This is a genomic window from Paraburkholderia sp. BR14320 (genome assembly GCF_040948665.1).
Taxonomy (GTDB): domain Bacteria; phylum Pseudomonadota; class Gammaproteobacteria; order Burkholderiales; family Burkholderiaceae; genus Paraburkholderia; species Paraburkholderia youngii.
The window spans coordinates 115,060-157,806 of the sequence record NZ_JBFPKG010000014.1; the positions used below are offsets into that span (position 1 = coordinate 115,060).

A 42,747-nucleotide genomic window follows, 5' to 3' on the forward strand; every position below is an offset into this window, starting at 1 on the left:
GGCGGTGCCCGAGCGGCTGTTCGAGCGCGCGCGAGCCGTGGCCGTCGATCCATCGCTCGCACAGCTCGTGCACACGATTGCCGCGCATGCGGCGGGCGGCGCGGGTGAAGCGCAAGATAATGCCGTCGGTCACCGTCGCTTCCATTGGGATGCCGCGGCACGTCTGGGCGCCGCGCTCGTCGTCGATTCCGGGGCACTCGCCGGTGCGCAGAGCGAAGGCGTTAGGCTCGATTTCGCGCGCATCGACCGCTGGCTGCGCGCGCATCTGTCCGAGCCGCTGAAGATCGCGGACCTCGCCGCGCACTGCGGCTTCGGCATGCGGCGTTTTCATCAACTGTTTATCGATGCGTTCGGCGAGACGCCGCATCGCTATTTGCAGCGGCTGCGGCTCGACACGTCGATCACGCTGCTCGCGGACCCGCGTCTTTCGTTGACCGATATCGCGCTTGACATCGGCTTTGCCGATCAGAGCGCTTACACGCACGCATTTACGCGGCGTTTTGGGCTCGCGCCCGGACAGTGGCGCGCGTTGCGGCACTGAGGGCGGCGAAGGTACTGTCAGCGTTCTAATCCACGCCGCAGATCCGCACGGATATCGCCCGCGTTTTCAAGCCCCACCGCAAGCCGGATCAGACCTTCGCTGATGCCCGCCGCCGCGCGCGCTTCGGGCGTGATGCGGCCGTGCGTGGTCGTCGCCGGATGCGTGATCGTCGTACGCGTGTCGCCCAGGTTGCCGGTGATCGAACAGACCTTCGTGCCGTCGATCACGCGCCATGCGTTCGCGCGCATCTGCTCGGGCGTGTCGCCCTTCAATTCGAACGACACGATCGCGCCGCCCGACTTCTGCTGACGCATCGCGAGCGCATGCTGTGGATGCGATTCGAGCCCCGGATAGAACACGCGATTGATTGCCGGATGCGACTCGAGCCAGCGCGCGATTTCGAGCGCGTTCGCTGACTGCTTTTCGACGCGCAACGACAGCGTTTCCATGCCTTTCAACAGCACCCACGCGTTGAACGCGGACAGCGTCGGCCCGGCGCTGCGCACGAACGGAAACACCTTTTCCATGATGAATTGCTTCGAACCGACCAGCGCGCCGCCGAGCACGCGGCCCTGGCCGTCGAGGAACTTGGTCGCCGAATGCATGACGACATCCGCGCCCAGTTTCAGCGGCTGCTGCAACGCCGGGCTGCAGAAGCAGTTATCGACGACGAACAACGCATTCGCGGCTTTCGCGATCCTGCCGATCGCTTCGATATCCGAAACCTCGGTCAGCGGGTTGGAAGGCGTCTCGAGGAAAAACATCTTCGTTTCGGGACGCACCGCTTCGTTCCACGCGTTCAAATCGGTCGGATCGACGAACGTAGTCGTGATGCCGAACTTGCTGAAGATCTGCGAGAACATGCCTAGTGTCGAGCCGAACAGCGCCCGCGAGCTGACGAGGTGATCACCCGCTTGCAACATCGACATCACGACCGACATGATCGCGGCCATGCCCGACGCGGTCGCGATACAGGCCTCGCCGCCCTCGAGCGCGGCCAGCCGGTCCTGGAACATCGAGACGGTCGGATTCGAGAAGCGCGAGTACGTGAAATAGTCTTCGGAGTTCTTGAAGCGCTCGGCGGCTTCCGCGGCGCTCGCGAATACGAAGCTCGAGGTCAGGAAGATCGCTTCCGAGTGCTCGTTGAAGTTGCTTCGCGCGGTGCCCGAGCGGACGGCCAGCGTGTCGAAGTCGAGGTTCAGGGAGTCGTCCATGTTGGGTCTGGTCTCCAGGAGTCCGTCGCGGCTTTGGTGGCTAAATGAGGCAGCAACAAAAAAGCCCGCTTTTGCGTCGGCATAAGCGGGCTTCGTGTGGGGAGGGGCGCGGTGTGTACGCTCAACCCACCGACAGTTGCAGATGCAGCTGCGAACGCGCCGGGCCACCACCGTCGATCGCTTCGCTCGCGGCATCGCGATCCGATTGCGACGACGGCGCGAGACGCGCGCTTTCGATGCGGTCGAGGTACTCGGTCGTGATATCGCCGGTCACGTAGTTGCCGTCGAAGCACGAAGCCTCGAACGCCCTCAGCGCCGGATTGATATCGCGCACCGCCTGCTTCAGCGCGTCGACGTCCTGATACACGAGGTGATCCGCGCCGATCATGCGCGCGACTTCCTCGTCCGAGCGGCCGTGCGCGACCAGTTCGCCGCGCGTCGGCATATCGATGCCGTAGACGTTCGGGAATTTCACCGGCGGCGCCGCCGACGCGAAAATCACCTTGTTCGCGCCCGCATCGCGCGCCATCTGCACGATTTCATGCGACGTCGTGCCGCGCACGATCGAGTCGTCGACGATCAGCACGTTCTTGCCCTTGAATTCGATGTTCATCGCGTTCAGCTTCTGGCGCACCGACTTCTTGCGCACCGCCTGGCCCGGCATGATGAAGGTACGGCCTACATAGCGGTTCTTGAAGAAGCCCTCGCGATACTCGACGCCGAGCTTCTTCGCGACTTGCATCGCGGCCGGGCGCGACGAGTCGGGAATCGGCATCACGACGTCGATCGCAACGTCGGGCAGTTCGCGCTTGATCTTCTCGGCGAGGTAGTCACCCATGCGCAGGCGCACGTTGTAGACCGGCACGCCGTCGAGCACCGAATCCGGACGCGCCAGATACACGAGTTCGAAGATGCAGGGGTTCAGGCTCGGAGCCGTCGCGCACTGTTGCGAATGCAGCTGGCCTTCTGCATCGATGAAAACCGCTTCGCCCGGCTGCACGTCGCGCACGAATTCGAAACCAATGCCTTCGATCGCCACCGATTCCGACGCCAGCATCCACTCGACGCCTTCAGGCGTTTCCAGCTTGCCGAGGCACAGCGGACGAATACCGAACGGATCGCGGACGCCGAGCAGACCATAACCGGCGATCAGCGCGACGATCGCATACGAACCGCGCACCCGCCGATGCACGCCCGCTACCGCCTTGAACAGCGCGGCCGGATCGAGTTGCAGACCCGAACTCGACAGTTGCAGCTCGTGCGCGAACACGTTGAGCAGCACTTCGGTATCGGAATTGGTGTTCACGTGGCGGCGATCGATGCGGAACATCTCATCTTTCAGCTGCTGCCAGTTGGTCAGGTTGCCGTTGTGCGCGAGGATGATGCCGAACGGCGCGTTCACGTAGAACGGCTGCGCCTCTTCTTCGCTCGACGCCGAACCGGCGGTCGGGTAACGGACCTGGCCGATGCCGGTCGTGCCCGGCAGGCTACGCATGTTGCGCGTGCGGAACACGTCGCGCACCATGCCGTTGGCCTTGTGCATGTGGAAATTGCTGCCGTTCGCCGTCGCGATGCCGGCGGCGTCCTGACCGCGATGCTGCAGCAGCAGCAGGCTGTCATAGATCAGCTGGTTGACCGGGGAGTGGGAAACTACGCCTACGATGCCGCACATGGCATGTCCTTCAAAGGTACAAAATTCGTGATGGCGACCGGTGCCTATGCTCGCGCCCGCGCTTCGATGCGACGGGACGCGCTACGCCGTCAAGGCAGCCGGTATGCGCCGGAGTCCTGTTGCGCGTTGCTCGGGGCGCCCAGATCGTCCACATGGACGTAAGCGGCGAGCGCCTCGGGGAGCAGCGGTTTCATTGCGCGGACGCCCGCAACAGCATACGGACGAAGCAGCGCATTGCGCCAGAATTCCTCTTTGGGCAGTTCGGTCAAGCCTGCGAGGGCGACCAGAATCAGCACCAGAACGACCCCGCGGACGAGGCCGAACATCAAACCGAGCGAGCGGTCCGCACCGCCCAGTCCCGTGACCTGCACGAGGCGGCTGAGCAGCGCGCTCACCACGCTCGTGACCAGCACTACGCCGATCACCACGAGCGAAAAAGCCAGCAGCCACTGCGTCAACGCGCCGCCCGGCCAGGTGGACGGGATATACGGGACCACATAGCCGACGAACTCGCAGGCGACGAAAAACGCCGCGACCCAGCCGATCAAACCAAACACTTCCGACAGCAAACCGCGCCAGGCGCCTCGCAGCGCCGACAAACCGATCACCGCCATTACAGCGTAGTCGAAGGCAGTGAACATCGCTCGCTTACTGTGCGCCGCCGCCGTTCGAGCCCGACACGAGGCCCGCCTCGCGGACCTTCGCGACAGCGGCGGTGGCCGCGGCACGGTCGGCGAACGGGCCCGCACGCAGCAAGGTCAGCGTCGAACCGTCGGCTTGCTTCCTATGCTCGGTATATGTGGGCACGCCCGCCGCTTTCAACTTCGCGGCCCAATTGCGCGCATTCGCTTCGTTCGAGAACGCGCCGAGCTGCACCGCGAAACGGTTGCCCGGCGGCGAGGCCGGCGTGCCGGAATTCGCGTCGGCGCTGGCGGTGGCTGGGTTCGCGTCGTCGTCGGTCGATGCCGACGGTGCGGCGGCGGGTGCTTTCGTCTGTTTGGCGGGCTTCGGTGTCGCGGCGGTAACGCTGCCGGTTGCGACGGACGAGGTCGTGCCCTGTTTCGCTGCGGTCGATTGAGTCGATTGAGTCGATTGAGTCGATTGAGTCGATTGCGCTGGTTTCGCGGCGGAGGCCGGGGCCGCCGCCGTAGTCGCGGCGGATGCCGCGGTCGCTGCCGGCGCAAGGCCGGACGCGGCGATGCCGCTGTCGGCGGCCGGCGGATTGTCCGGCGCGACGCCGGCTTGCACGTCTTCGTTGGCGGTGGACCTGGAGAGCCTCGGCGAGGGCCGGCTAGGAATGTCGATTGAGATGTCGTCGGTGACGGGCTTCGGGTGCGAATCCAGCACCATCGGCAGAATGATTACCGCCGCGACGACCAGTGCGATTGCGCCGACGAGCCGGCGGCGCGCGCGCTGCTTTTCCGGCAGCGTGGGGTCGAGCAGCATTGCGTCTGCATCGACGGTGCGCTCGGTGCGGCGGGTACGCCGCTCGACGCGCTCACCCCGGGCGGCCCGATTGGAACTGGTGTTTGCGCCGCGCCGGCTGGGCGCGTCGTCTTTCTTGCCGAACGAGAAAATTCCCATGAATCGCTTGGTTCGAGCCTGGCGCCCGCTCAGTGTTGCTGCGATTTCCGGTAGGCCATCACACCCGCTACCGTATAGAAACTGCCGAAAACCACGATTCTATCATTCTCTGAAGCACGTTTTAGCGCGTCCTGGAAAGCCTCTGCCGGCGTCGCGTAACGCGTGACGCTGCTGTCGGCGCTGTCTTCCACGCCCAGCTCGCGCAATGCGGTTTCCAGTTCTAGCGCGGAGGCGGCCCGCGGGGTTGGCAGATCGGTCACGCACCAGTGATCGATCTCCCCTTTCAGATGACTGAGCACGCCGGCGATGTCCTTGTCGCGCATCGCACCGAACACCGCGTACGTGTACGGGAAAAAGCCCATGTTGCCGAGATTCTGCCCGAGCACCGCGGCGGCATGCGGGTTGTGGCCGACGTCGAGCACAATGGACGGCTTGCCCGGCAGCACCTGGAAGCGGCCCGGCAGATCGACGTTGGCGATGCCGAGCCGAATGTCCTGCGCCGACACTGGCAGACGGTCGCGCAACGCTTCGAGCCCGGCCAGCGCCGCCGACGTGTTGATAAGCTGATTCGCACCGCGCAGCGACGGATAGGCGAGCGCCGAGCGGCGCAGCGTCGGGCCGACGTAGCTCCACTGCTGGCGCTCACTGCCGGCCTGGCCTTCGTAACGGAAGTCGCGGCCGAACAGCCACAATTGCGCGCCGATCTTTTCCGCGTGATCGATCAGCGATTGCGGCGGCACCGGGTCCGCGCAGATCGCCGGCTTGCCGGGACGGAAGATACCGGCCTTTTCGAAGGCGATTTTCTCGCGTGTATCACCGAGATAGTCGGTGTGATCGATGTCGATGCTCGTGATGATCGCGCAGTCGGTATCGAGGATATTGACCGCGTCGAGACGGCCGCCGAGGCCGACCTCGAAAATCACCGCGTCGAGGCCGCGCGACGCGAACAGGCTCATGATCGCCAGCGTCGTGAATTCGAAGTAGGTCAGCGAGACCGGTTTCGCCAGGCTCTGGCGCGCGGCTTCGACCGCTTCGAAGTGCGGCAGCAGATCTGCGTCGCTCGCCATTGCGCCGTTGATGCGCGCGCGCTCGTTGAACGAAAGCAGATGCGGCGACGTGTGGCAACCGACCGTATAGCCCGCGCGCAGCAGAATTGCTTCGAGAATCGCGCAGGTCGACCCTTTGCCGTTCGTGCCGCCGACCGTAATGATCGGGCACGCGAACGACAGCTGCATCGCATCGCGTACCTGGGAGATGCGGCTCAAACCCATGTCGATGCCGACCGGATGCGCGGATTCAAGGTGCGTGAGCCACGCGTCGAGGGTAGGGAATGTCGTCATCGGGTGAATCTTGAGTGAGTCGCGGTAGTTCGGTTCTGCAGTGCTGCGAAGGTGCGGTCAGGCGGTTGCCGTCCGGATCGCGGGTCGCCGGTCATCGGTGGAGATCGGGTTTGTGCGCATAAACCGCGCCACGGGATCGCAGGCGACCGTAATTATCCCGGAAATGACAGCGCGCCGCTTGATTGCTCGCACGGCGCGCTATTTTTGCTTCGGTACCCGGTTCTTACGCGACCGCGTCCGCCGGCTGATGGCTCAACAGCGCCAGCAGTTGCGCGATCTCTTCGCGCAGCTTGCGACGATCGACGATCATGTCGATCGCGCCCTTTTGCAGCAGGAACTCGGCGCGTTGGAACCCTTCCGGCAGTTTCTCGCGCACCGTCTGCTCAATCACGCGCGGGCCGGCAAAGCCGATCAGCGCCTTGGGCTCGGCGATCACGACGTCCCCGAGGAACGCAAAACTCGCGGACACGCCGCCCATCGTCGGGTCGGTCAGCACCGAGATGAACGGCAGCTTGGCTTCGGCCAGCTTCGTGAGCATCGCGGTGGTCTTCGCCATTTGCATCAGCGACAGCAGGCTTTCCTGCATCCGCGCACCGCCCGAAGCGGTGACGCAGATGAACGGCACTTTCTGTTCGAGCGCGTTCTGCGCGCCGCGCGCGAAACGCTCGCCGACCACCGAGCCCATCGAGCCGCCCATGAACGAGAACTCGAAGTTCGCCACGACGACCGGCAGCGTGTGAATCGCGCCGCCCATCACGACCATTGCATCGGTCTCGTCCGTTTCGTCCATCGCCTCTTTGATGCGCTCGGGGTACTTGCGGCTGTCCTTGAACTTCAGCGCGTCGACCGGAACGATTTCCTGGCCGATTTCGTAGCGGCCTTCCGGATCGAGCAGGCTGTCGAGCCGCTCACGCGCGCCGATGCGCATGTGATGGTCGCACTTCGGGCAAACATGCAGATTGGCCTCGACGTCGTTGCGATACAGCACGGCTTCGCACGACGGGCACTTGATCCACAGGCCTTCCGGAATTCCCTTGCGGTTCTTCGGGTCGGTTTGTTTGATTTTTGGCGGCAGCAGCTTATCGAGCCAGCTCATAGGGAATCCTTCTGGGTCAGCAGTCGCGCAAACGGCGGGACGAGCCCGCCGCTCACGTTACCGCGACAAAAATAACTGTTATCGGGCAGTCGCGACGCTATCGAGCGCCTCGCGCACTTCTGCAACGAAACGCTTGAGCGTCTCGGCAGCTGCGTCAGGGGCTGCCTGTTCGAGCAATTGAACGATACGGCTGCCGATTACGACGGCATCGGCCACCTCGCCCACCGCACGCGCCGTTTGCGCGTCGCGAATGCCGAAACCGACGCCCACTGGCAGGGGGACGCGCGACTTGATGGCCGGGATTTTACTCGCGATGCTGGAAACGTCCAGATTTGCGGCGCCGGTGACCCCTTTCAGCGACACATAGTAGACGTAGCCGCTGGCGATTCGGCCGACTTCGGCGATACGTTCGTCGGTTGAGGTCGGCGCGAGCAAAAAGATCGGATCGATACCGGCGGATTGCATCTGTTCGGCGAAGTTAGCGCATTCTTCGGGCGGATAATCGACCACCAGCACGCCATCGACACCGGCTTCTTTCGCGGCTTTCGCGAAGGCCTCGGCGCCCAGCCGCTCGATCGGGTTCGCGTAGCCCATCAGCACAACAGGGGTTTTGTCGTCACTTTCGCGGAAGCGTTTGACGTCGGCCAGCACGTGGCGCAGGGACACACCCTTCGCGAGCGCGCGTTCGGACGACTGCTGGATCACCGGGCCGTCGGCCATCGGGTCGGAAAACGGCACGCCGAGTTCGATCACATCGGCACCGCCGGCGGCGAGCGCGTGCATGAATTCGACCGTGCGAGCCGGGTCCGGATCGCCAGCGGTCATGAACGGGATCAAGCCTTTCTTCCCTTGGGCGGACAGCGCGGCAAACGTGTTCTTGATACGGGACATGGAAGTATTCTCGAATTAGGGCTACCGCGCGCTCATCGCCGCGCGCCTTTAGGCGAAACTAGCGGCGTATCGCGCGCTTTCACTGCAGTTCGGTCGACGACTGCACTTTCGGCTTCGCTCGAGTCCGACGCGGCGCTGCAGGCGTGGCAGCGGCGCTGACGCGCTCGCGCGCTATCGCGCAATAGCTCTCGTTGATCTCATAGCCGACGAATTCGCGCTGATGACGGACGCAAGCGACTGCGGTGGTGCCGCTGCCCATGAACGGGTCGAGCACTCGGCCGCCCTTCGGACAACTGGACAACACCATTCGCTCGACGATTTCCAGAGGTTTCTGGGTCGGATGCGCGACGCGCTCCGCATGCTGCCGATGCAGACGCGAGACCGACCAGACATCCTTCGGATTATAGCCAAGCTCCAACCACTTGCTTCCTTCGAACAACTTTCGCGAACGCGCCTTCTTCGTGACTGCATCGTATGGGATGCGGACGGGATCGAGATCGAAGAAATAGTCCTTCGACACCGCGAAAAAACCGATGTTGTCGTGCACCGACGTAAAGCGGCGCGTGGTGCCGCCCATACTCGGCACACGCCGGTCCCAGATGATTTCGTTGACCATCACGAGTTTCGTCTTCAGGAAACTGAAGATTTCCGGTGCGTATTGCCAGGTGCAGAAAATGTAGAGCGAACCTGACGACTTGAGCTTCGGGACAGCCAGCTCGAGCCAGCCACGCGTCCAGACGAGAAATTCCTCGCCAGTGCGCATGTCCGAGTCGTTGCCATAGTCCTTCCCAAGCCCATAAGGCGGATCGCAGACGATCAGGTCGATCGACCCGTCGGGAATGTTCGCTACATCGGTCAGAAAATCGCGGTTCAACAGCTGAATGCCAGCCGGCACTTGCGCAAGCAGCGGTGCAGATGCCGCGGCCGCCGGTACTTCGGCGGCCGGATTCGTGGTTTCAATCGCCGGCTGCGGCTCGTCGAACTCGTCACGCATCGTCGCGGCTCAGAACTGGATACCCGATCGCTCGGCGACCGTGTGCATGTCCTTGTCGCCGCGGCCCGACAGGTTGACCAGCAGAATCTTGTCTTTCGACAAGGTCGGCGCGAGCTTCGTGGCATACGCGAGCGCGTGGCTCGACTCCAGCGCGGGAATAATACCCTCGATGCGGCAGCAGTCGTGGAACGCCTTCAGTGCTTCTTCGTCGGTGATGCCAACATATTGCGCGCGGTTGCTCTCTTTTAGCCACGCGTGCTCGGGACCGACGCCCGGATAGTCGAGGCCTGCCGATACCGAATGCGTCTCGATGATCTGGCCGTCTTCATCCTGCAGCAGATAGGTACGGTTGCCGTGCAACACCCCGGGGCTGCCGCCGATCAGCGAAGCCGCGTGGCGACCCGTTTCGATGCCGTCGCCGGCCGCTTCGACTCCGATCAACTGCACTGATTTGTCGTCGATATATGGGTAAAAGATACCCATTGCATTCGAACCGCCGCCGACACACGCAATGACCGCATCCGGCTGGCGACCGGCGAGTTCGGGCATTTGCACGCGGCATTCGTCGCCGATCACACGCTGGAAATCGCGCACCATCATCGGATACGGATGCGGACCCGCGACCGTGCCGATGATGTAGAACGTGTTTTCGACGTTGGTGACCCAGTCGCGCATCGCTTCGTTCAGCGCGTCCTTCAGCGTGCGCGAACCCGATTCGACCGGCACGACGGTCGCGCCGAGCAACTTCATGCGGTACACGTTGGCGGCCTGACGGCGTACGTCCTCGGCGCCCATGTAGACCACGCACTCCATACCGAAGCGCGCGCAGATCGTCGCCGTGGCCACGCCGTGCTGACCGGCACCGGTTTCCGCGATGACGCGCGGTTTGCCCATGCGCTTGGCGAGCAGCGCCTGGCCGATTACGTTGTTGATTTTGTGTGCGCCGGTGTGATTCAGGTCTTCACGCTTCAGATAAACCTGCGCGCCGCCGAGCAATTCGCTCCAGCGCTGTGCGTGATAAATCGGCGACGGGCGACCCACGAAGTACTTCAGTTCGCGCTCGTATTCGGCGACGAATTCCGGGTCTTTCTGATATTTCTCGTACGCTTCGCGCAGCTCGTCGAGTGCGGAAAACAGCGTTTCGGCTACGAACACGCCGCCAAACTGGCCGAAGTGGCCTCTTTCGTCAGGCAAGTTGTACATGGTGATCACTCTTCTCAGAACGGCTCGCGGCTTTCATCGGAAAGCGCCCGCGAGCCTGAATCATTCAGCGTCCGCGGCGCGCACCGCGCGCACGAACGCCGCCATCCGGGCGTGATCTTTCACGCCCCGGGCGCCCGGCACTTCGATGCCGCTCGAGACATCGACCGCGTACGGGCGCACGCGATGGATCGCATCACTGACGTTTTGCGTGTTCAACCCACCACTCAAAACGGCCCGATGCGCGAGCTCTGCTGGAATAAGTGACCAATCGAAAACCTTCCCGCCGCCGCCGTAGCCTTCGACATGAGTGTCGAACAGAAGACCACTGGCTGCTGAATAGTTGAACGCCGATTTTACCAAATCGGCCGATCGAGTATCCGCCGCGACCCGCAGCGCACGCAACCAAGGCAAACCCGCAACGCCGGCGAGCGTCTCGCACTGGTCCGGCGTCTCGTCACCGTGGAACTGCAACATTGTCAGGTTCACATTGCTCGCGACCTCTTGGACCCAGTCCGGCGTTGCGTTGACGAACAGGCCGACGACCGACACGAACGGCGGCACATCGTGCACGAGTTCGACCGCTTGGGCGACGCTCACCGAGCGCGCGCTCGGCGGATAGAACACGAGGCCGATCGCGTCGGCACCGAGGTCGATCGCGTGTGCGATGTCGGCGGGCTTGGACAGTCCGCACAGCTTGATGCGCGTGCGATGCGGCACGCTTTGCAAGGCGGTGGCGTCGGCCTTGTTGGCGTGGGTCTCGGCTGCTTTCATGTTTCGGGTTGCTCGGTCCATACGCTGCTCCACGGCACGCTGCCCGTCGCCGGGTCGGGCACGCCGAATTGCTCAGGATAGCCCACTTGCGCGAGATACAGGCCGTCGGGCATGAAGGTCGGCGCCGCGCAGTCGCGGCTACGGCTCGCAAGCACGTCGGCCATCCACGCGGCCGGGCGGCGGCCGCTGCCGATTTCGATCAGACAGCCCATGACGTTGCGCACCATGTGATGCAGGAACGCGTTCGCGCGAAAGCGGAAATGCACGAAGTTACCCTGTCGTTTGACGTCGATCTGGTACAGATGCTTGAACGGCGTCTTCGACTGACATTGCGACGAACGAAACGCCGAAAAGTCGTGCTCGCCGATCAGGTGCTCGGCGGCCGAGCGCATCGCGTCGACGTCGAGTGGCGTGTGCACCCAGCCGGCGCGCGTCGTGAGCATTGGCGAGCGAACCGGACTGACGTACAGCACGTAGTAATAGGTCCGCTCGAATGCCGAAAATCGCGCGTGAAAATCGTCGGGCATCGGCTTGGCCCATTGCACGCCGATCGTCTTCGGCAGAAATGCGTTCGGGCCGCGCACCCAGGAGATGTCGACGCGATCGAGTTCGGTGTCGAAATGTACGACCTGGCCCAAGCCATGCACGCCGCGGTCGGTGCGGCCGGCGACCACCGTGTGCACGGGCGTGCGCGTGAATTCGCGCAGCGCCCGTTCGAGCTCGTCCTGAACCGTGTTGCCATGCGGCTGCGATTGCCATCCAGCGAACGCCGCGCCGTCGTACTGCACGCCTAATGCGATGCGCTTCACGACAGCGGTGCGAGTGTCGAAAGCAACGCGCGAGCTTCGGTGCGCGTGGCCGGATCGTTCGCTTCGATCACTTCGTTGATCAGCGCGCGGGCGCCCCCCAGATCGCCGAGCTCGATGTACTCGGAGGCCAACTCCAGCTTGTTGCGCGCGATGCGGGCGAGATCGGCCGGCGTGAAGGCCGGCAGCGGCTGGGCCGGACTCGGCGGCAGTTCGAGGTCGAAGTCGAGCTTCAGCGCGCCGAAGCCAGCCGCGCCGAGACCCGCAACGGCGCCGTGACCCGCCGTGCCGGCGGCGATCTGGTCGGCGACGTGCGGCGTGTCGTCGTCAGCGCCGTGGACGCCGAAGGCCTGCTGCGCGGTCGTGTCGGGCGATGCAACCGGTTGCGTCGACAGCGACGTGGAAGGCGCTGCTTCGCCGACGGTGGGCACTTCGATGCGGGGCGGCAGCGGCATGTTCAGGCTGCCGAATGCGTCGACGGCGTCGCGCGGGAAGTCGGTCGGCGCGGACGCCGCGGGTTGCACCGGCACGGGGATGTCGCTGAACGGCTGACCGAGCGACGTGGCGCGCGGTTCAGTCTGGTGTTGCGTGAAATCGATCACTGGGGGTGGAACGTTCAAAGGGGACTGCGGTTTGGCCGTCGCGGTGTGCGGTGCGGTCGGGCTTTCTGTGGATTCCTCGTCCCATTGCACGTGATGCGCGTTCTCGTCCTGCGTCGCGCCGATGGTCGGTTCGAGCGGTCCTAGCGGCAACGCGTCGGCGCCGAGTTCTGCCGCGGCGGCCAGATTGGCGGCTGTGCCCGCGGAGCGCAGCGTCTCGTCGGGGGCGGGTGCGTCCGATGGTGGTTCGGTTGACGGCTCGCTTCCGCTGGATAGCGTGCCTGCTTGCAGTGCCGCCTGTTCCTCTGCGGCGCGCTCGGATGCGATGCGTTCTGCCGCTGTGCGTTCCGCTTCTGCATGTTCGGCGGCGACGCGTGCTGCTGCTTGTTCGGCTGCTGCTTGTTCCGCTGCTGCGCGTTCCGCTGCTGCGCGTTCCGCCTCGGCATGTTCCTCGGCTGCTGCTCGCTCCCGTTCGACCTGTTCGGCTGCGGCTCTTTCGGCGGCGGCTTGCTCGGCTGCTGCACGTTCTGCCGCTGCACTTTCTTCCGCTTCCCGTTCGGCTGCCTCACGCTCCGCTGCTGCATGCTCCGCCGCTGCCGCCGCAGCAGCTTGCCGTGCAAGCTCCTGATCTTGCGCGTCCGATGCTTCCGCGACCGCTGTCTGCCCTGCCACCGCGCTGCCATCGCGCGAATCGCCGTCACGCGCCGATCCCGCCACCGTGGCATCAGTCGCCTCGGGAGCCCGCGCCGCAGCCTCCTTTTCGCGCTTGCGGCGCCCCATGCGCAGAGCAGCGAGCAGAACGACCAATGCCGCGCCCACCGCCGCCGCGATGCTCAAATTGCGCTGAGACAGGCCGCCCTCATTCGACGGCGACGTCGCCGCATTCGCGTGCTGCGGCGCCACGGGTACTGTCGCCGCCGAACCTGCCGCTGCCGGCTGCGCAGCGCTCGTCGGCTTCGGGCTCGAAGCGACGGGCGCCCCGCCGATACCGTGCTTCTGCAATTCCATTAGCACACGGTTTTTCAGCGCCAGCAGTTGCTGCAGACTCGACACTTTCTGACGGGGCTGCGAAGCCGCCTGCGCGGCTGCGGCCGCAGGTGCCGCCGCGGTTGCCGCCGACGGCGCTTGTCCAGCAGGCGCGCTCGCCGCCGGTTGAATCGATCCGGTCCATTCCTGCGTGCCACTCGCCGCCGCAGGCGCCGAACCGGCCACTGGCGCGGACGAAGCCAAGCCGCCCGCCGCCGCGCCAGTCGATACCGCCGCGCTGGCCGCGCCAGAGACCTCGGATGCGGCTGGCGTCGTCGCTTGAACTGCGGCGCGGGCCGCACTCGCCATGCTGGCCGCAGCCTCGGCCGGCGCCGCCGTCGACGCGGAAGCGGGCGCAGCCGCCGTCGACTCCGACGCCCCCCCCGCAGCCCCCGTCGACGAAGCCGCCAATGCCCCCGACGCATCGAGCGCCGGCACGATCAACACCGCGCCCACACGCATGCGGCTCGGATCGTGATTCATGAACGCAGCCGGATTCGTGTCGAACAATGCGCGCGTCGCGCGCGCGAGAACCGCGCGGTCATGCGACTGCGTAATAGCGATCGCGACATCGTTGAGCGACTGCCCCGCATGTACCGTGTACTGCGCGCCCGCGGCGACGGCAACGACAGCGGTAGTGGAACTGCCAGCGGAAGCGGTATCCGGCGCGCTCGTGGCACGAGCCGGCGCGGCAAGCGCATTGCCCCCGGCACCGCCGAGCAACGCAATGGCGAAAGCGGCAGCAGCGGCGATCGCCGCCGGACGGCCGCTGAATCGCACCTTCTCGTGACGAATAAACATGGCCCGAAGAGCGGAGCGTCGAAAGTTCATCGGGACTCCTGGCGCGTCAGCGCGCAGCCTTTTTTGCGAGTGGAAAGAAACAAGATGATCGGAGCACAGAATGAAAAAAGCGCCGCGCAAGCGCGACGCTTCTTGAGTTGTCTACGCGTCGTGAGCGCGTAGTTTACTTTACTTGTCGAGCACAATGCGAAGCATACGACGCAACGGTTCAGCCGCGCCCCACAGCAGCTGATCGCCGACGGTGAAGGCCGACAGATATTCGCCACCCATCGCGAGCTTGCGCACGCGGCCGACCGGCACCGTCAGCGTACCGGTGACGACCGCCGGGGACAGATCGCGCATCGACGCTTCGCGCTCGTTCGGCACGACCTTGACCCAGTCGTTGGCCGACGCGAGGATGCCGTTCACTTCGTCGAGCGGCACGTCCTTGTTCAGCTTGATCGTCAGCGCTTGCGAGTGGCAACGCATTGCGCCGATCCGCACGCACAGACCGTCGACCGGAATCGAGCCCGGCGTGCCCATGGCCGGCTTGCCGAGAATCTTGTTGGTTTCCGCGCCGCCCTTCCACTCTTCCTTCGACATGCCGTTACCGAGATCCTTGTCGATCCACGGAATCAGCGAGCCCGCAAGCGGCACGCCGAAATGGTCGGTCGGCATGCTGTCGCTGTTCATCGCTTCGAGCACGCGGCGGTCGATGTCGAGAATCGCCGAAGCCGGGTCAGCCAGTTCGTTCTTCACCGCGCCGTTCAGCGTGCCCATCTGCGACAGCAGTTCGCGCATGTTCTGCGCGCCCGCGCCCGATGCGGCCTGGTAAGTCATGGCCGTCATCCAGTCGACGAGGTTTTCGCGGAACAAGCCGCCCAGCGCCATCAGCATCAGGCTGACCGTGCAGTTGCCGCCGATGAAGTTCTTCTGACCCTTGACGAGCGCGTTCTTGATCACGTCGAGATTGACCGGATCGAGAATGATGACCGCATCGTCCTTCATGCGCAGCGACGAAGCCGCGTCGATCCAGTAGCCGTTCCAGCCCGCCGCGCGCAGCTTCGGGAACACTTCGTTCGTGTAATCACCACCCTGGCAGGAGATGATCGCGTCGCACTTCTTCAGGTCTTCGATGCTTGTCGCATCTTTGAGCTTGGTCTCGTTTTTGGCGAACGACGGCGCGTTGCCGCCCGCGTTGCTGGTGCTGAAAAACACCGGTTCGATCAAGTCGAAATCGCCTTCCTGCTGCATGCGTTGCATCAGGACGCTGCCGACCATGCCGCGCCAACCTACGAGACCTACGTTCATGACTTCATACCCTTCGAATGGAAACTTCCCCGCATCTTTGCCCGCAGTGACCGCGCGGGGAAGATGGGCGGGCACGACGGACGATCAGCGCTTCGTGATCGTTTTCGGGGTAATGGTTTTGATGGTAATGGCGAACTCGATCGCACGGGCCGTTGCGCCGTGCAATTTTGAAATCGAGGAGATTTGGGAGATCTGAGCCATCGCAACAATATACACGAAAACAGAAAACTGGCGGCGTTCTTCGCCGAATGACGCGCGAATCGGCCTGTTTTAAGGCCGATTCGCGCTTTAATGGTCAGATTGGTGACCTGACTATTGCACGCGTTTTACAGCGCCGCCACGACGGCATCGCCCATCGCGGCGGTGCCGACCTGCTTGCAACCCGGCGTGAGAATGTCGCCAGTGCGATAGCCTTGTTCGAGCACTTTCTTCACCGCGGTTTCGATGCGATCGGCCTGCTCTGCCTTGTTCAGCGAATAGCGCAACATCATCGCGGCGGACAGGATCGTAGCGAGCGGATTCGCAATGCCCTTGCCGGCGATATCCGGTGCGGAACCGTGCGACGGCTCGTACAAGCCCTTGTTGTTCTTGTCGAGGGACGCCGACGGCAGCATGCCGATCGAGCCGGTCAGCATCGCCGCCTCGTCGGACAGGATGTCGCCGAACATGTTGCCGGTCACGATCACGTCGAACGACTTCGGCGCCTTCACGAGCTGCATCGCGGCATTGTCGACGTACATGTGCGACAGCTCGACGTCCGCGTATTCCTTCGACACGTCGATCATCACGTCCTTCCAGAACTGCGACGTTTCGAGCACGTTGGCTTTGTCGACCGAGGTCAGCTTCTTGCCGCGCTTTTGCGCCGCCTGGAACGCGACGTGCGCGATGCGGCGCACTTCCGGTTCCGAATAGCGCATCGTGTCGAAGCCTTCCTTCGCGCCGGCGAACAGGCCGTCCGGCGACGTACGCACGCCGCGCGGCGCGCCGAAGTAGATGTCGCCGTTCAGTTCGCGCACGATCAGGATGTCGAGACCGGAAACGATCTCTTCCTTCAGCGACGAAGCACCCGTCAGTTGCGGGTAGCAGATCGCCGGACGGAAGTTCGCGAACAGTTCCAGGTGCTTGCGCAGACCGAGGATCGCCTGCTCGGGGCGCAGCGCGCGTTCGAGCTTGTCGTATTTCCAGTCGCCGACCGCGCCGAACAGGACCGCGTCGGCTTCCTTCGCCAGTGCGAGCGTCGAATCGGGCAGCGGATGGCCCTTCGCTTCGTAGCCCGCGCCGCCGACCGGCGCTTCTTCGAGTTCGAACGTCTCGCCGAGCACGTTCAGGACCTTGACGGCCTCCTTGACGATTTCGGGACCGATGCCGTCGCCCGGCAATACTGCGATCTTCATGCGAATTCCTTGATGATTTTTTCGGGTGTTTCTCGCGCAAACCGACGCGGGCGCGGACTAGCCGCGCCTACGCTCTCACGGGTTCGCTTAACGGACGAGGCGATTGTTCAGCCACGGTTGCTTCGCGAGACGCTCCGCTTCGAACTTGCGGATCTTGTCCGCGTGACGCAGCGTGAGGCCGATGTCGTCGAAACCGTTCAGCAGGCAGTACTTGCGGAACGCCGCGACTTCGAACGGATATTCGGCGCCGCCGTCGGCCGTACGCACGACTTGCGCTTCGAGGTCGATCGTCAGCTCGAAGCCGTTGAACGCATACGTCTCGTTGAACAGATGATCAACCTGCTGTTCGGTCAGCACGATCGGCAGCACGCCGTTCTTGAAACAATTGTTGTAGAAGATGTCAGCGAAGCTCGGCGCGATCAGCGCGCGAAAGCCGTACTGCTGCAACGCCCAGGGCGCGTGTTCGCGCGAGCTTCCGCAGCCGAAATTCTTGCGCGTGAGCAGCACCGAGGCGCCTTGGTAACGCGGCTGGTTCAGCACGAAGTCCGGGTTCAGCGGACGCTTCGAGTTGTCCTGACCCGGTTCGCCGTGGTCGAGGTAGCGCCATTCGTCGAACGCGTTCGGACCGAAGCCCGTGCGCTTGATCGACTTCAGGAACTGCTTCGGAATGATCGCGTCCGTGTCGACGTTCTCGCGATCGAGCGGCGCCACGACGCCGGTGTGTACGATGAATTTATCCATGACGCTTGCGCCTGTTCAGGACCGGGCGATGCGACCAACGGTTGGAACCCGCCGCGCCGCATCGCCGGCAAAAATCAAAAACCGCTTATTTCTCAGCGTGATTGCTGATCGAATTGCCGAGGTGCGACATGTCCTGGCCGAATCCGTGCACCGTGTTGCATCCGGCCAGGCCGAGCAGAAGCCCGGCGAGCGTGCCGAGTGCGAAGCGGCGCAATAGAGTGATGCGATTCATGTTCTTCATCATGCGATTCATCCAAGCTTGCGAATGTCGACGAAATGCCCTTCGATGGCTGCAGCCGCGGCCATTGCGGGGCTCACCAGGTGCGTGCGGCCACCAGCGCCCTGACGACCTTCGAAGTTCCGGTTCGACGTGGACGCGCAACGCTCGCCCGGCTCGAGCCGGTCGGCGTTCATTGCCAGACACATCGAGCAGCCCGGCTCACGCCATTCGAACCCGGCGTCGGTAAAGACCTTGTCGAGGCCTTCACGCTCCGCCTGCGCCTTCACCAGACCCGAACCCGGCACGACCATCGCCAGACGGATGTTCGGCGCGACGCGGCGGCCGAGCTTCTTCACGACGTAAGCCGCGGCGCGAATGTCTTCGATGCGCGCGTTGGTGCACGACCCGATGAAGATTTTATCCGGCTTGATCGACTCGATCGGCGCGTTCGGCTCGAGCGCCATGTACTTGAGCGCGCGCTCCATCGCGTCGCGCTTGACCGGGTCTTTCTCGCGCTCAGGATCCGGCACGCGGCCGTCGACCGGCGTGACCATTTCCGGCGACGTGCCCCAGGTGACCTGCGGCACGATCTCCGCGGCGTTCAACTCGACCACGTGATCGAAATGCGCGCCCTCGTCCGACTTGAACTGCTTCCAGTACTCGACCGCGTGATCCCACTCGGCGCCCTGCGGCGAGAACGGACGGCCTTTCAGGTATTCGACCGTGGTGTCGTCGACGGCGACCATGCCGGCGCGCGCGCCCGCTTCGATCGCCATATTGCAGACCGTCATGCGGCCTTCCATGGTCAGCGAACGGATCGTCGAGCCGCCGAATTCCATCGCGTAGCCGGTGCCACCCGCGGTGCCGATCTTGCCGATGATCGCGAGCACGATGTCCTTCGCGGTACAGCCGCGCGGCAGTTGGCCCTCGACCTTCACGAGCATGTTCTTGCTCTTCTTCTGCAGCAGCGTTTGGGTGGCCAGCACGTGCTCGACTTCCGAGGTGCCGATGCCGTGCGCGAGCGCGCCGAACGCGCCGTGCGTGGACGTGTGCGAGTCGCCGCAGACGATCGTCATACCCGGCAGCGTAGCGCCCTGTTCCGGCCCGATGATGTGGACGATGCCCTGACGCTGATCGTTCATCTTGAACTGCGTGATGCCGAAGGCGTCGCAGTTCGTGTCGAGCGTGTCGACCTGCAGCTTCGAGACCGGATCGGCGATGCCGTGGCTGCGGTCCGTAGTCGGCACGTTGTGGTCGGACACGGCCAGGTTCGCGCTGATGCGCCACACCGGACGATGAGCCATTTTCAGGCCTTCGAACGCCTGCGGGCTGGTCACTTCATGCAGCAGGTGACGGTCGATGTAGAGAATCGCGGTGCCGTCGTCTTCCGTGTGGACCACGTGCGTGTTCCACAATTTGTCGTAGAGAGTCTGTGCCATGGTATGCGGGGTAGTAATGACTGCGGGCTGACTGTGTCGGTCGATTATGCCACGCGACGCCCCGCGATGGGCTGCTTAAACAGCGAAAAAACCGATAAAAAACATGGAGTTGGCTGGTAGTGCCAATACCTGTATCGGTGTTACCCGGCAAGCATCGGCGAGCGGCGGCGCCAATGCGCCGCATGCACGGCCCGCGGCGCCGCAGAAACAGAAACGCCCCAACGGCAGACCCGTTGAGGCGTTTTATTTACTCCCATTTCGCGCCTGTGCGCGACACGAATGCCGTGGCCAGGCGCGCGTATCGCGGTTGATCAGCGCTTAGCGCTGTGCGATCGGCTTCGCTTGACGCAGCGTCTCGCCGACGAACAGCTGACGCGGACGACCAATCTTCTGCTCAGGATCGGCGATCATTTCGTTCCACTGCGCGATCCAGCCGACCGTGCGTGCCATCGCGAAGATACACGTGAACATCGACGTCGGAATGCCCAGCGCGCGCTGCACGATACCCGAGTAGAAGTCGACGTTCGGGTACAGCTTGCGCGACACGAAGTATTCGTCTTCGAGCGCGATCTTTTCGAGTTCCATCGCGAGCTTGAACAGCGGGTCGTCGTGCAGGCCCAGCTCTTCGAGCACTTCGTGGCAGGTTTCGCGCATCAGCTTCGCGCGCGGGTCGTAGTTCTTGTACACACGGTGGCCGAAGCCCATCAGCTTCACGCCCGAGTTCTTGTCCTTCACCTGCTTGATGAACTCGGGAATGTTGTCGACCGAGCCGATTTCTTCCAGCATGTTCAGCGCGGCTTCGTTCGCGCCGCCGTGCGCCGGGCCCCACAGACATGCGATACCGGCCGCGATACACGCGAACGGATTCGCACCCGAAGAACCGGCGAGACGCACGGTCGACGTCGACGCGTTCTGCTCGTGGTCCGCGTGCAGGATCAGGATACGGTCGAGCGCGCGCACCAGCACGTCGTTGACCACGTACTCTTCGCACGGGTTCGAGAACATCATGCGCATGAAGTTCGCGCTGTACGACAGGTCGTTCTTCGGATACACGAACGGCTGGCCGATGCTGTACTTGTACGCCATCGCGACCAGCGTGGGCAGCTTCGCGATCATGCGGATTGCCGACACTTCGCGGTGACGCGGGTTATTGATGTCGAGCGAGTCGTGATAGAACGCGGACAGCGCGCCGACCGCGGCAACCAGAATCGCCATCGGGTGCGCGTCGCGACGGAAGCCGCGGAAGAAGAACTGCATCTGCTCGTGCACCATCGTGTGCTTGGTGACGGTGCCGACGAATTCGGCCTTCTGCTTTTCGTTCGGCAGCTCGCCGTTCAGCAGCAGGTAGCAGGTTTCCAGGAAGTCGGCGTTCTGCGCGAGGTTGTCGATCGCGTAGCCGCGGTAGAGCAGTTCGCCCTTGTCGCCGTCGATGTAGGTGATCGCCGAATTGCACGCCGCCGTCGACATGAAGCCCGGGTCGTACGTGAATTTGCCGGTCTGGCCGTACAGTTTGCGAATGTCGATTACATCGGGGCCAATCGTGCCCTTGTAAATCGGCATTTCAACGCTCGGCGAATTGTCGCTGAACGATAGCGTGGCTTTAACATCTGACGGGGTCATAGCACATCCTCAATCGAAGTATGGATACAGGGTTTCGATAATTGCACGCCTGGAACAACGGACTGGCGGCGCTCAAGCATTGCGCAGCAACTCCAGAACCCGGACCACGTCCGGGTCGGCTAGATCGCCTTCTGGTTCCTTGCGTGCGAGCAGCAAGTCCATCAGGTCGTTATCGCTCAGCTCGAGCAGGCGCGTGAGTGCGCCAACGTCGGCATCGCTGAGGTCATGCTCATATCGGCTGAAAAAACGCTCGAAAATCAGGTCGTTTTCCAGCAGGCCCCGCCGTGCGCGCCAGCGAAGACGCGCGCGGCGGAGAGGGTCGGACTGATGCGATGTATCGGTCATGTCGGTACGCCCCGCGCCGCGCCCAAGCGCACTGACTGCCCTCTCGGGCACAGCACGCGCCAGGGAGCGCGGGGCTCATTGATACTAGACAGCGCGGCGAACCATCAATTCCTTGATCTTGCCGATTGCCTTCGTCGGGTTCAGGCCCTTCGGGCAAACGTCGACGCAGTTCATGATCGTGTGGCAACGGAACAGACGATACGGGTCTTCCAGGTTGTCGAGGCGCTCGCCGGTTGCCTGGTCGCGGCTATCCGCGATGAAGCGGTAGGCTTGCAGCAGACCGGCCGGGCCGACGAACTTGTCCGGATTCCACCAGAAGCTCGGGCACGACGTCGAACAGCTCGCGCACAGGATACATTCGTACAGGCCGTCGAGCTCGTCGCGTTCTTCCGGCGACTGCAGACGTTCCTTTTCCGGCGGCGGCGTATCGTTGATCAGGTACGGCTTGATCGAGTGATACTGGTTGAAGAACTGCGTGAAGTCGCAGATCAGGTCACGCACGACGGGCAGGCCCGGCAGCGGACGCAGCACGATCTTCTGCGGCAGGTCGTTCAGGTTCGTCAGGCACGCGAGGCCGTTCTTGCCGTTGATGTTCATTGCGTCCGAACCGCACACGCCTTCGCGGCACGAGCGACGGAACGACAGGGTTTCGTCGAGCGCCTTCAGCTTGACGAGCGCGTCGAGCAGCATGCGTTCGTGCGAGTCGATTTCGATCTCGTACGTTTGCATGCGCGGAGCGGCGTCCTTGTCCGGATCGTAGCGGTAAATTTCAAATGTACGCTTGGCCATTTCTCTGAATTCCTTTGACTTGTGCCTTAGAAGGTACGCGCTTTCGGCGGAACCGATTCGACGGTCAGCGGTTGCATGTGAACCGGCTTGTAGTCGAGGCGATCGCCTTCGCTGAACCACAACGTATGGCGCAGCCAGTTTTCGTCGTCGCGATGTTCGAAGTCGTTTTGCGCGTGCGCGCCACGGCTTTCCTTGCGCGCTTCGGCGGAGACCATCGTGGCGCGTGCCACTTCGATCAGGTTCGCCACTTCCAGCGCTTCGACGCGGGCCGTGTTGAAGACCTTCGACTTGTCCTTCAGATGGATGTTGTCGACGCGTGCCGCCACTTCGCGGATGGCTTCGACACCTTCGGCCAGCAGCGCCGAGGTACGGAACACGCCAGCGTGCTTCTGCATCGTGCCGCGGATGTCGTTCGCGACCGACTGGGCGTACTCGCCCGACGACGAGCTATCGAGCTTCGCCAGACGCGACAGCGCGAAGTCGGCTGCGTCTGCCGGCAGCGGCTTGTGTTCCTTCAGTTCCTTCACGTGCTTGACGATGTGGTTGCCGGCAGCACGGCCGAACACCACGAGGTCGAGCAGCGAGTTCGTGCCGAGACGGTTCGCACCGTGCACCGACACGCACGAGCATTCGCCCACTGCGTAGAAGCCGTTGACGACTTCTTCGTGGCCCTTCGGCGTACCGACGACCTGACCGTTGATGTTCGTCGGGATACCGCCCATCTGGTAGTGGATGGTCGGCACGACCGGGATCGGCTCCTTGATGCAGTCGACGTTCGCGAACTTCAGCGCGATTTCGCGGATCGACGGCAGACGCTTCATGATGGTCTCGGCGCCGATGTGCGACAGGTCGAGCAGCACGTGATCCTTGTTCGGACCCACGCCGCGGCCTTCCTTGATTTCCTGGTCCATCGAACGCGAAACGAAGTCGCGCGGCGCCAGATCCTTCAGCGTCGGTGCGTAGCGTTCCATGAAACGCTCGCCGTTCGAGTTACGCAGAATACCGCCTTCGCCGCGCACACCTTCGGTAATCAGCACGCCCGCGCCGGCCACGCCGGTCGGGTGGAATTGCCAGAATTCCATGTCCTGCAGCGCGATGCCCGAACGGGCCGCCATGCCGAGGCCGTCACCGGTGTTGATGAACGCGTTGGTCGATGCCGCGAAGATCCGGCCTGCGCCGCCCGTGGCGAACAGCGTGGTCTTGCCTTCGAGGATGTAGACGTCGCCGGTTTCCATTTCCAGCGCGGTCACGCCGAGCACGTCGCCGTCGGCGTCGCGGATCAGGTCCAGCGCCATCCACTCGACGAAGAATTGCGTCTTGGCAGCAACGTTCTGCTGATACAGCGTGTGCAGCAGCGCGTGACCGGTACGGTCAGCCGCCGCGCAGGCGCGTTGCACCGGCTTTTCGCCGTAGTTCGCGGTGTGGCCGCCGAACGGGCGCTGATAGATCGTGCCGTCGGCGTTACGGTCGAACGGCATGCCGAAGTGTTCGAGTTCGTAGACGGCGTTCGGTGCTTCACGGCACATGAACTCGATCGCGTCCTGGTCGCCGAGCCAGTCGGAGCCCTTGATCGTGTCGTAGAAGTGGTAGTGCCAGTTGTCTTCGCTCATGTTGCCGAGCGAAGCGCCGATGCCGCCCTGGGCAGCGACCGTGTGCGAACGCGTCGGAAACACTTTGGACAGCACGCAGACCGATAGACCGGCGCGTGCCAGTTGCAGCGACGCGCGCATCCCCGAGCCGCCCGCGCCGACGATAACCACGTCAAACTTGCGACGCGGCAGAGAATTCTTGATTGCAACCATGCTTTTATACTCTCCAGAGAATCTGCGCAGCGTAGCCCGCACATGCGAGCAGCCAGAGGATCGTCAGCGCCTGCAGGACGAGACGCGTGCCAACGGGCTTCACGTAATCCATCCAGATGTCGCGCACACCCACCCACGCGTGGTAGAACAGCGAGAGAAGCGTGACGAACGTGGCGAGCTTCATCCACTGCGTCGCGAAGATCGACGCCCAGCCGTCGTACGAAAAGTCGCGCGCGAGGAAGAACCACGCGAGCAGAATCACCGTGTACACCGCCATCACGACGGCGGTGACACGTTGCGCGAGCCAGTCGCGCAGGCCGTAATGCGCGCCGACGACGAGACGCTTCGAACCGATTCGGTTATTGGCTGCCATTTTTTAGAATGCTCCGAACAGTTTTGCCGCGAATGCGATGGTGAGCAGCGACGACACGACAAACACGACGATAGAAGTCGACTTGCCCTTTTCCTTCGACACGGCATCGTGATTCGTATCCATCAGGAGGTGACGGATGCCGGCGCAGAAATGGAACAGGAAAGCCCACGCGAGAACCAGCGTGATCAGCTTGACGAGGATGTTGGAGAGGAAGCCCTTGAAGACTTCGAAGCTCAGTTCGGAAGTCAGGCTCTGATCGAAGAGGAACAGCAGGAACGGAAGGAAAAGAAACAACAAGGCACCGCTCACGCGATGCAGAATCGACACGCGCCCCGCCAGCGGGAGACGGTATGCCGTCAATATTTGCCCAATACCGATGTTCCGGAATTCCGGCCTCGGTTTCTTTACCGCTTCTGCCATGCTAGACCCCTACTATGTAGTCACACTAATCCGCAATTTTAGCGCCTTTTTATAACGCGCTGCAGCGAAAACCACCCTAGGTCCTTTGCTGCGCGCGCAATGAAAGCGCCTTCCGATCGGCACGCGTGTGGGACGCCGCGCCTCGTTTCAGCCCGATTCAGCTCAGATCGTTCTGATAGTAATACCCGGTTGTGACATACCAACCTCGCCGGACTTCAACCGGCCGATCCCCATAGGTATAGGACACGCGCTCGACCGAGAGCAACGGAAAACCCGCCGGCACATGCAGCAGGTCCGCCACGGAAGGCTCCGCCGCGACCGCGCGGATTTTTTCCGTGGCGCGAATCATGCGTGTGCCGAATTCGGTCTCGAACATCGCGTAGAGGGGACCTTTGTATTCCGAAAGCCGCTCGAGCGTGAGCCCGCGGAACACGGCGCCTGGTAGCCAGATCTCGTCGAGCACGGTGACTTCGCCGTCGAACTGCAGCAAACGCTTGATCAACACGACCGGATCGGCCGGCTTCAGATCGAGCTGTCGGGCGATTTCCGCCGATGCGCGCAGCCGCCGGCATTCGAGCAGACGACTGACGTGCGGATGCTCGGCGCCGTCGTCGGCGAGCAATCTCAGGAAACGGAACTGCGCGCGTTCTTCGTTGTGCGTCGCAACGAAGGTGCCCTTGCCCTGACGGCGCACCAGCAGGTTGTCGGCGGCGAGTTCGTCGATCGCCTTGCGCACCGTACCCTGGCTCACCTTGAAACGCGCGGCCAGTTCGACTTCACTAGGAATGATCTCGCCCGGCTTCCATTCGCCGCTTTCGAGGCTCTGCGTAATCAAACCCTTGATCTGCTGATACAAAGGGCTGAATGTAGGCGACGCAGCAGCGGAAACAGCGGATACACCTTCGCCCGCGCCCCCCTGGCCATTCGGGTTCACAGGATTCGCCGGGTTCGAATTCATGCGCGCATTTCATCATAAAGCGCTGGGGCACGTCTAGGGTTTTCCCTTCGATAGATGTGTCTTATATAAGACATAAGATACTGTTGACTTTGTCGGTTTCGACTCCTACACTCCTTGTCGAGCAAGGGTTTGCGGGATTTTGCGGCAGCTGTTTGATGCAGTGCCGCGACGCTCCGGCCGCCACTCTGCACCATGCCGTCCCCTACGCAGTCCAGGTTTCGATTCGCCGCCATCCGTTGCATTCGCGTGCTGTATCCGTGTTGCAGCCGCTGGCCCGACACTCGCCGAAACGCGCTGTTTGCAGGAGCCCGCACCGTGCAATCGCGGCCCGGCCCGGCGTCAGCCCTGGACCATCCCGTCCCGCTCGGTAGTACGGATTTCCGGCACGGCGGTCTTGCCGCAACGCGCCGCCCGGTCTCGGCACATTCCGAGCCCGCACGCGAACAGTGAATTCCGCCGTGTTTCATAACGCTTCGCTGAACGCGCATATAGAATGGCGTTTTCCCTAGCGTCTAACGCATCGTCCTGGAGATTTCTCAATGGCTAAGCCCGCAAAGCGCGTTGCCGTCACCGGCGCCGCAGGTCAAATCGCTTACTCCCTGCTGTTCCGCATCGCCAATGGCGACCTGCTCGGCAAGGACCAGCCGGTGATCCTGCAACTGCTCGATCTGCCGCAAGCGCAAGCCGCCGTCAAAGGCGTCGTGATGGAACTGGATGATTGCGCATTCCCGCTGCTGTCGGGCGTCGTGATCACGGACGACCCGAAGGTCGCGTTCAAGGACGCCGACATTGCACTGCTCGTCGGCGCGCGTCCGCGTTCGAAGGGCATGGAGCGTAAGGATCTGCTGTCGGCCAACGCCGAAATCTTCACGGTTCAGGGCAAGGCGCTGAACGAAGTTGCCAGCCGCGACGTGAAGGTTCTGGTGGTCGGCAACCCGGCCAACACGAACGCGTACATCGCAATGAAGTCGGCGCCGGATCTGCCGAAGAAGAACTTCACCGCGATGCTGCGTCTGGACCACAACCGCGCGCTGTCGCAACTGGCGGCCAAGTCGGGCAAGCCGGTCGCGTCGATCGAAAAGCTCGCAGTGTGGGGCAACCACTCGCCGACCATGTACCCGGACTTCCGCGTCGCAACGGCTGAAGGTCAAGACCTGACCAAGCTGATTAACGACGAAGAATGGAACCGCAACACGTTCATCCCGACTGTCGGCAAGCGCGGCGCGGCGATCATCGAAGCGCGCGGCCTGTCGTCGGCGGCATCGGCGGCCAACGCTGCGATCGACCACGTGCGTGACTGGGTGCTCGGCACCAACGGCAAGTGGGTCACGATGGGCATCCCGTCGGACGGCTCGTACGGCATCCCCGAAGACATCATCTACGGCGTGCCCGTGACCTGCGAAAACGGCGAGTACAAGCGCGTCGAAGGTCTGGCAATCGACGCGTTCTCGCGCGAAAAGATGGACGCCACGCTGCAGGAACTGCTGGAAGAGCGCGACGGCGTTCAGCACCTGCTCGGCTAAGCATCTGATCTGATGCCGATGAACCGGAACTCCGAAGCGTCAGCGCGGCGGGTTCCGGTTTTTTTCGTGCGAATGGCGCTGCGATCGTCGCCATTCGTCTCTGATTCGAACGTGCTTTGCCGTCGCCCGACTATGCTCGCGCAGAGCGCGCCCGAATCCGACATTCCCAATCCTCACCACGCCCCACACGCCGAAGATGCGCGTTCTCACACCCGCCGAAGTGCTGTTTGAGGGCGAAGCGCCGCCCGCTGTGCTGCCTGCCTGCGACCACTACGCGGGAAGCGAAAAGCTGATGCTGAAGTCGCTCGCGTTACAGCAGCAACTCGGCCCGGTGTTCGATATCACGCTCGATTGCGAAGACGGCGCACAGGTCGGCCGCGAGGCCGAGCACGCGGAACTGGTCGCATCGCTGCTGGGCAGCGAGCACGACCGCTTCGGCCGCGTCGGCGTGCGCATCCACGACTTCGCTCACGCGCACTGGCGCGACGACGTGCGCCTGATTCTGCGCGCCGCAAAGCGTGCACCCGCTTACATCACGCTACCGAAAATCCGCAACGTCCACGATGCCGCCGAAATGCTCGCGTTCATCGAGGCGACGCGGCGCGAGCTCGGCATCGCGCAGCCGGTGCCGGTGCAGTTGCTGGTCGAAACCCACGGCGCGCTCACGCGCGTGTTCGAACTGGCCGCGCTGCCGGGCGTCGAGGCGCTGAGCTTCGGCCTGATGGACTTCGTCTCCGCGCACGACGGCGCGATCCCCGATACCGCGATGCGCTCGCCGGGCCAATTCGATCATCCGCTCGTGCGGCGCGCGAAGCTCGAGATTTCGGCGGCCTGCCATGCGTATGGCAAGGTGCCGTCGCACAACGTCAGCACCGAAGTGCGCGACATGAGCGTGGTCGCGAACGACGCGCAGCGCGCCCGCAATGAATTCGGCTACACGCGCATGTGGAGCATTCATCCGGCGCAGATCGAGTCGATCGTCGCCGCGTTCGCGCCGCGCGACGAAGAAATCACGACCGCCACCGAAATCCTGCTGGCTGCGCAGTCCGCGCATTGGGGCCCGACACGTCACGGTGATACGCTGCACGACCGCGCGAGCTACCGCTATTACTGGTCGGTGCTGCGCCGCGCGCAGAGCACCGGCCGCGCTGTTCCGCAAGAAGCGGCGCCGCTCTTTGCGCGAGTGGGCGCTAACGGACAGTCAGTGGTATAAGCGACGCGTTTTTCAAACGGCAGCAGCGATGAGCCGGCACACAGGAGAAGGCGGAACATGAGCGAGACGACGCAAGCCGCTGACGCAACAGGCGGCAACGAAACGCAAAGCGGCTTCAAACCGAAAAAATCCGTCGCGCTGTCGGGCGTGACCGCGGGCAACACCGCGCTATGCACGGTCGGCAAGACCGGCAACGATCTGCACTATCGCGGCTACGACATTCTCGACATCGCCGAGGCGTGCGAATTCGAAGAGATCGCTTACCTGCTGGTCCACGGCAAGCTGCCGACCCAGTCCGAACTGACCGCCTACAAGACCAGGCTGAAGTCGATGCGCGGCCTGCCCGCCAACGTGAAGGCCGCGCTCGAATGGATTCCGGCCGCCGCGCATCCGATGGACGTGATGCGCACCGGCGTGTCGGTGCTCGGCACGGTGCTGCCCGAGAAGGACGACCACAACCTGCCCGGCGCGCGCGATATCGCCGACAAGCTGATGGCCTCGCTCGGCTCGATGCTGCTGTACTGGTATTACTACTCGCACAACGGCAAGCGCATCGAGGTCGAAACCGACGACGATTCGATCGGCGGCCATTTCCTGCATCTGCTGCATGGCGTCGAGCCGTCGAAGGCGTGGGTCGATGCGATGCACGTGTCGCTGAACCTGTACGCGGAGCACGAGTTCAATGCGTCGACCTTCACGGGCCGCGTGATCGCGGGCACGGGCTCGGACATGTATTCGGCGATCACCGGCGCGATCGGCGCGCTGCGCGGACCGAAGCATGGCGGCGCCAACGAAGCCGCGTTCGAAATCCAGTCGCGCTACCAGACGCCTGACGAAGCGGAAGCCGACATCCGCCGTCGCGTCGAAAACAAGGAAGTCGTGATCGGCTTCGGCCATCCGGTGTACACGATCTCGGACCCGCGTAACAACATCATCAAGGACGTCGCGAAGAAGCTGTCGAAGGAAGCGGGCAACATGAAGCTGTTCTCGATTGCCGATCGGCTCGAATCGGTGATGTGGGACGCCAAGAAGATGTTCGCGAACCTCGACTGGTTCAGCGCGGTGTCTTATCACATGATGGGCGTGCCGACCGCGATGTTCACGCCGCTATTCGTGATCTCGCGCACGGCCGGCTGGAGCGCGCACATCATCGAGCAGCGCATCGACAACAAGATCATCCGGCCGAGCGCAAATTACACCGGACCCGAGAATTTAAAGTACGTGCCGCTAAATAGGAGAAAATAGCGGTCGCTGTGCGCTCCACAGCGCGTGCAGTTCAGCCCGCGCGGCCGCCGGACCGGTCGTCCGCGCACTGTTTAACTGATTTTGATAGAAAGGTTTTCTCCATGAAAAAGCTGATGATCGCCGCCATGATTGGCGCCCTGTCTACGACGATGCTGACCGTCGCGACTGACGCCGCTGCTGCGGACACGGCCACCACCACCACGAAGAAGGCCGTCGCCAAGCGCCCGGAGCCGCGCCGCCTGGTCAAACGCAAGGCAAATCCGGTGAAGGAAGCGAAGGTCGATCCGATCCCGGAAGGGTCGGAAAAGTGGTCGTGCAAGGACGGTCTGGCTTTCGAAATGAAAGGCGACATGAAGCGTGACCAGATCGTCACGGTTCACTGGGCGAACAAAAACTACAACCTGCCGCGCGAAGCGACCACAACGGGCGCCGATCGCTTCCACGACGCAGCAACCGGTATGGACCTCGTCGTGATCCCGACGAAGGCCATGCTGTTCCAGGACAAGGACAGCTCGCGTCTCGCCGACGAGTGCAAGACGGTCGCGATGGAACAGGGCGCGCCGGCTGCAACGCAATCGAACGCGATCAACAAGACCGGCAACTGATTTTCGCCGCCAGGGAAGCCCCCGATGTCCGCCCCGATCTCCAACGTACGACCCGCCCCGGACGCCGTCCTGGTCGATATCGTCGACTACGTGCTGGATTACCGGATCGACAGCGCGCTCGCGCTGGAAACTGCGCGTCATTGCCTGATCGACACGCTCGGTTGCGGACTCGAGGCGCTTACCTACCCGGCCTGCACCAAGCTGATGGGACCGATCGTGGCAGGCACGATCGTCCCCAACGGCGCAAAGGTGCCGGGCACGTCGTTCCAGCTGGACCCGGTTCAAGCCGCCTTCAACATCGGCGCGATGATCCGCTGGCTCGATTTCAACGACACCTGGCTCGCGGCCGAATGGGGCCATCCGTCCGATAACCTCGGCGGTATTCTCGCGACGGCCGACTGGCTCTCGCGTACCGCCATCGCAGCCGGCAAAGCGCCGCTGACGATGAAAGACGTCCTGATCGCAATGATCAAGGCGCACGAAATTCAAGGCTGCATCGCGCTCGAGAACTCGTTCAACAAGGTCGGGCTCGATCATGTGCTGCTCGTCAAGCTCGCGTCGACCGCGGTGGTCGGCCAGCTGATCGGCCTCACGCGCGACGAGCTGATCAACGCGGTATCGCAGGCGCTCGTCGATGGGCACGCGCTGCGCACCTACCGCCATGCGCCGAACACCGGTTCGCGCAAATCGTGGGCCGCTGGCGACGCCACCTCGCGCGCCGTGCGCCTCGCGCTGATCTCGAAGACCGGCGAGATGGGCTATCCGTCGGTGCTCAGCGCGAAAACGTGGGGCTTCTACGACGTGCTGTTCAACGGCAACGCGTTCCGGTTCCAGCGTCCGTACGGCTCGTACGTGATGGAAAACGTGCTGTTCAAGATCTCGTTTCCGGCCGAGTTCCACGCGCAAACCGCCGCGGAAGCCGCGCTCGCGCTGCATGCGCAGCTCGCGCGCCAAGGCCGGCGCGTCGAAGACATTCGCCGCGTGACGATCCGCACGCACGAAGCCGCGATTCGCATCATCGATAAAAAAGGCCCGCTGAACAATCCGGCCGACCGTGATCATTGCATCCAGTACATGATCGCGGTGCCGCTGATTTTCGGCCGTCTGACTGCCGCCGATTACGAAGATTCAGTGGCGCAGGACTCGCGTATCGATGCGTTGCGCGCGAAAATGGAATGCGTGGAAGATCCACAGTTCACGAAGGATTATCACGACCCGGAGAAGCGTTCGATCGCCAATGCACTGACGATCGAATTCAACGACGGGTCGAAGTTCGGGGAAGTCGTAGTCGAATACCCGATCGGTCATAAGCGCCGCCGCGAGGACGGTATTCCGTTGCTGGTCGAGAAGTTCAAGACCAACCTCGCGCGGCGCTTTCCGGTCAAGCAACAACTGGCGATTCTCGACGCATCGCTCGACCAGGCCAGGCTCGAAGCGACGCCGGTCAATGAATACGTCGATCTTTACGTCATCTAGGCTGAGTACTGTAGTTCCGCGATCCAAACCAAGGAAAACACCATGGCCCACAACCTCCACAAAACGCTCAAGGAATTCGACAGCGGTTCCGGCAAAGGCAAGTTCTACTCCCTGCCGCAACTCGGCAAGGCTCTGAACCTCAAAATCGACCGTCTGCCGGTCTCGATCCGTATCGTGCTGGAATCGGTGCTGCGCAACTACGACGGCAAGAAAATCGCCGAAGAACATGTCACGCAACTCGCGAACTGGAAGCCGAACGCGGCGCGCGTCGATGAAATTCCGTTCGTCGTGTCGCGCGTCGTGCTGCAGGACTTCACCGGCGTGCCGCTGCTCGCCGACATCGCCGCGATGCGCGGCGTCGCGAAGGCTGTCGGCAAGAATCCGAAGTCGATCGAGCCGCTGGTGCCGGTGGACCTCGTCGTCGACCACTCGGTGCAGATCGACCACTTCCGCGAGAAGAACGCGCTCGACCTGAACATGAAGCTGGAATTCCAGCGCAACAACGAGCGCTACCAGTTCATGAAGTGGGGCATGCAGGCGTTCGACACGTTCAAGGTCGTGCCCCCGGGCGTCGGCATCGTTCACCAGGTGAACCTCGAATACCTCGCACGCGGCGTGCACAAGAAGGCCGACGGCGCGGACACCGTGTACTACCCGGATTCGCTGGTCGGCACGGATAGCCACACCACGATGATCAACGGCATCGGCGTGGTCGGCTGGGGCGTGGGCGGTATCGAAGCCGAAGCAGGCATGCTCGGCCAGCCGGTGTACTTCCTGACGCCGGACGTCGTCGGTGTGCACCTGAAGGGCAAGCTGATCGAAGGCGTGACCGCAACCGACCTCGTGCTGACGATCACCGAACTGCTGCGTAAGGAGAAGGTCGTCGGCAAGTTCGTCGAGTTCTTCGGCGAAGGCACGCGCTCGCTGTCGGTGCCGGACCGCGCGACGATCGGCAACATGGCGCCGGAATACGGCGCGACGATGGGTTTCTTCCCGGTCGACGAAAAGACCATCGAGTTCTTCCACGGCACGGGCCGCACGGACGCGGAAATCTCGGCATTCGAAAACTACTTCAAGGCGCAGGAGCTGTTCGGCATTCCGGCCGATGGCGACATCGACTACACGAAGGTCGTCACGCTGGATCTCGCCACGGTCGCGCCGTCGCTGGCAGGCCCGAAGCGTCCGCAGGACCGCATCGAGATCGGCCACGTGAAGTCGACCTTCACCGACCTGTTCTCGAAGCCGGTCTCTGAAAACGGCTTCGCGAAAAAGGCCGCGGATCTCGACGCGCAATACACGACGAGCAACGGCGTCGACGTGAAGAACGGCGACGTGCTGATCGCCGCGATCACGTCGTGCACGAACACGTCGAACCCGAGCGTGCTGCTCGCCGCCGGTCTGCTCGCGAAGAAGGCTGTCGAGGCTGGCCTGACGGTTGCGCCGCACATCAAGACGTCGCTGGCGCCGGGATCGCGCATCGTCACCGAGTACCTGACGAAGACCGACCTGCTGAAGTACCTCGACAAGCTCGGCTTCACGCTGGCCGCATACGGCTGCACGACGTGCATCGGCAACGCGGGCGACCTGACGCCGGAACTGAACGAGGCGATCACGAAGAACGACATCGTCGCGGCAGCGGTGCTGTCGGGCAACCGTAACTTCGAAGCGCGTATCCACCCGAATATCCGCGCGAACTTCCTCGCGTCGCCGCCGCTCGTCGTCGCATACGCGATTGCCGGCAACATCACGCGCGACCTGATGACCGAGCCGGTCGGCAAGGGCAAGGGCGGCAAGGACATCTACCTCGGCGACATCTGGCCGACCAGCGACGAAGTCAACGCGCTGCTGAAGTACGCGATGGATGCCGACGCGTTCCGCAAGAACTACTCGCAGCTCACGAAGAAGGGCGACCTGTGGAGCAAGATCGAGGGCGAAGAAGGTCAGGTCTACGACTGGCCGAAGTCGACCTACATCGCCGAGCCGCCGTTCTTCGGCAAGGACTTCTCGATGACGCCGGCTTCCAGCATCGCGCCGGTCAAGGGCGCACGCGCGCTGGGCATCTTCGGTGACTCGGTCACGACCGACCACATCAGCCCGGCAGGCTCGATCAAGGAAGACTCGCCGGCAGGCCGCTGGCTGAAGGAAAACGGCGTGCAGAAGGCCGACTTCAACAGCTACGGCTCGCGTCGCGGCAACCACGACGTGATGATGCGCGGCACGTTCGCGAACGTCCGTATCAAGAACCTGATGATCCCGGCGAAGGCGGACGGCACGCGCGTCGAAGGCGGCCTGACGATTCATCAGCCGAGCGGCGAACAGCTGTCGATCTACGACGCGGCGATGAAGTACATCGACGCCGGCACGCCGACCATCGTCTTCGCGGGCGAAGAATACGGCACGGGTTCGTCGCGCGACTGGGCGGCCAAGGGCACGCAGCTGCTGGGCGTGAAGGCCGTGGTCGCACGCAGCTTCGAGCGGATCCACCGTTCGAACCTCGTCGGCATGGGCGTTCTGCCGCTGCAGTTCAAGGGCTCGGATAGCGTACAGTCGCTCGGTATCACCGGCGAAGAAACGTACGACATCGAAGGCCTCGGTGACGACTTCAAGCCGCAACAGGAAGTCACGCTCGTGATCCACGGCAAGGACGGCGACAAGCGCGTTCCGGTGCTGCTGCGTATCGACACGCCGATCGAAGTGGACTACTACAAGCACGGCGGGATTCTGCCGTTCGTGCTGCGCTCGCTGCTGGCTGCTTAAACCCCGCGGCAACGAATATAGCCTCGCTGTTTTGCAGGGGCTGCGTCCTGTGGAGGGCGCAGCCGACTTTGGAGCCCGACCTCAGGTCGGGCTTTTTTTTGGTTCTTCGCAGCGTGCCAAGCAGGATGCGGAAGGGACTCGAACCTGACGCGAAGTTCGGCATCACGACAACATGCCGCGCGACAACCTGCCCAATTTCTTCTTCGCGGGAAATACCTTACATTTTCCTTGAGGCGGCAAACAGTTGAAGTAGTTGGAGTAGCCGCCGAGGGCGTCTTCGATCATGAGAAGACGTGTGTGGGATGCGTCTCACCCCCGGGCGTCAGCGCCGCGCTCGTGCACAGCGCACATATGACGGCCGCACGCCGTCCCCTGGCTGCGGCGCCCCGTGAGACGTGTCCTCCTGATGCAACGCAGGATGAATGCTCACTTTCACCTTGGAGGGAATGCCTTTGAATACTGACTCTGACCACTACTATGTATGCCGCTCGCGTGGCTTCGGTAAGAGCCAGCGAGCATCCCGCAGGACTGAACGGTCCTGATAGATACGTCTGAAGACGTGTCCTGTATGAAACGCGCCGGTACGCAATGTCCGGCGCGTTTGTTTTTCTGGTGCCCAACTCGACGGGACCGCACCTAGTCCGCGAAGGACGTGCAGGGTTCGGTGCCCGCCACCATCACTTCAAGCCGAAATCGACCCGCGTCGTCGCACCCTTGTCCTTGATATCGTCGGCATTCATCTTCGGAGCGACGATAAACACGCGGCTGCTGTCGATCTTGCCCTCGAGGTACTGTTGCACGCTCTGCGCGCGCTGCTGCGCAAGCTGCCGCAGGCTCGCGTCGTCGATCGGCGCGTTGGCCGCGAGCGCGCTCTTCATGTCGTCGTCGGGCAGCGTCTTCGTCATGCCGATGAAGTTGCGCGGTTTCTTGAAGTCGGAGGACTTGTAGGCCTTGGTCAGATACTTGTCATAGTCTTTCTGATCGACCGTGACCGTCGACGGATCGACGCTCTCGCCGTTGCCCACCGTATCCTTGATCTTCTGCCGCTTGACCATCTGATCGACGTATCGCGTGCGCAGCGCCGGCTCGTCGACCTTCGGATCGACGCGGCCAATCAGGTCCATGCGGATCGACGGCTTGTCGGTGAGTGCCTTCACGATCGTGTCGAGTTTCTGCTTGTCGGCGTCGGTGAGCGTGGCCGAGCCGGCCTCGAATTCGACATAGCCGAGGTCCTCGCCACTGCCGCCGAACGCATGCGCAATCAACGAGAATGGCGCGGTCACCGCCTTCTCGAGCAGATTCAGCACCGCATGCCAGATCAGCCCGCCGATGCTGAACTCGGGGTTCGACAGCGAGCCCGACACCGGCAGGTTCACGTCGATCTCGCCACGCGAGTTCTTCAGCAGCGAGATCGCGAAACGCACCGGCAGTTTGGTCGCGGTGTCGTTGTCAATGTGATCGCCGAAGGTCAGCTGATCGATGAACAGGTGGTTGTTCGCGTTCAACTGGTCGTTCGCAAGCTGATAGTGCAGATCGACGTTGAGCTTGCCCTTCGTGATCGGATAGCCCGCGTATTTCGCCGAATACGGCGTCAGGTTGGTCAGCTCGATGTCGTGTGCGGTCGCGGTCAGATCGAGCGCCGGTTTCGCGATCAGCGGATTGACGGTGCCGCGAATCGTCAGCGGACCGTTGGCCGCGAGTTTCGCGGCGACATCGACCGGTGCGGGCGTGGTCGATTCCGTACCGAACGCGCCGATGGTGCCCTGAATGTCGACGAGGTTCGCCGTGTAGTTCGGCTTGATGAAGTTGTCGGTGTAAGTCACGCGGCCCTGTTGCAACACCAGTTGCCCGAAGTGCATCTTGAGCGGATTTTGTGGCGGCGTCGCGGCCGTGGCGGTGGCCACAGGCGTGGTGGTTGCCTTGCCCGCCGCTGCAGCCGATGCTGCCGCGACCGGCGTCGGCGCCGACGCCGCGACGGCTTCGGACACCGCCTCGGGCGTCAGCGGAATCGGGTGGGAGCCGCTCTTGCTGCGCGTCAGTGACTGCGTCGTACCGCCCTCGTGCGCGACCACATCCTTCAGGTTCAGCTTGCCTTGGGCGTCGAGCAGCACGCGGCCATAGAACTTCGAGAACGTCACCCGCCCCGCGTCGACCACGGTCCCTCCGTGCTCGTCGTAATCGGCCTTCAGGTTCGTCAGCGCAAGCGAGCCCCAGCCCGCGAACAGGTCGGATGTCGCCTTGTCGATCAGCCGCACGGCGACGAGCGCCATGTCGCCGCGATAGTTCGCCTTCAGCGACTTCGCCTGGCTGACCGAGAGATCGCCATTCGCATTCAGCAGCGCGCTCGCGAGCGACGCGTTCAGCTTGCTGCCGAAGTACGGCTCGAACGCGGCCGCGTCGAGCTGGTTCGCGTTGAGCTTGACGGCCAGCTTCAGCGGCGTCGCGGTGACGTCGCCCTTTACGCCGAGCGTGCCCTTTTTGTTCAACGTCGCCTGCAGGTCGACGGGCAGCGGTCGGCTCAGGTCGTCGCTGATCTGCTGCACCTTCAGCTGCACCGGCGTAAAGCTCAGTTTGACTGGCTGCGGCGTCGTGTTGTCGGTGAACTCGGCGGTCGCGTCTTTGAGCGTCAATTCGCCGATCTTGTAGCGCCATGCCGGGCCCTCGGCCTGCGCTTTTTTCGCCGCGTGAATCGCCGTGCGCTCCGTCGCCTGTTCATGCGCCCCGGCGAGCGAGTTCAGATTAATGGTGCCGTCCTTCAGGCGTTGCGCGTCGACCGCGAGGCCGGTTGCGTCGACGCTCGTCACGTCGGCCGTGCGCGCCGCGACGTCGACCTGCTTGACCACCACGTTGCCCTGCGCGAGCGAGATCACCGGCGTTTTGTCGCCGCGCGCCGCGAGCTTCACCTTCTGCATGTCCAGCTTCGTGTCCGCGACCGTCAGCGCCATGGGCGACTTCGACCAGTTCGCGTCGATATTCGTCGTCGCGGACAACGCACCGTCGAGCACCTGCGCGGACGTCGCGGTGTCGAGATACGGCTGCAGCGGCGGCAGCTTCAGCGACTTCAGATCGAGCTTCGCGCTCGCCGTCTTCGCCGCGAGGCCGACCGTGCCGTCGGCGGCGAGCGAACCGCCGCCGTCCTTCAGGTTGGTGTTCAGCGTGTAATGCGCGGGCGCCGACGCGAGCGTCGAGAAATCGGTCAGCGTGACCGCGAGATTTTGCAGACCGGCTTCGACCGGACGGGACGCGGCCTCGTCGTGTACGTTCACAGTGCCGTCGTTGAGTGTGAAACGTTTGATCGCGACGTCGAACGGCGGGGCCGCTTTTTCGGCGGCGGCGGCTTTGGGCTTGGCATTGGTGTCCGCGGTTTCCTTTGCCGCCGGTTTGCCCGGCGCGGGCGCAAACATATGCTCGACGCTCAACACACCGTTCTTGTCGCGCGCGAGACTCGCGCTCGGCGCGTCGATGCGGATATCGTCGAAGTGATAGACGCTCTTCAACGGCTCGAGCGATGCCGCCGCCACATGCACCGCGCGCGCCGCGAAGAACGGGGCCTTGCCCTGATCCTGCACGTCGACGCCGTTCAGGTCGACGGTGCCGGCCACGCGCAGCGACGGCGTGTCGTTCGCCATCACGAAGTTCAGCTTCAGGTCGGTGGACAGCTTGCCCGACTGCACGATCACCGGCAGCTTCGACGGCGCGTAGGACACCAGCTTCGGCACGTCGAGATCGTCGAAGCGCAGCGACACTTCCGACTCGCGCGACGCAGCGAACGGCTTGGTCCTGCCGTCGATCGCGAGCTGACTGTCGCCGTCGATGCGCGCGCGCAGTAGCGGTTCGACGAAGATATCGGTCTTCGACGGCAGCGTCGCGATGAACGGAATGCCGAGCTTCCATTCATCGATCACGTGACTCGTGCCGAGCACGCGGTCGTCGAACTTGACCTGGCCGTTTTCGACGCGAATGTTGGACACCGAGAACTGCGTCGGCTTGCTGTTCGGTTTTGCCGGCTGATTCGCGAACTTCTCGATCAGGTCGCTGAAATTGAAATGCTGTGCATCGAGGCGAACGAGATGAAAGCGCGGTGAATCGACCTGCACTTCGTCGACGATCGGCGCGCCGCGAAACAGCGAGCTCCACGACGGCTTCACGATGAGCCGCGAAATATCGACGAAGTCACCCGCGCCGCCGCGCTCGCCGATATGCACGTTGTCGGCCTCGAAACGCAGGGTGTACGGATTGAGCGCGATGCGGCCGATCGACGCCGGCCGGTCGAGCTGCTTGCTCAGTTGCTGGCTCGCGATATGGCGAATCAGCGGCGGCGCCGCGAAAAAGCCGAGCAGGCCGAACACGACGACGAAGATCAACAAACCGACGAGAATTCGCCGCGTACGGTGCGACTGCGCGACTGCGCGCACAGTCTGAATGGAGGAGGCTAACGATGCTTTATTGAGGCTTGCCATGCTCGATGTGGAGGAAGGCGGCGGCAAGCCCGCCGCGAAAAACAGAGATCCCGCAAGCGGCAGTATAAGTCTTGAATCAATGGTTAGACAGGAATGTCAGGCCCACCTTGACGAATCGTGCTGCTGACCGACCGGTTTTCCCGCGCAGAAATTATCGCGAGCGTTAGATAACGACACCGGACGGCGGCGCGCGGTTTGCCCGCGCGCCGTTCACATCATTGCCGCACGACCGGCGGCGGCTGCCAGCTGCCGTCGGTGGCTTGCGGCTTCGGCGCATAGAGGCGCAGCACCAGTTGCATGTCCGCGCGCGGTGCGGGCAGCCAGTTGCCGGTGCGGCTGCGCGTCGACGACACGACCACATCGAGCGAACCATCGCGATTGCGGCGCGCGCCATTGCGATCGCCAACCGCGAGCCGCGCCGGCGCGTTCTCGCTCAGCGCGCCATCCTTCGTGTACGCGGTGATCGTCCAGAATCCGCGCACCGGCGGCAACTGGTTCGCCGCGAAGTGGATCACGTAGCGATTCGCGCCGTTCAGCGTGTTGCCGTCGCTGTCCTGCGTGACGACCGCGCGTACTTCGTCATCCTTCGTGCCGATCCCCAACTGCGCGCTCGCCGCATACGCGCGCAATGCGTAGTCGGGACCATAGTTGCCGACGCCGTCGCCGAGCCAGCTCCAGCCATTCGCGCTCAGCAGATTCGACGGCGGTGTCGCGACGCGCTCGCGACCCTCGGCGAGACCGGCCGCGAGCACAGCCGATGACTTCGGCAGCTTCACGGGATCGCCCGGCGTCACGCCGAGGTCGGAGAGGAACTTGAGCGCGTGCGGATCGGCCGGTGTCGGCGGATTGTCAGGCAACGCATCGGCAAGACGGCCGAAGAAGCCGCTTGCGTCGAGCGCGGCGACCTGCTGCGCCGGCGTGCCGCTCGGGCCCGCCACGCTACTTGCGTAACTGCGCGGCGGCACCGCCGGCTCCGCGTCGCCGACAAACACGCTCAACGGCTCCAGACGGATCGCGCGCTGCAGCTTGCGCACCGCGTTCAGATCGCGCGCACCGCTCGACTGGATGCGCACGCTGATCCAGGCGTTGCGGGTCGGCACCTCGACGCGCGTCGCGCCCTTCGGCAGCTCGCCCTTCCAGCCCGGCGCGACGAACGCGATCGTCTGCGCGCGCAGGCCCTTCGCAGTGCCCGTGCCCGTGGCGAACTGCGGCCCGGTCGACCACGCGACGTTGGTCCACATGTCGAGCACGCGCGCATCGACGTAACGGCCATGCGAATCAGGTAGCGCCAGGATCACCGGCTCGGCTGCAAGGTCGAGCCAGCCGGTCGAGTCGAGCGTGTCGAGGCTCGGCTGCGGCGGGTTGGTCGCGCCGATCGGCGGCAGCGCCTGCGCGTGACGCAGCGTGTTGAACGGCGCCTGGCCCGGCTCTGTGCCGACCGCCGCATCGCGCGCGGCGCTCATCAGCACGAGCGGATAGCCGAATACGTACGAGTCGGCGACTTCGTCCTTGACCCAGCCGTTGCTTTGTTGCGTCGCGATGGGGGTCGACGCGCAGCTGGCTAGCAGTGCGAGACCCGCGAGCGAAACACAGGTTCGTTGCAGCAAAAACAGTTCTCGGAGATTTTTTATCATTCGTTCAGAGTGCGGAGCGTGCAGTCCTATAGGAGATGCCGGTGTGCAGCGCCACGTGCATGCGCGGTTCTCCCGAAACACTGCGCAGCGAGTCCGCGGATTGCGATTCCGACAACCTCGCGTTGTATCGTATCCTTGCTAGCCAGGCAAGCACAAAGCAGGGAATTGCAGCTAGCGGCGCACAAGCGGCTACCAGAGGGAGCATCCAGCGTCGCTGCCACATTATGTTCCCGCGCCAACGGCTCGCGCGAACGCGCGACGCTTTTTTGATTCGCGAATCCGTCGATCCGCCTTTTTGCCGATTGCCCCTACTCTTTCGTCGTCCTGCATTCGGAGCGTTTCAATGTACATGCCCGCCCATTTCGAAGAGAACCGTCCAGAGGTTCTTCACCGCCTGATCGCCGAGCACTCTTTCGGCGCGCTGATTACGCACGGCCCCAATGGGCTCGACGCGAATCATTTGCCGTTCGAGGCTCAGGCGGACGCGGCGGATTCGTCACGGCTGGTACTGCGCGCGCACGTCGCGCGGGCGAACCCGGTCTGGCAGGAAGCCGCGACTCATCCCGAAGCGCTCGTAATCTTCCAGGGGCCCACCGCCTATATTTCGCCGAGCTGGTACCCGAGCAAACACGAAACGCACAAGCAGGTGCCGACCTACAACTATATGGTCGTACATGCACATGGCAGGATCGTGGTGCATGACGATGAATCGTTCGTGCGCGGCCTCGTCGCGCGACTCACGCGCAAGATGGAAGCCGGCGAGCCGGTGCCGTGGAAGATGGGCGACGCGCCGGCCGACTACATCGCGCAGATGCTCGGCGCGATAGTCGGTATCGAAATCGAGGTGACCCGGCTCGTCGGCAAATGGAAGCTCGGCCAGAACAAGGCGGCCGAAGACCGGCGCGGCGCCGCGCAAACGCTGCTCGCGCGCGACGGCGATCAACAGAAAGCGGTCGGACAGGCGATGCTCGACGCGCCGCCGGCGTTTTGACGGCGAGCGCATAATCCGGCCTTGACCTTCCCATCATGGGAAGGTCGATACTGGCTTCACCATGCGGCCCGATGCCGCCACGAGCCTTGCCCGCCATGACCGGACTTGCCAACCCGCAGCGCCCCGCCGACGCTGCCGCTTCCCCTTCACTTACGCGCGTCGTCGAACTCGACATCGGCGGGATGACTTGCGCGTCGTGCGCGAGCCGCGTCGAAAAAGCGCTGACCAAGCTGCCGGGGGTGGCGCGCGCATCGGTGAATCTCGCGACCGAGCGCGCCCGCGTGGAAAGCGACGCGACGCTCGCGCCTCAGCAACTGGCCGATGCCGTGCGCAAGGCCGGATATGAAGCAACGCCGGTCGCTAACTCCGATGTCGCCGAACAGACAATCGCGCCGCTTGCCGCGGCACCCGCCGACACGCCGCTGACCACTGAACTGGAGATCGGCGGCATGACCTGCGCCGCCTGCGCGTTGCGCGTCGAAAAGGCGCTCGCGAAGGTGCCTGGCGTCGTGCGCGCGTCGGTCAATCTGGCGACCGAAACCGCCACCGTTCATCCGCAAGGCACCGCATCCGCCGATGCCGCCGCGCTGATCGCCGCCGTCAGGAAAGCCGGCTACGAAGCGACGCTCAGCGCACCGCCCGCTGCTGTCGCTCCGGCCGAGCCGACGGCAGCGACGGCCGCCTCGACTGGCGACGTCAGCGAGATCCTCGACACGACGCACGCCCCGGCCGTCGACCGCAAGCAGATTCAAATCCGCCGCGACCTCGCGAGCGTGGTCGCGTCCGCGTTGCTGACGCTGCCGCTCGTCGCGCCGATGTTCGGCGAATGGTTCGGCCTGCACGCAATGCTGCCGGCGTGGCCGCAGTTCGTGCTCGCGTCGATCGTGCAATTCGTGTTCGGCGCGCGCTTCTAT

At 63.4% G+C, this 42,747-nt stretch carries 36 protein-coding genes (1 of these 36 only partly in view); 10 read left to right on the forward strand and 26 right to left on the reverse strand.

The features are described 5' to 3' along the window. Positions 1–541 carry the 3' portion of a helix-turn-helix domain-containing protein gene (locus tag AB3X89_RS16000; protein WP_368584160.1) on the forward strand. Its footprint begins 248 nt before the window's first position, so the window shows 541 of its 789 coding nt (coding positions 249–789); its start codon lies off the left edge, out of view; its stop codon occupies positions 539–541. 17 nt (positions 542–558) lie between these two features. On the opposite strand, the gene AB3X89_RS16005 is transcribed toward AB3X89_RS16000, so the two are convergent. From AB3X89_RS16005 to asd, 13 genes are all read right to left on the reverse strand, one after another. Further along, positions 559–1,755 (reverse strand): O-succinylhomoserine sulfhydrylase, encoded by a 1,197-nt coding sequence (locus AB3X89_RS16005; protein ID WP_368584161.1) that lies wholly within the window; start codon positions 1,753–1,755, stop codon positions 559–561. Between the two features lie 121 nt (positions 1,756–1,876). After that, entirely contained in the window at positions 1,877–3,427 is a 1,551-nt protein-coding gene (gene purF / locus AB3X89_RS16010) for an amidophosphoribosyltransferase (RefSeq protein ID WP_368584162.1), read from the reverse strand. Between the two features lie 89 nt (positions 3,428–3,516). After that, the gene (locus tag AB3X89_RS16015) at positions 3,517–4,068 is read right to left on the reverse strand and encodes a CvpA family protein (protein WP_368584163.1); all 552 of its coding nucleotides are present in this window, start codon (positions 4,066–4,068) and stop codon (positions 3,517–3,519) included. Positions 4,069–4,075: 7 nt separating this feature from the next. Next, on the reverse strand, positions 4,076–5,011 hold the full coding sequence (locus AB3X89_RS16020; protein WP_368584164.1) for an SPOR domain-containing protein: 936 nt from the start codon (positions 5,009–5,011) through the stop codon (positions 4,076–4,078). A gap of 29 nt (positions 5,012–5,040) precedes the next feature. Further along, a complete protein-coding gene (folC, locus tag AB3X89_RS16025) occupies positions 5,041–6,351 on the reverse strand; it encodes a bifunctional tetrahydrofolate synthase/dihydrofolate synthase (protein ID WP_368584165.1) in 1,311 nt (436 codons plus the stop codon). 223 nt (positions 6,352–6,574) lie between these two features. Beyond that, positions 6,575–7,447 (reverse strand): acetyl-CoA carboxylase, carboxyltransferase subunit beta, encoded by an 873-nt coding sequence (gene accD, locus AB3X89_RS16030; RefSeq protein WP_176378872.1) that lies wholly within the window; start codon positions 7,445–7,447, stop codon positions 6,575–6,577. Positions 7,448–7,525: 78 nt separating this feature from the next. After that, the gene (gene trpA, locus AB3X89_RS16035; RefSeq protein ID WP_368584166.1) at positions 7,526–8,338 is read right to left on the reverse strand and encodes a tryptophan synthase subunit alpha; all 813 of its coding nucleotides are present in this window, start codon (positions 8,336–8,338) and stop codon (positions 7,526–7,528) included. A 79-nt stretch (positions 8,339–8,417) separates the two neighbouring features. Next, positions 8,418–9,332: a site-specific DNA-methyltransferase gene (locus AB3X89_RS16040; protein ID WP_368584167.1), complete on the reverse strand. Its 915-nt coding sequence runs from the start codon at positions 9,330–9,332 to the stop codon at positions 8,418–8,420. Positions 9,333–9,341: 9 nt separating this feature from the next. Beyond that, positions 9,342–10,535 carry a tryptophan synthase subunit beta gene (gene trpB, locus AB3X89_RS16045; protein WP_013092943.1) on the reverse strand — a complete coding sequence of 398 codons (1,194 nt, stop codon included), beginning with the start codon at positions 10,533–10,535 and terminating at the stop codon, positions 9,342–9,344. Between the two features lie 60 nt (positions 10,536–10,595). Beyond that, positions 10,596–11,306: a phosphoribosylanthranilate isomerase gene (locus AB3X89_RS16050; protein ID WP_368584168.1), complete on the reverse strand. Its 711-nt coding sequence runs from the start codon at positions 11,304–11,306 to the stop codon at positions 10,596–10,598. Continuing rightward, positions 11,303–12,115 carry a tRNA pseudouridine(38-40) synthase TruA gene (truA, locus tag AB3X89_RS16055; protein ID WP_176123359.1) on the reverse strand — a complete coding sequence of 271 codons (813 nt, stop codon included), beginning with the start codon at positions 12,113–12,115 and terminating at the stop codon, positions 11,303–11,305. The genes AB3X89_RS16050 and truA overlap by 4 nt, the downstream gene beginning before the upstream one ends. Beyond that, entirely contained in the window at positions 12,112–14,568 is a 2,457-nt protein-coding gene (locus AB3X89_RS16060; RefSeq protein ID WP_368584169.1) for a FimV/HubP family polar landmark protein, read from the reverse strand. Before AB3X89_RS16060 ends, truA begins: the two co-directional genes overlap by 4 nt. A 138-nt stretch (positions 14,569–14,706) precedes the next feature. Then, entirely contained in the window at positions 14,707–15,828 is a 1,122-nt protein-coding gene (asd, locus tag AB3X89_RS16065; RefSeq protein ID WP_368584170.1) for an aspartate-semialdehyde dehydrogenase, read from the reverse strand. On the opposite strand from asd, the gene AB3X89_RS16070 reads away from it, so the two are divergent. Next, positions 15,827–16,024, forward strand: coding sequence for a hypothetical protein (locus AB3X89_RS16070; RefSeq protein ID WP_368584171.1), 198 nt, complete (start codon positions 15,827–15,829; stop codon positions 16,022–16,024). The two genes, asd and AB3X89_RS16070, sit on opposite strands and share 2 nt — an antisense overlap. Before the next feature lie 130 nt (positions 16,025–16,154). On the opposite strand, the gene leuB is transcribed toward AB3X89_RS16070, so the two are convergent. From leuB to AB3X89_RS16125, 11 genes are all read right to left on the reverse strand, one after another. Beyond that, complete coding sequence (gene leuB / locus AB3X89_RS16075; RefSeq protein WP_368584172.1) at positions 16,155–17,222, reverse strand: 3-isopropylmalate dehydrogenase; 1,068 nt, start codon at positions 17,220–17,222, stop codon at positions 16,155–16,157. A gap of 87 nt (positions 17,223–17,309) precedes the next feature. After that, on the reverse strand, positions 17,310–17,963 hold the full coding sequence (leuD, locus tag AB3X89_RS16080; protein WP_368584173.1) for a 3-isopropylmalate dehydratase small subunit: 654 nt from the start codon (positions 17,961–17,963) through the stop codon (positions 17,310–17,312). Positions 17,964–18,048: 85 nt separating this feature from the next. Then, a complete protein-coding gene (locus tag AB3X89_RS16085; RefSeq protein WP_013092936.1) occupies positions 18,049–18,207 on the reverse strand; it encodes an entericidin A/B family lipoprotein in 159 nt (52 codons plus the stop codon). A 5-nt stretch (positions 18,208–18,212) separates the two neighbouring features. After that, positions 18,213–19,622 (reverse strand): 3-isopropylmalate dehydratase large subunit, encoded by a 1,410-nt coding sequence (gene leuC / locus AB3X89_RS16090; RefSeq protein WP_368584174.1) that lies wholly within the window; start codon positions 19,620–19,622, stop codon positions 18,213–18,215. 318 nt (positions 19,623–19,940) lie between these two features. After that, positions 19,941–21,242, reverse strand: a complete 1,302-nt coding sequence (gltA, locus tag AB3X89_RS16095) for a citrate synthase (RefSeq protein WP_368584175.1) — start codon at positions 21,240–21,242, stop codon at positions 19,941–19,943. 72 nt (positions 21,243–21,314) lie between these two features. After that, entirely contained in the window at positions 21,315–21,587 is a 273-nt protein-coding gene (locus AB3X89_RS16100) for a succinate dehydrogenase assembly factor 2 (protein ID WP_008924386.1), read from the reverse strand. An 84-nt stretch (positions 21,588–21,671) separates the two neighbouring features. Further along, the gene (locus AB3X89_RS16105; RefSeq protein ID WP_008924387.1) at positions 21,672–22,376 is read right to left on the reverse strand and encodes a succinate dehydrogenase iron-sulfur subunit; all 705 of its coding nucleotides are present in this window, start codon (positions 22,374–22,376) and stop codon (positions 21,672–21,674) included. 26 nt (positions 22,377–22,402) lie between these two features. Continuing rightward, entirely contained in the window at positions 22,403–24,178 is a 1,776-nt protein-coding gene (sdhA, locus tag AB3X89_RS16110) for a succinate dehydrogenase flavoprotein subunit (protein WP_368584176.1), read from the reverse strand. A 4-nt stretch (positions 24,179–24,182) separates the two neighbouring features. Then, positions 24,183–24,551, reverse strand: coding sequence for a succinate dehydrogenase, hydrophobic membrane anchor protein (gene sdhD / locus AB3X89_RS16115; RefSeq protein WP_013092932.1), 369 nt, complete (start codon positions 24,549–24,551; stop codon positions 24,183–24,185). A gap of 3 nt (positions 24,552–24,554) precedes the next feature. After that, positions 24,555–24,971 carry a succinate dehydrogenase, cytochrome b556 subunit gene (gene sdhC / locus AB3X89_RS16120; protein ID WP_368584177.1) on the reverse strand — a complete coding sequence of 139 codons (417 nt, stop codon included), beginning with the start codon at positions 24,969–24,971 and terminating at the stop codon, positions 24,555–24,557. Between the two features lie 157 nt (positions 24,972–25,128). Further along, positions 25,129–25,929: a GntR family transcriptional regulator gene (locus AB3X89_RS16125; protein ID WP_368584178.1), complete on the reverse strand. Its 801-nt coding sequence runs from the start codon at positions 25,927–25,929 to the stop codon at positions 25,129–25,131. 539 nt (positions 25,930–26,468) lie between these two features. Here AB3X89_RS16125 and AB3X89_RS16130 point away from each other — a divergent pair. The 6 genes from AB3X89_RS16130 to acnA all read left to right on the forward strand — a co-directional run bounded on the left by AB3X89_RS16130 (position 26,469) and on the right by acnA (position 34,748). Next, positions 26,469–27,452, forward strand: a complete 984-nt coding sequence (locus tag AB3X89_RS16130) for a malate dehydrogenase (RefSeq protein ID WP_013092929.1) — start codon at positions 26,469–26,471, stop codon at positions 27,450–27,452. A gap of 196 nt (positions 27,453–27,648) precedes the next feature. Further along, positions 27,649–28,665, forward strand: a complete 1,017-nt coding sequence (locus tag AB3X89_RS16135) for a CoA ester lyase (protein WP_368584179.1) — start codon at positions 27,649–27,651, stop codon at positions 28,663–28,665. A gap of 57 nt (positions 28,666–28,722) precedes the next feature. After that, positions 28,723–29,910: a 2-methylcitrate synthase gene (prpC, locus tag AB3X89_RS16140; RefSeq protein WP_368584180.1), complete on the forward strand. Its 1,188-nt coding sequence runs from the start codon at positions 28,723–28,725 to the stop codon at positions 29,908–29,910. 101 nt (positions 29,911–30,011) lie between these two features. Then, positions 30,012–30,515 carry a hypothetical protein gene (locus AB3X89_RS16145; protein WP_013092926.1) on the forward strand — a complete coding sequence of 168 codons (504 nt, stop codon included), beginning with the start codon at positions 30,012–30,014 and terminating at the stop codon, positions 30,513–30,515. Between the two features lie 24 nt (positions 30,516–30,539). After that, positions 30,540–31,991 (forward strand): bifunctional 2-methylcitrate dehydratase/aconitate hydratase, encoded by a 1,452-nt coding sequence (locus AB3X89_RS16150; protein WP_368584181.1) that lies wholly within the window; start codon positions 30,540–30,542, stop codon positions 31,989–31,991. Between the two features lie 42 nt (positions 31,992–32,033). Next, positions 32,034–34,748, forward strand: coding sequence for an aconitate hydratase AcnA (acnA, locus tag AB3X89_RS16155; protein WP_368584182.1), 2,715 nt, complete (start codon positions 32,034–32,036; stop codon positions 34,746–34,748). Positions 34,749–35,425: 677 nt separating this feature from the next. Here acnA and AB3X89_RS16160 read toward each other — a convergent pair. Together AB3X89_RS16160 and AB3X89_RS16165 are read right to left on the reverse strand one after the other, a co-directional pair. Continuing rightward, positions 35,426–39,208, reverse strand: coding sequence for a DUF748 domain-containing protein (locus AB3X89_RS16160; protein WP_368584183.1), 3,783 nt, complete (start codon positions 39,206–39,208; stop codon positions 35,426–35,428). A 215-nt stretch (positions 39,209–39,423) separates the two neighbouring features. Then, positions 39,424–40,842, reverse strand: a complete 1,419-nt coding sequence (locus AB3X89_RS16165; RefSeq protein WP_368584184.1) for a DUF1254 domain-containing protein — start codon at positions 40,840–40,842, stop codon at positions 39,424–39,426. 343 nt (positions 40,843–41,185) lie between these two features. Here AB3X89_RS16165 and AB3X89_RS16170 point away from each other — a divergent pair, with 343 nt between their 5' ends. Further along, positions 41,186–41,833, forward strand: a complete 648-nt coding sequence (locus AB3X89_RS16170) for an FMN-binding negative transcriptional regulator (protein WP_176123370.1) — start codon at positions 41,186–41,188, stop codon at positions 41,831–41,833. 95 nt (positions 41,834–41,928) lie between these two features. Beyond that, positions 41,929–42,747: copper ion binding protein (locus AB3X89_RS16175; RefSeq protein ID WP_368584185.1), on the forward strand; the 819-nt coding region annotated here is incomplete at its 3' end.

Bases quoted from the DNA above. Each gene is read 5' to 3' on its own strand.
- AB3X89_RS16005 (WP_368584161.1), bottom strand. From the start codon at position 1,755: ATGGACGACTCCCTGAACCTCGACTTCGACACGCTGGCCGTCCGCTCG.
- purF (WP_368584162.1), bottom strand. From the start codon at position 3,427: ATGTGCGGCATCGTAGGCGTAGTTTCCCACTCCCCGGTCAACCAGCTG.
- AB3X89_RS16015 (WP_368584163.1), bottom strand. From the start codon at position 4,068: ATGTTCACTGCCTTCGACTACGCTGTAATGGCGGTGATCGGTTTGTCG.
- AB3X89_RS16020 (WP_368584164.1), bottom strand. From the start codon at position 5,011: ATGGGAATTTTCTCGTTCGGCAAGAAAGACGACGCGCCCAGCCGGCGC.
- folC (WP_368584165.1), bottom strand. From the start codon at position 6,351: ATGACGACATTCCCTACCCTCGACGCGTGGCTCACGCACCTTGAATCC.
- accD (WP_176378872.1), bottom strand. From the start codon at position 7,447: ATGAGCTGGCTCGATAAGCTGCTGCCGCCAAAAATCAAACAAACCGAC.
- trpA (WP_368584166.1), bottom strand. From the start codon at position 8,338: ATGTCCCGTATCAAGAACACGTTTGCCGCGCTGTCCGCCCAAGGGAAG.
- AB3X89_RS16040 (WP_368584167.1), bottom strand. From the start codon at position 9,332: ATGCGTGACGAGTTCGACGAGCCGCAGCCGGCGATTGAAACCACGAAT.
- trpB (WP_013092943.1), bottom strand. From the start codon at position 10,535: ATGTACAACTTGCCTGACGAAAGAGGCCACTTCGGCCAGTTTGGCGGC.
- AB3X89_RS16050 (WP_368584168.1), bottom strand. From the start codon at position 11,306: ATGAAAGCAGCCGAGACCCACGCCAACAAGGCCGACGCCACCGCCTTG.
- AB3X89_RS16060 (WP_368584169.1), bottom strand. From the start codon at position 14,568: ATGAACTTTCGACGCTCCGCTCTTCGGGCCATGTTTATTCGTCACGAG.
- AB3X89_RS16070 (WP_368584171.1), top strand. From the start codon at position 15,827: ATGACTTCATACCCTTCGAATGGAAACTTCCCCGCATCTTTGCCCGCA.
- asd (WP_368584170.1), bottom strand. From the start codon at position 15,828: ATGAACGTAGGTCTCGTAGGTTGGCGCGGCATGGTCGGCAGCGTCCTG.
- leuB (WP_368584172.1), bottom strand. From the start codon at position 17,222: ATGAAGATCGCAGTATTGCCGGGCGACGGCATCGGTCCCGAAATCGTC.
- leuD (WP_368584173.1), bottom strand. From the start codon at position 17,963: ATGGATAAATTCATCGTACACACCGGCGTCGTGGCGCCGCTCGATCGC.
- AB3X89_RS16085 (WP_013092936.1), bottom strand. From the start codon at position 18,207: ATGATGAAGAACATGAATCGCATCACTCTATTGCGCCGCTTCGCACTC.
- leuC (WP_368584174.1), bottom strand. From the start codon at position 19,622: ATGGCACAGACTCTCTACGACAAATTGTGGAACACGCACGTGGTCCAC.
- gltA (WP_368584175.1), bottom strand. From the start codon at position 21,242: ATGACCCCGTCAGATGTTAAAGCCACGCTATCGTTCAGCGACAATTCG.
- AB3X89_RS16100 (WP_008924386.1), bottom strand. From the start codon at position 21,587: ATGACCGATACATCGCATCAGTCCGACCCTCTCCGCCGCGCGCGTCTT.
- AB3X89_RS16105 (WP_008924387.1), bottom strand. From the start codon at position 22,376: ATGGCCAAGCGTACATTTGAAATTTACCGCTACGATCCGGACAAGGAC.
- sdhA (WP_368584176.1), bottom strand. From the start codon at position 24,178: ATGGTTGCAATCAAGAATTCTCTGCCGCGTCGCAAGTTTGACGTGGTT.
- sdhD (WP_013092932.1), bottom strand. From the start codon at position 24,551: ATGGCAGCCAATAACCGAATCGGTTCGAAGCGTCTCGTCGTCGGCGCG.
- sdhC (WP_368584177.1), bottom strand. From the start codon at position 24,971: ATGGCAGAAGCGGTAAAGAAACCGAGGCCGGAATTCCGGAACATCGGT.
- AB3X89_RS16125 (WP_368584178.1), bottom strand. From the start codon at position 25,929: ATGAATTCGAACCCGGCGAATCCTGTGAACCCGAATGGCCAGGGGGGC.
- AB3X89_RS16130 (WP_013092929.1), top strand. From the start codon at position 26,469: ATGGCTAAGCCCGCAAAGCGCGTTGCCGTCACCGGCGCCGCAGGTCAA.
- AB3X89_RS16135 (WP_368584179.1), top strand. From the start codon at position 27,649: ATGCGCGTTCTCACACCCGCCGAAGTGCTGTTTGAGGGCGAAGCGCCG.
- prpC (WP_368584180.1), top strand. From the start codon at position 28,723: ATGAGCGAGACGACGCAAGCCGCTGACGCAACAGGCGGCAACGAAACG.
- AB3X89_RS16145 (WP_013092926.1), top strand. From the start codon at position 30,012: ATGAAAAAGCTGATGATCGCCGCCATGATTGGCGCCCTGTCTACGACG.
- AB3X89_RS16150 (WP_368584181.1), top strand. From the start codon at position 30,540: ATGTCCGCCCCGATCTCCAACGTACGACCCGCCCCGGACGCCGTCCTG.
- acnA (WP_368584182.1), top strand. From the start codon at position 32,034: ATGGCCCACAACCTCCACAAAACGCTCAAGGAATTCGACAGCGGTTCC.
- AB3X89_RS16160 (WP_368584183.1), bottom strand. From the start codon at position 39,208: ATGGCAAGCCTCAATAAAGCATCGTTAGCCTCCTCCATTCAGACTGTG.
- AB3X89_RS16165 (WP_368584184.1), bottom strand. From the start codon at position 40,842: ATGATAAAAAATCTCCGAGAACTGTTTTTGCTGCAACGAACCTGTGTT.
- AB3X89_RS16170 (WP_176123370.1), top strand. From the start codon at position 41,186: ATGTACATGCCCGCCCATTTCGAAGAGAACCGTCCAGAGGTTCTTCAC.